Genomic DNA, 57,215 nt, shown 5'->3' on the forward strand with positions numbered 1-57,215 from the left:
CAGCAAATAGCGTTCGATTCTTCTCACATTAAAGTCCAGACCGAGCGCATTGACGAGAAAGATCGTATTGACGTTTGCTGCGGTGATCTGTTCCTCTGCAGGCTCCCCCGCCGCTTTGCGCGAAAATTTGCTGAATCGGGGAACGATCTCCGTGATCATTCCCTTCTTTTCGCCGCCGCGGGGACGCATATACACCCAATCGCCGACAGCGGGGTAGTCTCCGCGGCTTTCCGCTTCAAACCGCAACCTGCCTGAGATTTCCGCCAGCCATTCTCCATCTTCCGTCCATACCCGGTACAACCTTTTATGCTCAAGGGCGATCCTTCCTAAAATCAGACCTTCCTCGTCCTTTAAAGCTTCCATGATATATTTGATACCTAATGCAGATAAATTCAATGTGGTTTCCTCCTAAAGATCTGATGATTTTTCAAACAAAAAAAGAGCCGCAAATACACGGCTCTCTCAACCTATAACACTCCATGAGCCGCTCGACAGCCCATGGATATATCACCAGATCCATTAGAGGAATACCAGTCGAAATATTACATGGGCTGTGCAATGATCGTTTGTTGGGCAAAAAAGACAATATCCATTCTCATCACACATCCCTCATTTCTAAAAAGTTTGACAGCTTCATTATATGCTAAAGCCAATCTTTTGACAATCCTTTATTTAACTAGATTGGAAAGCGTTCCGATCGGTTCGATCGTAATGTCGACTTGATCACCTTTTCGGAGGAACTTCGGCGGATTGAAGCCTTTGCCGACTCCTGACGGCGTACCGGTTGCGATAATATCCCCCGCTTCAAGCGTCATTCCTTTGGACAGCGTTTCGATCATTTCCGCAATCGGAAAAATCATATCCTTTGTGCTGCCCGACTGGCGAAGTTCGCCGTTCACTCTCGTCTCCACCCTCAAGTCGCCTGCGTCTTCAATCATTGATTTATGTACAAGAAACGGCCCCATCGGGCAAGTCGCATCAAGGCTTTTGCCGATAAAAAACTGCTTGTGCCTCTTTTGCAGGTCGCGCGCCGTCACATCGTTAATGATCGTATAGCCGAACACATAGTCGAGCGCTTCAGCTTTCGGGATGTTCTTTCCCGTTTTGCCGATGACAACCGCGAGCTCGCCTTCATAATCGAGCGCCTCTGTCACGCCTTCGTGGGCATCAATCCCTTCCATGTGGCCGATAACCGAAGTCGGCGCTTTTGTAAACACCATGATATGTTCGGGAATATCTGCTTCACTTCCCATTTCAATCGCATGATCCCGATAATTTTTTCCGATGCAGATCACGTTTTTCCGCGGTTCGGGAATCGGCGCAAGCAAATCAACGTCTGACAGCGGATAAATATACGAACCGCTCTCTTCGCTGTTTTTCTTTTTTGACCATTCCACTAGCTGTTCGACATGGCGGACAAACTTCTCTCCCTCTCTTACGCATTCGATAAGCGTTTCAGGTATCGTTTCAAGCTCAAACAGCTTTTTTTCCGCCTTTTGCAAATCCATTATCTTCTCATCCATGACAAGCCCTACAAATGTACGGCTGTGTAGCTTTGCTGTCGCAAACTTCATAAATATTCCCCCGCAGTATGATTTAAAACTATTCTACATATTCTCTAAAAAAATGAAAATTCCTTTTCGCTTTCTGCAAACAGCTTCTAAAGTCCCTGGCGTTCCTTCCCGCAAAAGAAAATGGCGGCTCACCATGCAGTAAGCCGCTTCTCTTATTTTTTCCGGTAGATGACTTCGGTCAGATTTCCGTCAGACCATTTTGTAATGGTTTCATATCCGCCTCGTTTGTGATGGTGAGTCTTCTTGCAGCGATGATGATCGGGGCGTTTGCGGCCGCATTTATCCCGCTTTTTGCAATCGTGAGGCTCTTTGCTTTTATCCGGTTTTTTACAGTCGTCGGGTTTCTTGCTTTTGTCGGGTTTTTTGCAGTCATCGGGTTTCTTGCTTTTGTCAGGCTTTTTGCAGTCATCGGGTTTCTTGCTTTTGTCGGGCTTGCTTTTATCCGGTTTTTCATGGTCGTCATGCTTCTTGCTTTTATGATGTTTTTTGCTTCTGTCCGGCTCGATCCCCCACCAAAGATCCCAAATGTTATGCGGACGCCGCTCTTTTCCCGAGCCGGCGGATTCTTCGGGTTCCCGGTCTAAATAATGGTCTCTGCCTTCGCTCTTCAGCTGATCTACCGCCTCTTTAATGTCATGATCATGGACACCACTCATCTTGTAACCTCCTGTTCTTCCTTTTTTATGTCCTGATTTATCATACGCACCGTAAAGACGAGTGTACTGAGGCAAATGACTGTTTTTGTTCAAACTTAGGCGGTCCGCTTCCGGGACTGGCTGTTTTCACATATGATATGTCAGCTGAAAAAGGAGGAAATGATGATGAGTGCCACTGCCTTGCCGGCCTTCAGGCTGCACATTCATCCGAAGCATCTGCTTGAGTTGAAAAAAGACGTCTGGAGTGATGAAGCCGTTCCGGGCATGCTCTTGACCGGTTCAGCAAAGACGCCTGTCGCAGTGTCATACAGAGGGGCCCACACCCGCGAACTGACAAAAAAGTCCTATTTCATTCAATATCCGGACAGAAAAGAAAAGGCTGAAGAGGCTGCGCTTCATTTGAACGCGGAATATCACGACCCGTCTTTCATCAGAAACAGGCTGTCCTTTCATTTTTTTGAACAAATCGGCGTTCTTGCGCCGGCAGCATCGCATGTTTTCCTTTATCTCAATGAAAAAAAAGAAGGCATCTATTTAAAAATCGAATCTGTTGACGATCATTTCTTAAAGAGGAGAAATTTAGAAAGGGGGGCCATTTATTATGCCGTTGATGACGATGCTAATTTTTCTCTGCTGAGCTCCTTCGATAAAAAGGCTAAGCAAAATCTCATGCAGGGATATGAAAGAAAAACGGGGTCAAGCCGCCACGATGATTACCTCCAGGAATTTATCTACTTTATTAATACCGCCAAAGACGCCATATTTGAAAAGAAAATCAAACGATATCTCGATGTCAAACAATATTTGCTGTGGCTCATCGGCGCCGTCTGCACCCAAAATTTCGACGGCTTCGTCCATAACTACGCGCTTTATTTAAACGATCGCACAAAAACGTTTCAAATTATTCCATGGGATTATGACGCGACATGGGGACGGAATATTCACGGGGAAGAAATGGAACACAACCGGATTCCGGCGAAAGGCTATAATACACTGTCTGCGAGACTGCTCGACATCCCTGCTTTTCAGTCCCAATACTTCAATTTAATGAAAAACGTCTTGCACCGCCAATTTACAATCAGCCGGCTTTCGCGGTTTGCGGTAGACTGGCATGAGACAATCGCGCCTTTTCTTGAACATGATCCTTATACAACCTTCACATACAGCCGACTCGAAGATGAGCAAAAACAAATTTTCCATTTTATCGAACAGAGGAAGCGGTTCCTGCTTTTCGAGCTTTCCCGATTATAAGCGGGTGCAGTCTTTCAAAAAAAATGTCACATTTTTTGTCATATTGGCGAAAAAAATCCCTTTAACACAAAATAAGGTATACTAGCAATATCAAGGGACATCATTGCTGAATACCTGAAATCACCGACTCAAAATACAAATCGAAAGTTGGAGACTGCCATGATGAACAATAAAATTGAAGCAAAAAGACTGGCCTTATTTGAAGCTGCCGAAAAGTTCGGCATCAACTCCAAAGAGGCCATTCAATGCAGTCAGGAATTGGACAACTTGCTGAACCAAAGAATGCAAAAGGATGAAAACTGCGTGATACATGCGGAAGAAAGAAAAGGCCGCCACACGTCATGACCTCCGACTGCAAGCTGCGCCTGATGCCGGCCTTCCCTCTCCTTCGTTTCATCACCCGTTGATTTCAGGACGCAGCTTTGGCTATTCGGCCATGGTTTTTTGAACATAAATTATCGTGCACACACCGTAGGCAAGAATGACTGAAGGCGTAAAGGACTCTTGATACGGGATATAAACAAACCCGTTCAAGAATAACAAAAATCCGCTGTTCAAAAAGAAATACCCTGCGATTTTGGCCAGCTTATCCTGATCCCTTATCCTTTCCCGGCGAAATCCCCGCAATATCCAGGTTTGTTTTTTTATTCCGACTGCATAGGCGGCTGAAAAGAACAGCAGGGCTGCAGCGATTGACACCGCGTTCAATTGAAAATACATACGTCTCCTCCCCTAATCACACCGTTTTTCTTATTCATACGTTTACCCATCTGATGCGTTTCACCCGCATGTGATCAGCACTCACGGAAAAACTTTTTTTTATCACAAAAGCGCCTAATCAACATAGGATATGGTGTATAGCCCATAAAAAACGTTTGATTACTTAAAGGGTGTGCCATCATGCCAGCTATTGTCGGAGCTTTTAAAGTAAATGCCGTCGGTACGAGCGGCGTTGTTCATGTCGGAGACTGCATCACGATTTCTCCTTATGCAGAAGTTAAAACATTCGCAGGCGCCGGCAGTTTCAATACCGGAGACGGACTCAGCGTATACAACCAGAACAGCATCACCAACACATATGACAACGATATGATCGATCAGCCGGTCGCAGGCAACCTGTAAGGAGGTGGGGGCATGAATTTTTATATCAACCAATCGATTCAAATCAACTATTTAAGAGTCGAAGGCATCAGCAACTCTTCCGTCTTGCAGATCGGGAGCGCGGGCTCCATTAAAACACTTGCCAACCTTTATAATACAGGGAGCTACACGGAAGCAGCCCCGCCTGTTACCGGCGAAGTTTTCCAAGAGGCAGAGGGGCCGTCACCGGTACTCGTTCCTCTCACGGCTCCATCTGTTACAACAGGCTAAACGGGGGTGTGATCACTTATGAAGCAAAACAATCCTTCATATTCTCAAAACTGGTACAGCTATGTGCAGCAGCAGGCTGCTCTGATTGAAAATCTCGAAAGGCGAATGGCCGTATTACAGGCAGAATTGAACAACCTGAAAGAAAATCCCGGCACAAGGATTGACCGGATTGAATACAAATTTGACCAGCTGAAGATCGAGCGTCTTGATGGAACGCTCAACATTGGGCTCAATCCGACAGATCCTGACCAGGTGGAAAACTTTGAAATCAGCCAGCAGCCGCCGGGTATCGGAATGCTGCAGCAGGAGCTCGACGGCCAGCTGATGCAGCAAACAAGACAGCTCGTCGATGCCTACTTAAACGAAGAAACCCCTCGTTTGCTGGAACAGCTGGAAGACCGGTATGACAGTAAACTGGACGATACAAACCGCCACCATATCATCGAAGACATCAGAAAGCAAATCGACAGCCGCATCCGCTATTACGTCAAACATGTGCAGCCTGACGAAAACATCCAGCCCCGCGAGCATGCAGAGCGGCTGGCCGATTATGTGAAACGTGATATCGCCCGGGCAATCGAACACTTTCTCAAATCGATTCCTGATGAAATGAAAGGAAATGAAAACGAATGAATTTTACCGTTGTGAACCGCTGTTTCGATGTAGGCAATATTAATATTACGGCAGTTTCAACATCGTCTGTTTTTTTAATCGGAGATACAGAATGCATTTCCCAGTCGTCAATTTTTGATACACCGCCTGAATCTCTCATTGTCGGGCCGTTTGTCCCGCTGGCGCCGGAATCAAGATGATCAGAACGTCAAAAGTAAAGTTTTTGAAAGTACAATCAGTACTGATCACCAGCACGCTGCAAATCGGGGATGTCGAAGAGATTGTTCCTAAAGTGAAAATTCTCGCTGTCCAGCGCTACCTTTCACTTTTTTTCGGAAATGAAGGCTCATTTAATCAGGAAGATTTCCCTCTTTTTCAGCAGCCGATACCACAATTATTACCGGAAACCGGCGTCTCATCAGCGTTTTTCCATGAGGTTCCCGTCATTCGAGTCAGAGCTGTAAAAATTGCCGGGGTTTCCTCTTCTTCAGTTTTTCAGGTTGGTTCGACGCGCCGAATCATTGCTGAGGCGAGAATCAAACATATCAGAAAGCTTCCTCCTCCAAGGAACTCACAATAGCAGCCCGCCCGACATATACTGGTTCAGAGACTTCTATAAAGGATGTCGATCAATCATGCCAGCCATTGTCGGACCCATTAAAATCAATGAAATCTCAGGAGGAGTAGTGAATTTCGGCGATTCTTTTTATCTATCTCCAAAAAGCTCTTCAAAGTCTGCACTCGGTTCTGGTGCTGGTAATACTGGAGATTTCCTTATCGTCAACAATGGTATAAACGCGACAAATTATATAGACCCGGATGTAAGCGACCAGAATGTTGTCGGAAATGCATAAAGCAGCCTCTTCCTTTAGGAGAAGGCTGCTTTTTGGTTATCAGGTTAAATCATTTCAAGCGATACGGCTGTACCTTTGCCGCTTGGCTCAGCCGGATGGACGATCAGCTTCTTCGGCAGCCTGGCCCGAAGTTCCTGAACGTGGCTGATCACACCGACCGACAGATTGTCAGACTGAAGCTTCTCCAATGCGGTCACGACCGTATCCAGCAAATCCTGATCAAGCGTGCCAAACCCTTCGTCCAAAAAGAAGAATTGGAGCGGATACTCTCCCCGAAGCTGGATCTGTGCCGAAAGTGCAAGCGCAAGCGCCAGTGAAGTCAGAAAGGTCTCCCCGCCTGACAGACTCGTCACAGGGCGCTTGACCCCGCCGTTGGCATCGTCCCTCATCACAAAGCCGCCTTCGGAGTCGACTTCAATCGCATACCGCTGTCTTGTCAGTTCGCCGAGTCTTGCAGATGCGTCTCTTGTGACGCTTTCAAGCTGCTCTTCTGCCAAGTATTCAACAAAGCTGTTTCCTTTAAAGACGGCTTGGAGTTTATCAAGGCGGTCGATGTATGTCTGCCATTCAGCCAATGATGCTTCAAGCTCCTTAAACCTTTTATGGTTCTCGCGGATGACGGCGAGAGCTTTGCCGGCCGCTCCTCTTTCCTCCAAGGCTTTGCTGAATGCCTCCTCCGCCTTGTCCTTCGTGACGGCGGCTTTTTCCCAATTCTCCTCAGAAACCGATCTCCCATCAAGCTTTTCCGTAATCCGCTTGATATTGGACTCGCACTGCTTTGTCTGATCCCAATACATTTGAATGTCTTCTTTCAGCCGGGCAAGCTCATCGCGGTCTAAAATGCTCGCTTTCACTTCAGAACCCTTTTCAAAAGGTGTACCTCCGGCTTTTTCCTGCCAAATGTCCTCCGCTTTCGCAAGCCTTGCTTCAGCTTCACGCAAAGCGAGCTCACACCCTTTTGTCTGTCCTCTTAAACGGCTGACCTCGGATTCGGTCTCTTTGAGCTGTCCGTAAAGCGTCTGTTCCTGCTCATGCAGCTTGGCCAATTGCGTTTTCACGTCTTGAAGCTTTTTGTCGATCGCGGCTGTATCGGGATAGCCCATCAGCTCTTTTTGATAATCGTTTATTTCTTTATTAAGGCTTTCGACCGCATAGCGGAGGTCGAGCTTTTCTTTATCAAGTGCAAACAAGCGCTCGGTGAGTTTCTCTTTTTGCTGTTCATGTTTTGTAAGAAAGTCGATGCTCGTTTCGATTCGCTTTTCAAATGCCTCTGCGGCCAGATCTTTTTCTTCAATCGTTTTTTGCCATTTTTCAGCCTGCTCATAAGAAAGGCCGTCGAATTGTTCGCCGAAGCTTTTTCGGCGTTCATTTAACTGCTCATTTAATTCGCGGACGCGGTTTTGAAGCCTGTTGCGCTCCTTTTCTTCATGGCCGAGGCGCTCGCTGATTTGGTCGCGTTTCTTGCAGAGCTCTTTATATGTGTGAAGGAGCTTGGACATCCGGCTTTTTGTCTCGGCGAGATCCTGTCTGATTCCTTTCCATTCAAAGCTGATGCGGCTGTACCGTTCGGGAATGGTGCCTTCTTCTAACGATGCAGCGGTTTCAGGCAGTTCATGTTTGCTTTTGACTAAAAACGGGCATTCGCTCACCAGGTGGTCAGACTGCTGTTCGAGCGCCACTTTAGCCGAGAGAAACTCCTGAGCCAGCGCGCCGGCTTCCGCGATAATGGCTTCCGTTTTCTCCAGTTCAGATTCCGCCTCTTTAGAGGAATGGCTTTCTGTGCCGACGCGGGCGGGCATTTCATGATGTACAGATCCGCAGACCGGACAAGGCTCCCCGTCTTTGAGCTGCTTTGCCAGTTCGATTGCCAGCTGATCACGGTATGCCTGTTCCCGTTTTGCCGCAATCTCTTCTTTTTTTTGAGAGGCGAGACGGATGGTCTCAGAGAGCGATCTGTCCGTTTCGCAAACGAGCGCGTACGCTCGTTCGACAGCGGCAAACAATGCCTGGATGCGTTCGGTTTCAGCGCTTACCTTTTGATCCACCGCTTGCTGTTCTTGCTGAAGCTCTTTGATCAGCGTCTCCTGCTGATCAAGCCGTTCCTTTTCTAAAGCAGCATCGTTGTTAAGCTGCTGAATGTGAAAAGCAAGCTGATTGGCATTTCGGCAGTTTTTACGCTCTTCGCTAGATACCTGGACAGATTTCAGCTCCGCTTTCAGCTGATTCTGCTTGGCTGTTCCGCGTTCAAGCAGGCTTTTCACCTTGGCCAGTTCGTCTGCCGCATGCTTGATTTCCTCTTCTTTCAAACGCTGTTCGCGCTGTTTTTTTTCGCCTTCGGCCTGTGCGGCAAGCCGCTTGTTTTCTATTTCCTTTAAAGCGGTGAGCTGTTCTTCTTGCTTGAGAAGCTCCGGTTCCTTTTCATTTTTAAGACGCCTGAACTCCTCGTACTCGCGCTCTGTTTTTTTATGAAGCTCTTCATATTGTTCTAATTGTTCCCGCGCTTGTTTTTCTTCCCGGCGTGCGCGTTCGGCATCTTCCCGCGCTTCCAGAAAGGCGTCTGCATAAGGCTTGAGCGTATTTGCCGTTTCGGCGAGGTTCAGGCGGCTTTCTTTTTCCCGAATCTGTTCCTGTTTCTTTAAAAGCTCCGCCTCTTTTTTTAGATAGCTTTCTTTTTCCTGCTGCAGGTTCCAAATCTCCTGATACTCCGCAAAGCGCTGCGCTTCTGCGTCTCGTTCGCGCTTCTTGCTTTGCAAAAGGCTTTCGGCTTCTTCGAGATGCTGTTCCGCCTGTTTCAGCGCCTCTTCCCCCGCATCGCCCAATCCAGCCTGCTCGGCAAGCATCTCATTTTTTCTGGCCTGTGCTGTTTGCGCCTGTTTCTTCAGTTTTTTGACGAGCCTGTCCCCGTATTGTTCGAGGTTGAACAGGCGCTGAAGCATCTGCCGCCGCTCCGCTCCTTTTAAGGAAAGAAATTCGGCGAATTTCCCTTGCGGCAGGACGACTGCCCTTGTAAAATCGTCGATCGTCAAGCCCAGCAGCTCTTCGATTTTCCGGTTTACTTCATTCGCTTTATCGGCTAGAACGATTTGTTCCTCTTTCATTTCAATGAAGCGGCAGATCGACGTCTTAACCTTAACGGCGTCTGTCCGCTTAAAGACGCGTTCCACTTTATAAGCCGTCTCATGGCCTGTCTGCAGCTTAAACGTAAACGATACGGCAAGCTCATCTTCGGCATGATTCAAAATACCGTGCGTATTATTGGCAGCCCGCTCCACTTTCCCGTACAAAGCGAGAGTCATCGCGTCAAGAATTGACGACTTGCCGCTTCCGGTCGGCCCGAAGATGCCGAATACACCGGCATCGCACAGGCGCTCAAAATCGATCACCTGCTCCTGCCTGAAACTGTGCAGTCCCTTAATAGACAGAGAAATCGGCTTCATGTTTCATCACCCTCTTCCTGTTCCGATCCTGCGGCGAGCTCCAGAAACATTTTGACGGTTTCCTCATCGGGAACCGCTCCGCCGGTTTGTCTTTCATAAAACGCTATAAACCGTTCTTCAATCGGCACGTTTCTGGACCGGATCTTCTCTTCATCCGAGGCGGCTTCCTCAAAAACCGGACGAATATGGATGATGCCTTGATGCGCTTTCCTCAAACGGTGAATTTCTTCAATCGACAGCTGGTCTGTCAGTTGGATTTCAAGGTCGATCCACGCGTTTTTGTCCCGCTCTTCCTCCAGCCAGCTGTACACTTGGGACATCCCTTTTTCCGCCTTCCATTTGACGAGCGGTTTTCCACTCGTCAAATAGACCTCTTCCCATGATGCCGTTTGACCGGGTGCGGCTTCGACAATAGTGACCGATTTTGCGTATCCCGCTTCGGAGAAGCTGTAGGCAAGCGGTGATCCTGAATATCTGGCAAGCGTGCGGGCCCGTTTAATCGTCTGCGGGCGATGAAGATGCCCGAGTGCCACATAGGCGGCGCTTTCCGGCAGGCTTTCCGCAGCCACCGTATATGCGCCTCCGACTTCGATCGGCCGCTCAGAATCCGTCTGGCTGCCGCCCGCCACATAGATATGGCTTGCCGCAATCTGCACCGCATCCTTTCTCGCCTTGCCGCACATACGCTGAAAGGTCTGCTTGATTTTCTCATCATACTGGTCGCGCAGCAGTTTTTCGTCAAATGTTTCCGACAGCACTTCATTCAGTCTGGACTCGGAAGGATAGGCGAGCGCTGCGACTGACAGGATCTCCCCACAAGAAGCGACTTCTATATCAACTGGCTCAGTCTTCGGGTACCCGATCAAGTGGATGCCATGTTCTGTCGTTAATGGAGAGGCCGCGGAAAGGCGGTCCGGATTATCGTGGTTGCCGGCAATCACGACAACCGGACGGTTTCCTTTGTCAGACAAGGCAGAGAGGCTTTCATAAAAAAGCTGTTCAGCCAGTGCAGGCGGATTCACTGTGTCAAATGCGTCTCCGGCCATGATAACGGCGTCGATCTTTTCATCTTTTACGATCCTTGTGAGCTCTTCAAGAAAGTCCGCCTGTTCCTTCAGGCGGCTTCTCCCTTCAAGCGTTTTTCCCAAATGCCAGTCCGCTGTATGTAAAATTCGCATGTGTGCCTCACCTCTCTTTTCATTAAAGCTCCCCCCAAATCGTCAGGGGGAAGCCGGTTTCATATTAAAATAAGAGCACGTGTCCTCCGTCAAAAAAGTACAGTGCACGCCCTTTGAGCGGCATTTTAATCATCGTTTCAACGGCTCGTGCATAAAGCTGAATTTGTGTTTCGTAACGCTTCCTTAAAATCGGTTCGGCCCCTTCGAAGCCGTTTCGGTACTTTCCGTGTATCCGGTCAGTTTTGTAATCAAGAAGGTAAAAACCGTCCTCCGTCTCGAATAAACAATCGATAATTCCCTGTATCAACACAGGTTCGTCGGCTGACTCAAGATCCGGATAAACCTCTTTGGCGGACAGCGTCATGTTAAAGGGAACTTCCCGTTCGACGCGGCGGGCGCCGAGAAGCTTTTGTCCGATTTCCGTATCAAAGAATGCGAGAATATCGTCTTCTTCAATCGCTGCCCGCTGGTCTTCTGTTAACAGCTCTTTCTCAACAAGTCTGTCAAGGAGACGGCTGAGCTCATTTATTTCAGGCGTACGGGTCAGCGGAATATGCTGCATGACGGTGTGCATCGCCGTTCCCCGTTCGGCCGCAGTCAGGCCTTTTGCCATCATAAAGGACGGCCGCTTAAACAGGAATGCCTCCTTTGATGGGCGGATCAGCGAGCGGTCGCCGTATTCATCCTCATATTCCTTCTGTCTTTTCATTTCTGAGACAGACTGTTTTGTTCGGACTTTGGCGGCGTCATTGTATGGATATGACCATGTCAGCCGTTCTCTGACTTGTTGCTCATACTCAAACGAACCGTCGATCGGAAGCCCCATTTGAATTTGGGCGAGCCGGCCGTGTCTTTCTTCACCAGCCTGATCAACATCCTCTGCTTGAAGATCCGCGGCGGACAGCCAGCTGACCTGAAAGCGGGCCGGATGTTCACGGATCTCATCAATCACTAGCGGCGCGCCGGATTCATCCATATCTCTGTGTCTCATCAAAGCAGGCCCGATGAAATCCAGGTAAGATTTCGCCTGAAACCGTTCATAATCCGGGAGCAGCCACTCAGACCCTGCCGCTTGTGACCGCCAGTCGGCAAGCAGCTTTTCTTTATCCTTCGCCGTTCCGACCAGGTACAGCTTTTCCTTGGCCCGGGTAAGGGCGACATACAAGACGCGGAGCTCCTCTGATAAAAGCTCGCGGCGGAGCTTTTTCTTCATCGCGATCAGCGGCAGCATCGGATAGCTGATCCGCCACTTCGGATGAATAAACTTCGTTCCGAAACCGAGCTCTTTATCCAGCAGATAAGACTTGTTCATGTCCATCATATTAAAATTCCGTCCGAGACCGGCGGTAAATACGACAGGAAATTCAAGTCCTTTGCTTGAGTGGATCGTCATCAGCCGAACAACGTCTTCCTGTTCACTCAGAGCTCTTGCCGTTCCGAGATCATCACCCCGCTCCTGCATTCGCTCAATAAATCTTAAAAAGCGGAACAAACCGCGGAACGATGTCGCTTCATAGGATCTCGCCCTGTCGTAAAGCGCGCGCAAATTGGCCTGCCGCTGTTTTCCGCCCGGCATTCCGCCGACATAATCCAAATACTTCGTATCCCGGTAGATTTCCCAGATCAGCTCTGCCACAGAGTGGTTTTTCGCATACGCTCTCCACTTTTTGAGCAGGGCGTCAAAGCGGCGAAGCTTTTCGCTGAGCCTTTCATCGCCGTCTGCTGCAGAAAGGTATGTTTTCATCGCTTCGTAAAACGGCGCTTTTTTATCCTTGATTCTGATCAAGGAAAGCTCATTTTCGTCAAGACCTACAACAGGCGATCTGAGAACGGACGCAAGCGGGATGTCCTGATAAGCATTATCGATGATTTTTAATAAAGACAGTGTGACCGATACTTCTGTCGCTTCAAAATAACCCGTTGAGAGGTTCGCGTATACCGGGATCCCCTGCTGTTTAAACTCGTCCATAATTTGCGGCGCCCAAGGCATCGACCGCAAAAGCACCACGATATCACGGTACTGGATGTTCCGCGACGCTTTCGCTTTGGCATCATATACTTGAAATTTTTCTGTTATCAGCCTGCGGATTTGCCCGGCCATCGCTCTTGCTTCAAGCTGGACCGCCTCAAGCTCTTCAGCCTCTTCATCCTGCGCGCCGCTCTGGTTTTCGATGAGCAGAAGCTCCGTTTTTGTCGCTTCGTTCGGCGGGTAAGTAGCGCCAAGCTTCAATTCTGCTTGTTCGTCATATTCGACTTCCCCGACCTTTTCTCCCATGAGCTGCTTAAATAAAAAGTTCGTGCTGTCCAAAATATCTGAACGGCTTCTGAAGTTTTTATTTAAATCGATTTTCTGGCCGGAACCCGAGCCATCGTCTGTAAAGCGTTTATATTTCGAGAGGAACAAAAGCGGTTCTGCCAGGCGGAACCGGTAAATCGACTGCTTGACATCGCCCACCATAAACAGGTTCCCCTCATGCTCCTCTTTGGCGACGAGCTTTAAAATCGCTTCCTGGACCAGGTTCGTATCCTGATATTCATCAACAAGCACTTCATCGAACTGATGGCGGTAAAACATCGCCGCTTCGCTCGGCACGGCTTCGCCGGCTTGGTTTTTCCCGGATAAAATCGCAAGGCAGTCGTGTTCAAGGTCTGAGAAATCGACGATCGCTTTTTCCTTTTTCGCGTCCGCAAACCGCTTGCCATACTCCAACACGAGCTGGACGAGCGTCTGAATGACCGGCTTCATTTCCCTCAGGCTCTCAAGGTGCTGCTCGGGAGTTCGCGTAAAATAATCGCTTTTCAGCTTTTCAAATTGCTTTTTCGCGCTGTTGCGGAGGTCTGCCGCCTCATCAACCAATCGAGGATCGTACGCATCTCCTTTGCACGGCTTCAATCTTTGAAACGAAACGGCCGGTACAAGCTCGTACAGGGCCGAAAAATCATTCTGCTGCTGAATCAGCCTGTCAATCTGTGCTAAATCATCGAGGAAGTTTTCGGCGCGCGGAGCAGGCCCCCCGGGCTGCTTTGTCAAATCAAGCGCACGGGTCAGCTTTTGCCGCATCCCCTCCAGAACGAGTGCGATGTCTTCTTTAATGTAAGAATAAAACGGCAGAGCCTCAACTTTCGTATCTGAAGCCGCGTCATACAGATCAACAAATGTGTGAAGCCAGCCTTCCGGATCGGGATGCGAACGGGAAAACTTGTAGACCCGCTTGACAAGATGCTGCAAATCGAGGTCATGACGGTCTGTCGTATATCTGTCCACAAGTTCAAAAAAGGCCGGATCTTGCTTTTTGTATTCTTCTTCAAACAGCTCGTCCAGCACCTCATCGCCTAGCAGCTCGCCTTCCGTCTGATCAGCGATCCGGAAAGCCGGATCAACATCGATCAAATAATAGTATTTGCGGATGACTTGAAGACAGAATGAGTGCAATGTTGATATGCTCGCTTTATTTAATAAAGCAAGCTGTCTGCGCAAATGAAGCGATCCCGGATTTTCGGCAAGCTCTTTTTCGAGCGCTTCGCCGATCCTGTGCTTCATTTCAGCCGCAGATGCATTCGTAAAGGTGACGACAAGCAGCCTGTCGACATCTACGGGACGTTCCTGATCCGTTATTTTCCGAATGATCCGCTCAACCAGCACGGCCGTTTTTCCGGAGCCGGCCGCTGCCGCAACTAAAATGTCCCGGCCGGATGAGACGATCGCCTTCCATTGGTCATCAGTCCATGTGCTGCCCTTCGGTTTAGAAATCTCCATCTGTCTCATCCTCCTTTTTCAGCCGCTCCAAAATCACGTTGTCTTTTTCCGGTTTTAATATCCGGTATTCGTTTTCCTCAAGCGATTCGTCAAACTGGCAGAATGACCGGTATGAACAATATGTGCACGGTGTCCGGTCTTTTAGCTTGTAAGGCTCGATCGACACTTTGCCGTCTGTGATCTCCTCGCCGGCCTTCTGAAATGTCCGGCGGATATGGCGCCTCAACACATGAAAATCCTCTTCTGCAATAACGTCAGAATCCGAACGGAGCGAACCGTCTTTTTTCAAACCGGCGCTAATCATGTCCGACCTGCCTTGTTCCAGTGTGGTGTCCATCAGCTTGATCGCTTCCTGGTCTCCCAAGAGCAGCCCTTTCATCTTGAACTTTTTGAAAATCTCTTTTTCTATTTCATCAAGGCCGAGCGGCACCGAAGCCTGGATCATCGGATCGTGCACATGAAAATAAAGCACGCCTGCCGGGGATGCCTTTATGCCGAGCCAATCGGTTGAATGTGTGATCGACAAATCGAGATATGTCAGCATTTGCAGAGCGAGGCCGTAATACACCTCGGCCAAATCGAGGCCTTTATCGCTTGATTTATAGTCGACAATCCTAAGCAGCAGCCCTTTTGAGCTCTCCGCTTTATCCACTCTGTCGATCCGGCCGACAAGCTCCATCGTGCAGCCGTTCTTCAAGGTAAAACGCATTGGAGGAAGCGGGCCTTTCCCCCCGAATCCGAGCTCTATACCGACGGGGGCAAACCCGCTTGCTTTTGCATGCTCACTTAAAATGCCCGATACCCTGGCAATGATTTTTTGCAGCTTCTGCTTCACGTAATGATGACGGTTCGAACTGAGCAAAATCTCTTTTTGCAGCTTTGGCGCGAGCCGTTCAACTGCATCACCTGACAAAGTCTCGCATTGGGCTTTCGTTAAGTCGCGCCAATCCAGTTTAAGCTCGTGAAGCCGGTCTGAAATCAGCTTCAGCGCCGAGTGAAACAGCTGGCCGATATCCGGAGCTTCAAGCTTGAAAAATTGGCGTTCTTTCAGCTTTAAACCGTGCGAAGCAAAATGGGAAAACGGACAGGCTTTGAACGTCTCCATCCGCGACACGCTTCCCTGAATGTGCTCCCCATATAAATCGCGGCTCACATGCCGGTTCAAGTTTTCGACCTTGTTTCTGAAAAACAGGCTGGACAGGATATTTTGAGAAAAAATGCGGTCAGGCTCATTCATTAAAAAATTGTATGTACTCCACCATACATCGCTGATCGCATACTGCCTCGTCCAGATGCCGAGCTGCCCTGCCAAATGACTCAAGGCGGCGCCTTTATTCACGAGAAATTCAAGCTGGGCATCATCGTTCAGCTGCTCGGGTTCATGAATCAGCATCTTCTCTTCGCCATCCGGGAACAGTTCATTCAGACGTTTCACCACTGTTGAAGGAAGCAGCGTCTTCCCTTCCGAATCCGCGATCGGATAGGAGACATAGAGCTTTTCAGACGGGCTTGAAAGCGACATATAGATCAGAAAATTCTCGTCCAAAAGCTGCTCTCGCCCTGTTGCCGCAAGCTGTGCGCCGTTTCGTTTCAGCCACTCTCTGTCATCGTCTGAAAGCACGCCGTCATCCGCAGGCCTCGCCGGAAGTATGCCGTCGTTTACACCGATGAGAAATGTGCATTTCGTGCCGTACATCCTTGAAAGGTCCATATTGCCGATAAACACTTGATCAAGAGCGGGCGGAATCAGCGCGAATTTCAAAGACTCCAAGCCGGTTTCAATCATTTGCTGAAATAAAGCAAACGATATCCGCTCTGTGCCCATCATTTCAACAAACTCGTCCAACAGTTGAATAACGGCATCCCATACTTGCTCATGCTGGCGCGACTCGGCAATCATACCGCTTTCTTCGGCCAGCCGCCTTTCCTGTTCAAGCTTCATCGGAACATCGGCTTCTTCAAGATAAAGGTAGACGGCTTCGGCCATTTCCCTGACTGTGTCAGCTTTTTTCAAGCGCTTCTGCAGCCTGTGGACCGGCGGAACGATCCAGCCCTTTAATTCGTTGAGCATATTTTCCGTTTCAATCTCTTTATCTGTCTTGGCGAAATCCTCATCAAGTGAAGCGTATCTTCTGTAAACAAACGGATCTTTGCTTGTCCATCTGTCTCCTTTAATCCCATACGCAATACAGTAGTTTTCAAGCTGGTCAATCTGTTCGCGCAGCCTTTCCTTCGGCTGTCCCTCCGGGAATAAAAGCTCCGTTTTGACACAGCGGAACACCGCTTCATACCGCCAGTTTCCTTTAATGATATCAAGCGTCGAACGGATCAGCTCAACAAGCGGATGATTTTGCATCGATTCTTTGCCGTCTATGAAAAAAGGAAGTTCGCAGTCTTTAAAAACTTCTTTTATCGTATCTTTATAATCTTCGACATTGCGGGCGATGACGGCGATATCCCTAAGCCGGAAGCGGCCCTGGCGGATTAAAGAATGAATCTCGCGCGCAATTCCTTCAATCTCGGTTCTTCTGTTCGACGCCTGCATGATGCGGAGCGATTCCGTCCGTCCGCGATACGGTTTCGCAGGACGCTCGTCAAAATAGCGTTCAAGGTGCCGGAGCTCCGGATGTTGCTGGTGCCGTTTCGTTTCTTCCAGCCGCACTTCTGACGGATCAAGGCCGAGTTCCTTCGCCTTCTGGTAAAGGTCATAGTACGCTTTCCCGGTCATTCTGAACAGATGGAGCTCATTCGGGCTGTTGGCCGTAAACGGCTTATCCGCCGTCAGCGAAAAAGTGATCTCCTCCGCATGGACCATCAGCTGTTCCAGCACGTTCATCTCCTGTGGCGTAAATTGGTGAAATCCGTCCACGTAAACGGCAGCGTTTCTAATCTCATCCGCATACGGAATCTGCTCGGCCAAAAGTGTCAAATAATCCTCAGATTGAACATATTGATTCTCCAGATTTTCCTCAAGCTTGCTGTACAAAATATATAAGTCGTGCAATTTATCGGAAAGGATCCGTTCATCTTCGTATTCCGATTTGCCCGTCCCCTCTATCATGTCCCGGATGCTTTCAGGCGGCAGACAATGCCGTTTAAATTCGGTCAGCATCCGTTCCACCTGCTCCGTAAATCCGCTTTTATCGCTTGCGTTTTGATAGACTTTAAACTCGCCCTTATGCTCTTCAATCAGTCTCCGAAGCAGCATCTGAATGCCCGTCCCCGTCAAAAACGGCCGGTTCATGCCTCCTGTGTGCTGGAGCACTCGCCAGGCAAGCCTTGAAAAACTGTACACTTGGGCGCGGATGGTGCCGCCCAAATCGGGTGTTTTGCTAAGCTCGTATTCCATTAAAAACGTCATTTGATCCGGGACTAGAAAAATGATCGGTTTTCCGAGCGGTTCATCGCGAAGTTTTTCTCTGATTTCATTCAGGATAAAGGTCGTTTTCCCACTCCCGGATCTGCCTGATAAAAATACTGCTCCCACTAAGCTCGTCTCCTTTCTGTTTCTTACTCTTTATTCTATCGAAACATCTGCAAAATAACCATTCTCCAAAACTGGGAAAAAACCGTATGAGCACTTGCACCCCATACGGCTATTTTTGCTTGAACTGCACAAAAAACAGCATCAAAAACGAGATGATCGCGATAGAGACGACCCACATCCATGCCAGCGTCATATTTCCCGAATCGATCGCCAAGTATATCGCCGTCGGCACCGTCTGCGTCACCCCCGGGATGATACCCGCAAACATCAGCGTTGCGCCAAACTCGCCAAGCGCCCTCGCAAAGCTGAGCACAACCCCCGTCATGATTCCATTTGATGCAAGGGGAACGGTGACAAAAAGGAACACCCTCCACTCGCTTGCTCCATCAACCCTCGCGGCATCCTCGATGTCGCGGTCGACAGCCAAAAATCCTGATTTTGCTGACTGATACATTAACGGGAACGCGACAACCGCAGCGGCGATCACGGCTGCCCACCAGGTGAAAATAACCGGTGCTTGAAATACGTTTTCTATCAAGCGTCCGATCACGCTCTGCCTTCCGAAGATCACGATTAAAAAGAATCCGACAACGGTCGGCGGCAGTACGAGCGGCAGCATCATCACCGTCTCGATAACGGACTTGCCTTTAAAGTTTCGATTCGCCAGGAGCCTCGCTGCAGCAGTTCCAAGCAAAACAGCGATGATGCCCGCTGCAGCTGATACTTGAATCGAAATTTCAATTGGGGAAAAGAATTCCTCAAGCATAACGGCGATCAGCCCTTCTTAAATCCGTACTTTTCCATCGCCTTGACGGCTTGGTCGCTTTGCAGGAATTGATAAAATTCCTCAGACTGTTCCCTGTACTTTGTATTTTTTACAATTCCGAGCGGATAGACAATCGGTGTATGCAGATCGCTTTTTGCCGTCTCTATGGTCTCGACCTGATCTGATGAAAGGGCATCCGTCCGGTAAACAATTCCGGCATCCGCGTTGCCTGTTTCGATATAAGAAAGGACCTGCCTTACATCTTTGCAGTAGACGAGTTTAGATTGCACTTTAGACCATACGTCAAGGTTCGTCAACGTTTCTTTTGCATATTTTCCGGCAGGCACTGATTCGGGTTTGCCGACCGCAAGCTTTTCGACTTTGTCATCCGCCAAATCTTTGAAGCTGTTGACATGCTGATTTTTCCCTTTCGGAACAATCAGCACCAGACTGTTTTCGACCAGCTTGACAGAGTCTTTTTTGTCAATTAAGCCTTGATCAACTACTCTATTAAATTTGTCTTCAGCGGCAGAAAAAAACAAATCAGCCGGAGCGCCCTGTTCGATCTGCTGCTGCAATGCACCCGATGAACCAAAATTAAACTTTATGGAGACATTCGGATGATCTTTCTCAAATACAGAGGAAAGTTCCGCTAATACATCTTTGAGACTCGCAGCCGCGGAAACCGTAATTTGAACTTTTTCAGACTTCCCCTTGGCTGATCCCCCTTTTTCCGCCTGGCAGCCGGCGAACAACACAACCGACATCAAGACGGCCACGGCCCTCAATATTACCTTTTTCAATAGTCTCACTCCATTTTGATATGTATATCACCAATTCGGCACTAACAACCATTTTACGTCAAACTTCATTTTTTTAAAATAGATTGTACTCACCGCACATCATTTTGACACATGTTCGAGGCTCAAACTTTACCATAGGCACATGCAAGCGATCACATACATATAATGGCAGGACGTCAAATATAAAGTGTTGAGGTGAAAAACATGTGGTATGTTCAGCCGTATCATCACGCCTATCCCCTTAGGCAAAACAACAGACTGATCAAAGATCTTGAAAAAGCGATAAACGGAGAGCACAGCGCGGTCGTCTGCTATGAAAAAATCGCCCAAAAGGCGCCGGATTCCGAAACAAAAAAGCAGATTTTAGAAATCAGGCAAGACGAAATCCGCCACTTTAATGCGTTCCTAACATTTTATACGTCTCTTACCGGCCGAAAGCCTGACATTTCCATAACTGAGCCTTGTCCGGAACAGTATCGAAACGCGCTGGAGTCCGCATTTAAAGACGAACAAGAAACGGTTGATTTTTATTTGGACATCGCAGACTATGTGAAAGACCGGGCGATACGGGAGGCGTTCAAGCGCGCGGCAGCTGACGAACAAAACCATGCAGTCTGGTTTTTATACTTCTTGTCAAAGAGGTGATCCCGTTCCTCCCGCCTTGATCAATATACCCTTATAGGGTATATTTTTTTAAGTAGCGGACTTTTATTTTGACTAAAGAGGTGCTAAAACATTGAACGTGCTGCTTGTCGATGATGAAATCCGGATGCTCGATCTGCTGGAGCTTTATTTAGAACATTATTCATGCACAAAAGCCGCCACCGGAAAAGAAGCCCTGGATTTAATAAAAATGAGCCATTTTGATCTTGTTATTCTCGATATTATGATGCCTGAGATGGACGGATGGATGGTTTGCCAAGAGATCCGAAGATTGACAAGCGTTCCGATTATCATGCTCACCGCTAAAAACGGGCAGGATGACATTGTGCGCGGACTGAACTGCGGCGCAGACGATTATTTAACAAAACCGTTCAGCGAAAAAGTGCTGCTTGCCAGAATAGAAGCCGTCCTGCGCAGAACCCGCCGGTTTCATGAAATCCGGTTCCGCGGTTTAATCTGGAATAAACAGCATCATACCTTGCATGTCAATCAACGGGAAATCGGCATTACGCCAAGTGAATTCGATCTGCTCGGAACGCTCTTAAACCACACGGATCAAGCGCTTTCGAGAGACCAATTGATTGAGAACATCTGGGGGTTCAACTCTGATATCGAGCCCCGAACCATCGATTCGCACATGAGAAATTTGCGAAACCGATTGAAAAAAGCGGGCTTTCCGGTTGAAGATCATCTCCGGACCGTCTACGGCGTCGGCTACAAATGGACAAGCAAAGGAACCGGTGCATGAAAAAGATTTCATTTAAGCTCGCAGGTTCATTTTTCATTTTAATCCTTTTCATCGAAGCCATCCTTTTTGCGGCGCTGTCTACAACGATTATCAACACAAGAATAAACGAAGAAATCCGCGCGCTCCAACTAAGGGGCAACAGCCACAGAGACGTCCTCGAAAAACATTTTGACAAAAGGACGATAGACCACGTCACCCTGATGGAAACCGAAGCCCGGACAAACGTGATCATAACGGACCATAATAGACGCGTATTGGCGCAGTCTGCCCCGGGAGACATGACGGAACACCTTCATTTCGAAGAAAAAAACATCCCGAGGAAAGGGGCCGCTTTATCGTCCCATTGGAATACATCAAAGTACATTTGTACGATCAGTCCGATCATGAACGGGCGGGAAACGGCCGGCTACGTCTTCATGTATTTGGAGACCTCCTCGATAAAATCCTTGGTGGCAAGCATTACGAAGCGGTTTTTCCTCAGCTTCGGCGTAACCGGCGTCTTAACGGCCGCAGCTATTCTTTGGTTCAGCCGTGTATTAGCGAAGCCGATTATTAAACTGAAGGAGGCAACCGAAGGCATCAAAAACGGTCAAGCTTCGATTCCGCTTGATATCAAAAGGAACGATGAACTCGGCGAGCTCGCCGCATCGATCGAAAGCCTTTCTTCAAATCTCAGCAGGCTTCAAAAAGAACGAAACGATTTTCTGTCAAGCGTCGCTCATGAGCTCCGGACTCCAATTACATATATAAAAGGTTACACAGATGTCGCGATGAGAGATAAACTCGATCAACAAGCCAGAAATCAGTACTTGTCGATCATCAAAGAGGAAGCGGACAATTTAAACACCCTTGTTGACGATTTATTTTTGCTGACAAAACTGAAACAGCCCGGATTTCAAATTAGTAAGAAACAGGTTCACCTGCACACATTCATAAAAAAAGAAGTTCAGAAAGCGGCGGTAGCTTTTTCGGAAAAACGAATCAGACTTTCATTCGACATCCCGGCGGCTCTTTACGTCTCAGTCGATGAAGTCCGTTTTTCACAAGTGATCTCAAATTTGCTGAACAACGCCCGCCAATACTCCGATCCTGATTCAACAGCGGTCGTCACCGCAGCAAAAGCAGAGGACCAGGTCAAGATTACGGTAGCGGACGAAGGCTGCGGCATTCCGGAAGAAGAACGGGATTATATTTTTGAGCGCTTTTACCGGGTCGATAAGTCGAGATCCAGACAAACCGGCGGTACCGGGCTGGGCCTGGCCATCGTGAAAGAAATCATCGAGCTTCACGGCGGGCAGATTGCAGTGAAAAACAGAACCCCGAAAGGAAGCGAATTTATCATCACGCTGCCTTCTAATGTGTAACAAATGTCGAGATGTCTGCACCAGTTTTGCACATTTCCCGGGTATACTACTCAGTAATCTGAACCAAAAAGGAGGAAAACACCATGAAATTGAAATCCGGTTTACTTTTTGTCATGCTTGTTTTCGCGCTTCCGCTCGCAGCATGCCAAAATTCCGGCTCGGGAAACACGGGCGGACATGAGGAGCAGCATACGAAGAATCATTCGGAGATGAAAGAAAAAGACGCCGCTTCTCTTCCGAATGATTTCAATAAGCGGGCGGAAGAAGGGCTTCTGGTAAAAAACACAAAGAACACGACAAGACTTGACGCGAATACCCCGGAAGAAATGAGCATCAAAACCTCTCAAACGATATGGCCGGCCACGCATAAACAAAACAGGCCGGGCGCAGTGATTTTAGTTTCGGGCGGATCATGGCAGGCAGCTCTTGCATCAGCTGATCTGATCCATCACCCGAATAACGGACCTGTTTTAATCGCGGAAAAAGGGAAAATCTCCGGGCAGATTCAGAACGAAATCAAGCGCTTGAACCCGACGGGCACTTCAGACGGAACGCAAATCATGGCTGTCGGAGAATTCGATTCAAAAGCGCTTCAAGCTTTGAACTCTTTTAAAATAAAAGAGCTGAAAGGGAAGAACGCGGCTGATCTGGCAAAAGAGATTGACAAAGAATACGCGGATGCAGCCGATGAGTATCCGAAAAGCGTTATCATCGGATCATCTGAGGAAGATGCGGAACTTTATTCGCTCCCGGCTGTAAACTGGATCGCCCACATGCCTGAGCCGATCCTGTACGTGAACAAAAAAGGCATTCCCAAAGAGACGGCCGAAGCATTAAAGAAAAGGGACGGCAAAGCAAACATCTATATTCTCGGCCCTAAAAAAGCCATATCGGAAAAAACGGAGGATGCATTAAAGGAATACGGAACAGTCAAAAGAATTTCCGGAGATACTCCTGTCGCAAATTCGATTGCGTTTGCGAAATTCAGCGATAAAAACACCGGTTTTGGGTGGGGAATCACAGATCCGGGACACGGACTGTCGTTCGCATCAACGTCTGCGCCCGAGCTGGCGCTTGCCGGAGCGCCATTTTCCCATTTGGGAAAACACGCGCCCCTGCTTTTACTCAAAAATGGACAGGCGGACAGTACGATGTACAGCTATTTATCCGAGATCGAGCCTTCTTTTCGGGACAGACCGCAGGACGGCCCTTACAACCATGCATTCATTCTCGGATCAGAAAATGAGATTTCATTTCGAACGCAAGGCATTCTTGATGACATACTGGAAATTAAATCAGCGGATGGAGGACATTCCGGTCATTAAGAAACCCAATGGAGAGGCTCTTACAGAAGAGCCTCTTTTTTGTACCAGATGCCGTAAAAATCAATCCATCCTTCTTCGTTAAGCGCAATGCCTTGAATGGCTTCCCCCGCTTTGACGCGAATATTGTTTTGATAAAGCGGAATCGTGTAAACATCTTCTGTCAAAGCGCGGTCCGCCTCACAAAGAAAGCTGATCCGCTTGGAATGCTCATCGATGAAACGAAGCTCATCCCTCATCAAGGCGGATTTCCTCTGCCATTCCCCCGGCAAATGGACATGTAAAAAGCTGTTTTCCGTTAAAAGGAGGTGAAGCCAGCTCATTTCTTCCGAACGCCCGAATGTCGCACTGTCGTGAATCAAATCGGCTTTTGCGATCACTTCTTCCTTCATGAGCTCATCCGCTTTCATATAACAAACCTCTAGTGCGATGCCGTACCGCCTACACCTCTTTTGGATCCATGACGCATCCTCCCGGTGATCCGGTTCGGAAAACGTATAAAGCAGAAGCGGATCGTCTTTGTAATCGCCTTCCGTGAGCAGCTTGCCGATGTCGTCGTCCCCGGATTCAGGCGGAAGACCCTTGTTTAGAAAGCCACCCGCCGGAGCCGTCCGTTGTCCGGCTAATTCACTGACCATATCTGAAGGAGAAATGATTTGCCGCAAAGCCTTTCTGAACGCCTTATGTTTGAGAGGCCCCGATTTGTTTGCATTCAACGAGAGGTACTGAACATTCCTTTCCTCGTGCCATTCATCGAAAACCCGGCTTTGTTCTTCTTTTTCCATATAAAAACCGTAGTCGACAAAAGAAAAATTGCCATCCATATACCATAGTTCGATCCGGTCTAAAAAAGCCCGCCCTTGAAAATATCGCTCATGCGCTTCAAGCGCGAGAATCCGGTCATCCCGGCGGACAAGTCTGAAAGGACCCGTCCCGATCAACAGCCCGTCATTCTGATGGCGGTTTAAAATAGACAGCCTTTCATCGCAAAGATGATGCAAAAACAGCGAGTTTTTCGCCTTTAAACAAATATCAAAGCTATATTCATCCCTGACGGCAACGTTTTCGATATCCTCTGCGAGCCATTTGCATTTATTTTCATCATCCAGCTTAAAACGCTCAAACGAGTATTTAACATCTTCGGCTGTCAATGTTGAGCCATCATGGAAATAGATCCCTTTCCTCAAATAGAACGTCCACGTTTTTTGGTCAGCGTCACATTCCCAGTGATGGGCAAGATGCGGCATAAAACCTCCTTCCTTTTCATTAAAACGGATCAATGTATCACATACCTGCTTCACGATATGGCTCTCTGAACGCAGATAAATACGGCGCGGATCAAGACGCTTAAAATGATCCGGCTCCATCGCGGTCATGAGCCTCAGCACATCTTTTTGCCTGCTGCCCTCCGATTCGGTCTGAAAGCCGAAAACGCGCTCGAGCCACTCTTTATATGAAGGCAATGCGCCCGGACACGAATGCTGATATGCTTCGAGAAGGTGTCTCGCCCGGTCGATTTTCCCTTCTTTCGTATCATTTTTCGCCGTTTCAAGCAGCAGTTCACAAGGTTCTTTTAAAAAGCGGATTTCTGATTTGTTTCCTCTCCCCCTTCCCCTTTTCCAAGCAATCCACTGCAAACCTTCAAGTTTCGCTAAAATCAGTTTTGCGTTCCTCGGTGTGCAATACAGAATATCCGCGATTTCATTAACTGAAATCTCTTCTGCCTCCCCTTCGCTTTCGCATTTAATTGCCGCGGTGAGTTCCATGTAATGTTCGATCGATTTCATTTCCGTTATCCCCCGCTTTTTAAAAGGGGAAATTTCTCCCCTGGTTTTCTGTCCTTTTTACTGATGATTTTACATTTTACACTAATTGCACTGCTATGTTGAAGGAGGAAATGATATGAACCGTTTAAAACAAAGGTACGGTTCCCCCGTGCTGATTTGCTTCTTCGGAGAGTTCCTGACCGGAATAACGGGAGCCATGCTGGCCCCTTTCCTCCTTTTTTATCTGTATGATGTGCTTGGAACCGGCATATTGCCGGTTATGCTCGTCATCGGGGCAAGACCGCTGACGGAGGTCGCGGTGACGCTGGCCGCAGGAGGACTGACGGACCGGATCGGAAGACGGAAGGTCATCCTGGCAGCGCTCGCCTTTCAGACCGTCTCTGCCGCCGGTTTTATGATGGCGGATCACATTTGGCTGTTCGCTTTTTTTTATGTACTGAACGGTATCGGGGGAGCTTTGTACATCCCTGCACAGCGGGCCCAGATAACGGACAGCACCGAAAGCGGGCGTCGCTCTGAAGCGTTCGCTGTCCTTCATGCCATTGAAGGGTTGGGCGCCGCGGTCGGTCCGGCCGCCGGCCTTGCAGTCTATTCCTATCAGCCAAGCCTGATGTTCGGCTTTCAGGCATGTGCATTTTTTCTCTATTGGCTTGCTGTTTATTTTAAAATGCCCGAGGTATGGCGGTCAAAAAGGCAAAAGGAGATTTTAGAGAGGGAAAAACTTCTTTCCGCAAAAAAGGTATTTCTTCAGCACCGTCCGGTTCTGTCCTTGATGTTCTTGTCGGTCCCCGTCAGCCTGTTCTATGCTCAGCTGGAGTCAAACTACCGCCTTTATCTCGAAACTCTTTTTGAAGATTTCCTATTCACCTTGACTGTTTATACAGTGTGCCGCGCCCTTCTTAGCATTACGATGCAAATTCCGCTCGTCAAATGGACGGAAGGACTGAACATCAAAACGGTCGTTTCCATATCATACGTATGCTACGCTGTGGCAGCGATTGGTTTCGCTTTTTCATCATCGATCTTTTGGCTGCTCTCGACTGCCGTTTTATTTACGGCGGCAGAAAGCATGCTGCTGAATCACATGCAAACCTTTGTCTCGCGCCTTGCTCCCGATCATATGCGGGGCAGATATTTTGCATTTTTCGGCCTGCATTGGGATATTTCCCGGACAATCGGTCCTTTTATAGGCGGGATGATGTTCATCAAGTTCGGCGGGGCAGCGCTTTTTCTTGCCATTGCAGGAATCGTGGCTGCCAGCGGGATTGCACAATATCGAACAGTGTTAACATTATCTTCCCGGCTAAGAAAAAACTAACCCTTTTTAGTACCTGGTATTAGAACAAAGTGCTATAATAGAAACAGTTTTTATTCGGGAGGCAAGGAGGCATTATGATTACATTAAAAAAACAAACGATCGGCGGGCTTTTAAAATCAACCGCCGGCCGGTTTCCGAATCATGAAGCGGTTGTATATTCTGAGCTCGATTTAAGATATTCGTATCAGGAGCTTGTTGAAGAAACTTCTAAAATTGCAAAAGGGCTGCTCGCGCTCGGCATTCAAAAAGGAGAGCATGTCGCCATCTGGGCATCCAATATTCCGGAATGGATTCTGCTCCAGTTTGCGACGGCGAGAATCGGCGCTGTGCTCGTCACCGTCAATACAAGCTATCAGGCGAGAGAACTTGAGTACTTATTGGTACATTCCGATTCCACCACCCTCTTTCTAATGGACGGCTACAAAGGGACATCCTATATCGATATGGTCGACGAGATCAAGAAAAATCCGGAAAAGCTGCCGAAGCTGAAAAATCTCGTCTACCTTGGCAAGAATAAAATCCCTGAACATATGACGGCTTTTGCCGACATCGCCAAACTGGGCGAAACGGTCTCTGATGCCGACCTTTTCGAAAGAGAGCAGTCACTCACACACGATGATGTGATCAATATGCAGTATACATCGGGAACAACCGGCTTTCCAAAAGGTGTTATGCTGACTCACTACAATATCGTCAATAATGCGGCGATCGTTGCCGACAGAATGGGGCTGACGAGCGAAGACAGGCTGTGTATTCCGGTTCCTCTGTTTCACTGCTTCGGCTGTGTGCTAAGCACGCTTGCCTGTGTCGCGTCAGGCGCGGCCATGCTGCCGATCATCGAATTCAAACCGGACATCGTCCTGCAAACGGTCGAAAAAGAGCGCTGTACAGGACTGCAGGGTGTGCCGACAATGTTTATCGCCGAGCTCACCCACCCCGATTTCGCAAACTATGACCTATCTTCTTTGCGGACCGGAATCATGGCAGGCTCCCCGTGTCCTAAAGAAGTCATGAAAAAAGTGATGAAGCAAATGAATATGACGAATATCACAATCGCATACGGACAAACGGAGTCTTCACCCGTGATTACGCAAACAACGGTCACCGACACGATCGAACGCCGCGTTGAAACCGTCGGTAAAGTGCATCCGCATGTAGAAATGAAAATCGTCGATCCTGATACGGGGGAAACGCTCGGCCCGGATGAGCAAGGCGAACTGTGCACAAGAGGATACCTCGTCATGAAGGGATACTATAAAATGGACGAAGCCACCAAAAAGGCCATTGATGAAGACGGCTGGCTCCATACCGGCGATTTGGCCGAAATGGACCGGGACGGATACGTAAGGATTACCGGGCGTTTAAAAGATATGATCGTCCGCGGCGGTGAAAACATATACCCGCGTGAAATAGAGGAATTCCTTTATGAACATGAGGATATTGTCGATGTACAGGTTGTCGGCGTTCCTGATGAAAAGTACGGGGAAAAAACGGCGGCCTTTATTAAATGCCAGCCGGGCAAAAAGCTGACGTTTAAAGAGGTCAGAGATTTTTGCAAAGGACAGCTTTCGTATTACAAAATTCCGGAGTACGTATTTCTGGTCGACGAATACCCGCTGACCGCATCCGGAAAAGTCCAAAAGTATGTGCTGCGCGACCGCGCAGAAGAGCTGCTTGCGAGCCCTGTGCAATAAATAAAAAGCCGAAAATATCAATCGTATTTTCGGCTTTTTGCTGTTTAAAATACTTTTTTACGGTCGCGCTCTTCCTTCAAAATTTCGACAGCTTCGCGGAAGCGTTGTGAATGAATGATTTCCCTTTCCCGTAAAAACGCCAGCCCGTCATTTAAATCAGGATCATCCGACATGTCAATCAGCCATTGATACGTAGCCCTCGCTTTTTCTTCAGCCGCTATATCTTCATATAAATCGGCAATCGGATCGCCTTTTGCCTGGATGTATGTAGCGGTGAATGGAACGCCGGCAGCGTTATGGTAAAACAGGGCTTTGTCATGGTCTGCGTAATGATCGCCGAGACCGGCTTCCTTCATCTGTTCGGGTGTCGCGTCTTTTGTTAATTTATATACCATCGTCGCAATCATTTCAAGGTGAGCAAACTCTTCCGTACCGATGTCCGTCAGCAGTCCGACGACTTTATCAGGTATGCTGTAGCGCTGGTTCAAATAGCGGAGTGCCGCAGCCAATTCGCCGTCCGCTCCGCCGTATTGCTCGATCAAAAATTTGGCAAGTCTCGGATTGCATTCTCTCACCCTAACAGGATACTGCAGTTTTTTCTCATAAAGCCACATGAACCTGACTCCCTTCCTCTATTAAACTTGCCACGGCCAAGGACTTCTTTTCCAACTCCAATAGGATTCCGTCTGATCCGGGCTCCCTTGCGTCAAAGGGCCGTATTTTGATTCAAACTTCGCTTTCAGTTTTCTTGAATATCCAGCATACTGGTTGTATTGTCTGATGGCGTCGGTATCATCGGGATGTGTGTCAAGATAAAGCATCAGCTCAACGATGACAAAATCGACGGCCTGAATTTCATGGAGCCTTTGATAATAGTCTTGCGGTAAAGAGTTCGTCACCCCCCTTACCTCCCATCTTCATACGGATTTTCATAATGATCGTAAAATACGGGCCAAAGCGTCCCTTTTTGCAGCGCCTCCATCGGGGAAAACTGCGGAAGGCCGCGGGGCTGAAAACCTAGATATAGATTTGGAGGGGTTCTGTAGTATTTTTTACCGATCGGAGGACACGGATCAAAAGCGCTGTGAAACGGACGATACGATTTGACTTTGGTGAATGATTCCTTGGAATGTTTCATATCGGTTCACCTCTATTTATGATCGAATCTAATTTAATGTATTCATATGTTCGATCTGTTATGTTCAAAAATGAACGATCAGTTTTTCTTATTAATCTTTTAAATAAATTCGTATTTTACCAATCACTAAAATTATTATATAGTGATATAGAGAAATATTTTACTTAGTGAACAAAATGATTGCAGTAATCAGGAAGAAGGTTTTTCATTTGAGGGAAAAAAGAGATTTCCTTCGGGATATATTATTGATATTAATCAGCAGCTTTGGGGGATTTCTTCTCTCATTGACCGGCATGACGATCGGCTGGATGGTCGGCACAATGACTGCAGCTGCTTGTCTGTCGCTGTTTCGCCTGTCACCGTTAAAGGCTGCTGTCAGACAAAACGGCATCCATCATGGCTGGCTTCAGTTCGGCCAAATGCTATTGGGAATTGAGCTCGGCCAGAAAATCAACATGTCCGTGATTTCGATCTTTAAGGAAAATTGGCTGATTGTCGGCATTATGCTCCTCCTTTCCGTCGTGTTCGCCATGCTGTCGGGCTTTGTCTTGTGGAGGTTCAGCAAGACCGATATGCTGACGAGTTTTGTGGGAACGGCCCCCGGCGGGCTTTCCGCGATGCCGGGCATCGCTCAGGAAGTGGGAGCGAACACGGCAATCGTCAGTCTCGTACAGATGATACGTGTGCTTCTGGTCGTCATGACCATTCCCTTTTTCGTTTTTTTCATAAATGCGAAGCAGCCTGACGCCCATGCTGCCGGCAGTCAAGTGATCGCCGCGGGAACATCGGCATTTGAAGCGCCTCATCTCGCATGGACTGCGCTGATCGTGCTGGGCGGATTCGGGGTATGCAAAGCGATGAAAGCACTGCGGTTTCCGGCGCCATGGCTGCTCGGAAGCATGACCGGTGCGGCCGTTCTGCAAATCGCAGGCGCTTCAATGACCGGGCTCAGCGCAACAGCCTGGTGGCCCCACGGCTTTTCAGTGCTGTCGCAAATTTGTCTCGGCGCGACGATCGGTTCAAAAATCAGCAAAGAAATGTTTATCGGTGTCAGAAAAACGCTGATCGTCGCACTTGCCAGCTCCGTCGGACTGATCATTGCGATGATTTTAAGCGCCGCCGTCACCGCTAAAGCGGCAGGCATTTCGCTGACAACGGCCATATTGGCGTTTGCTCCGGGGGGAATCGCGGAAATGGCGACAACATCTGTCACGCTTCACGCCGACTCTACGTTCGTCGTCGCCGTCCAAGTGTTGCGGGTCGTGCTCGTAATCGCGATGCTTCCTCCATTCTTCCGATTGCTTCATCAAAAGTCGGAAAAATATTCACACCCCCGCCTGAAAAAAGCCCGAGCTGAAGGCTGATTCCTTCGCTCGGGCTTTATTTTTTTATTCAAATTCCGGCAGCCAGTCGCCGTGTGCTTCGATCAATTCATCGCACATGCTTACGATATCATCCATCGATAATTCCGCAGCCGTATGCGGATCAAGTAATGCAGCATGGTAAATGTGCTCTTTTCTTTTTGTTATTGCCGCTTCAATCGTTAACAGCTGTGTATTGATATTGGTGCGGTTTAAAGCCGCCAGCTGTTCAGGCAGCTCGCCCGCGGCGCACGGAGTGATCCGGTTCCGCTCAGCGACGCACGTCACTTCAACGACGGCTTTTTCGGGAAGGTTTGTAATCAATCCTTTATTCAAGACATTTCCGCCGAATGTAAACGGCTGTCCGGTTTCCATCGCTTCGATGATTCTTGAGCCGTATTCGTTTGACCGCTCGTGGGTTAAGTTCCGGTTACCGACGATTTCGCCGCGCATCTTTTCCCAGTTTTGAATCTGCTTCTCGCACCTTCTCAAGTATTCATCAATCGGAATATTCAGCTCTTCAATCAGTTCGGGATAATGGCTTTTGATGAAATAAGGGTGGTACTCCGCATTATGTTCGGACGATTCGGTCACATAGTAGCCGAATTTATCCATCAGTTCAAATCTGACCATGTCATCATGTTTCATTTTCTGTTTTTCTTTTGCCCGTTTTTTGATTTCTGGATACAAGTCTTTTCCGTCTTGCTTGACTTCAAGAAGCCAAGCCATATGATTAATGCCGGCGATTCTTTCTTCGATTCGTTCATGCTTCATGCCGAGGGATTTGAAAAGGTCTTTTGTGCATACTTGTACGCTGTGGCAAAGACCGACCGTTTTCACGTCCGTGTAGCGAAGAAGCGCACCGGTTAAAGAAGCCATCGGGTTTGTGTAATTTAAGAGCCAGGCGTCGGGCGCCGCGCTTTCGATGTCTTTTGCCATATCCAATAAAACGGGTATCGTCCGCAGCGCCCTGAATATCCCGCCGATTCCGACCGTATCGGCAATCGTCTGCTTGAGGCCGTACATTTTCGGGATCTCAAAATCGATGACTGTGCCCGGTTTATAGCCGCCGACCTGAATGGCATTGATCACATATTTCGCCCCCGCCAAAGCTTCTTTTCTATCGTCATAAGCACGGATCGATACCTTGTTATTATAGCGGTTTTTTAAATGCTCAAGCATGTCTTTAGATTCTTTGAGGCGCTTCGGATCGATATCATACAAAGCAAATTCAAATCCGTTGACCGCCGGAACCATCAGACAGTCCCCCAGCACATTTTTCGCAAAAATCGTGCTTCCGGCTCCGATAAAAGCAATTTTAGTCATTCATATCTTCCTTTCCCCGTGAAATTTCCGCTAACCTTTTAGCGCTCCTGCTGATAATCCTTTTATAAAGTACTTTTGCAGGAATAAAAATAGAATCGTCATCGGCAGCATCGCCATCAGCGAAGCTGCAGCCACCAAGTGCAGGTTGTTCGCATTTTGCCCAAAAAATCCGGCAATCGCCACAGTCAAAGTCTGCACACTTTTGTCTTGAAGGAAAAAGATCGAAAACTGATAGTCGTTCCAAATGAATACACAGGCAATAATGCAAATCGTCGCAGTCACCGGCTTTAATAAAGGAAAGACGATTCTGAAGAAAATGCCCGCCGTGCTCGCCCCGTCGATTCTCGCCGCCTCTTCAAGCTCTTTCGGAATCGTCGAGCGGATAAATCCGGCATACAAAAAAATCGTCAAGGGCATATAAGCCGCCGTATTATTCAATATCGCGATCTCGAGCGTATTCAGCATGCCGAATTCCACCACCATTTTGTATAAAGGAACCATGGATGTCAGCGGCGGAATGATCATAATGCCAATAAACAGGAAGTATACGGCTTGATTGAGCTTTGTTCTGCGCCTGGCGAGGGGATAGGCCGCCAGAGAGCCGATCACAATCAACAGAGCCGCCGAAGCAAGAGTGATCGCAGCGGTATTGAAAAACGAGCCGGCCAGACCTGCTTTATCCCATGCTTCTGCGAAATTACCGAGGCTGATTTCGTCAGGGAACTTCCATTTCGAGCTGAAATCCCCCTTTGCTTTCAGCGCGGTCGTCAGCAAAATATAAAACGGAATCAGGTGGAAAATGGTAATGCATGCCGCCAGGGCCGTCCACAGCGCCCGCTTCTTTTTCTCTTGGTGATTCATCTAGGCTTCGACCTCCTTGCGCTTAAAATAAATAAGAGCCGTAAAGCTGATCAGCAGTATCAACGCCGCCATGAAAACCCCCTGAGCGGCTGCATAGCCGGCATCCTGCCTTTTAAAATACAAATCATACATAAAAGTCGACATCGATTGCGAAGCATTTCCCGGACCGCCTCCTGTCAGCGCTAAAATGACATCAAACAGCTTCAGTCCGCCGATGATATTGATGACCATATTGATTGTGACAGAAGGCATCAACAGCGGCAGCGTAATCTTCCAAAACTGCTGAAAACCGCTTGCTCCATCGATTTGCGCTGCTTCATAAAAATCTTTCGGAATGCTTCCGAGACCTGCTAAATAAATGACCATCGCAACACCGACAAACTGGTACGAATTGACAAATACAATAATCCACGGATTGATTTCCGGGCTGCTCAAGGCGTTTACAGGACCTGCCCCGAATAATTTCAGCACATCGTTCAAGGCGCCTCCTTCATAGGAGAAGAAAAAATACCAGATATACCCCATGATCAGCGGGCTGATGATGACGGGCAAATAGACAACCGTACGTGTCAACGCTTTCATTCTGATGCTTTTAAACAGCAGGAGGGCATAGAGAAGACCGATGACATTTTGCAAAATCGTACTGCCCAGTCCATACAGGAGGGTGTTTCTGACGACAAGCCATGTGGCCGGGTCGGCCAGCATCCGTTTATATTGGGCAAAGCCGATCCAGTCATACGACTGTGAAAAACCGTTCCAGTTCGTAAACGTGATTTTAATGCCGCTCGCAAACGGATAAATTATAAAGATGGATACAAGCGCTAAGGCGGGAAGATACATCCACCAGAGCGATCCATTTTTTCTCACAAATCCCCTTCTATTTTCCGCAATAGTCAGACTTTTTTCTTTAGCTAATTCGCTCATCATTTCACCCTTCTTTTTTCATCATGATGATAACGATCCTTTCTATTGTTCTTGTAATCTGCTGTATTCCTGTTTCATTTTTTCCGATACCTGCTTCGGCGTTAACGTACCGGCCAAAAGTTCCTGTCCCGTCGTCCCCATGACGTCCCACATTCCGCTCGGGAGATAGACGCGGTCAAAGTACGGTTCGATTTCGATTTCTTTATATTGATCATAAAACTTAGAATAGTAGTTTTCTGCTTCTGTGTTGGTTAACGCTTGAGGAAATGAGGTGGCTTCGGTGATCTTTTTCGCATATTTGGGCTGTGCGGCAAATTCGATAAACCGCTTTGCTTCTTCGAGGTGTTCTGAGTCTTTCCAGACAGCAACGGTATGACGCTCTCCTCCAATCCAGCTCGGTTTGTCGCCTTCAAAAACGGCTGGCGTCGGCATCACGCCTAACTGGATATCGGGGTTGACTTCTCTCGTATCAGGGCCGATCGATGTGACTGAGAGGGTAAAGCCGATTTTTTCTTGTGCCATTAGTTCGACCAATTGCGACGGTTTTGCCGTCAGGATATCTTTATTGATCAATTGCTTTTCCTGCATTTCTTTAAAGGTTTCTGCGAGAAGTGTGTAGTCGGACCAGTCGAATGTGCCGTTTTCCAAAGCTTTTTTTTCATTGCGGCGATCATCTGTGATGAGAAGCGGGGTGGCAAACTGATCATAAAACTGAGCTAAAGCGCCTTTATCTGAACCGGCGAACCAAAAAGGAATGACATTCCCATTGCTTTTTTCTTTGATCGTTTCCAGCGCGTGCATCAGTTCGTCCAACGTGTGCGGGGGCTTGAGGCCGTATTTCTTCAACAAACCGGCATTGTAGACGATTCCGTCTTTTGCCTGATTGAAAGGGTAGGCATATACTTTTCCTTTTTCATCCTTCAAAATCGGATCGAGGTTTGGGTCGAGATGCTTCACCCAATCCATGTCTTTTAAATCTGCGGTGTATTCCCCGTAGCGGATCTTCGCCCAGCCGTGCGTATCGAACAAGTCAGGCATGTCATTTGCCGCCATTTTGACGCGCAGCATATTTTCATAGTCCGGGCCGGGGAAGCTGATATCGATTTTGATGCCTTCATTTTCTTTTTCAAAATCATCTGCGATGCTTCTGAGCGTGTTTTTTTCACTGTCGTTTGTCATTGTCGAAAACATTGTGAGCGTGACGTCTCCGTTCTTTCCGGCATTCTTTCCCGAGCAGCCCGCTGCTAGTGCAGGCAAAATGATCAGAAGAATAAAAGAGAAAATGATTTTTTTCATCAATTTCACTCCAATTATGAAATTTTGGCGAGGGGTAAAAAGCGCTTTCATTTTTTACTGTAATTTAGTAAACCTGATCGCCTCACCTCCTTGAAAAGCGCCTGATCCTTGCCATTAGCTCCGCTTACTGAATCCGCAGCTTTCCCGAATAATCAGCTCTGAAGGTATGGTCACTTTCAGCGGCAGTTCCCTTCCTTTCATCCTGTCGAGCAGCAGTTTTACACCCGTCCGGCCCATCTCTTCTGTATGAACCTTTACGGTAGTCAATGGCGGATTAGCAAATTCGGACGCTTCAATGCCGTTGAAGCTGACGATGGCAACATCTTCGGGAACCTTGAGTCCCGATTCGCGAAGAGCCCGGAGCGCGCCGATGGCCATCGAATCGCTGGCGATAAAAAAAGCTTCGGGAACGTTTTTCTCAAGAAGCGCTTTTTTCATCAGCTCATAGCCTTGCTGCATCGAATACTCGCCGACATAAATATGCTTCGCGTTTTCCGATCCGGCCATCTCCAGAAACGCAGTCAGCCGTTTATCTTCGATTTCAATGGCGTTTGTTTCCTGATCGCTGATTCGAAAGTGCTTTTTTTCTCTTCCGCCGATATAACCGATCCTTGTATAGCCGAGCGATTTCAAATGGTTCAGCGCCCTCCCCGTCGCCTTCTCAAAATCGACGACAACCGAGTCGCGCAGTTCTTCATTATCAGTATGGTTGATGTACACGACGTTGTTGAGCGCCCCCATGCACTGCTGCAAGCCGGCAAAATTGATCCTTCCGATGACGATTAAGCCGTCGATATCGCCTGCAGGCTGATTAGAGCGGATGCTGCTCAGCTGAATAAACTTCGTAATAAACGCTCCTCTATCAAAACACTCGCTTTCAATTCCTTGCCTGATGGAATAAAAGTATGGATCGTTCAGTTCTTCTTCCTGTGATTGGCAGACAACAATGCCGATGCGCGGGCTTTCCCCGCTTTCTGAGACATATACGTCGCGGCGCCTGCGCGGGCTCTTATAGCCGAGCCGGTCTGCAATATCCAAAATCCGCTGCCTTGTTTCAGGAGCCACTGCTAATGACTGGTCATGGTTCAAAACCCTTGAAACCGTTGTGCTTGATACTTTAGCCTGAAGCGCAATGTCTTTAATCGTCGCCATTTTCATCCCGCCCTGTCTTTAAAATCCATATTCACTAAACTTTACTAAAGACATCATAGCAAACGGAGAAAACGTTTTCAATATTTTAAAAAATCAGAAATCAGATTTCTCTACAAAAAAACCCGCCCCATAGCTCAGGAGCGGATGTTAAATATTATTCCGGGTATCCGATTTAACCGACCATCTTTTCAGCAATCTGCATGTCGCCGGATGGCGAATGAGTCTCTGCCGCAAACCATCCCGAACATACGACGGCAGCAATCGCAGCAGCAATGAACAGTTTTTTCATCACATTCCCTCCACTTTTTTCATTTTTTCTTCCGCTTTAATCGCTTCCAAAAAGAAATGTGCGGCCTCTTTATAAAGAGACTTTGATCTGTAAACATTGGCCGTTAAGAGTGAAAGTTCTCTGGCGCTGTCGTATTGCTTTGCTTGAAACAGGATGTCTATGTTGTCTTTGCAGACTTTAACCGCCTGTTCACCATCTCCTGTATAAGCCGCATATAAAATATCGATTTTAGCGTCAAATATTTCATTCGCCGCAGATTGCGATCTTTCCTTCCCTTGCTTGTAAAAGGCTGCGGCGCGTTCATAGTCTCCGGTTTTAAACAGCTCTTTGATCATTAAAAACACGGCATTGAAATAATAATCCGATGCAGCATATGCATGATCATTCAAAACGATTTCCAAAAATTGAATGCTCTTGTCCGATTTGTCCATCGCCGCATAAAGCAAGGCAAAATTATGAAGGAGCTGCATTTCTTTAAAATGGTCGCCGGCTTTTCTGACAGTATGGATTGCTTCTGTTAAATATTCTTCCGCCTCTGTATATTTCCCCATCTCGGTATAATTTCCGGCCATTGTAATATAAGTTGAGACAAGGTTCATGTCATGGTCGCCATGTCCTTTGAAAATTTCCATCGCCTGCCGGGTATGGTTTAAAGAGACGATATTCTGGCCCAGGTAATAGTAGAGCTTTCCGACTTTATCGTGAAATTGGGCAACTTCAATTTCATCATGTACATGAGCAAGCTTCTTCTCGGCAATTTTATAGAAGCTGATCGCCTGCTCATAATTTTTTTTATACACTTCATAAGCTCCTGAAAACAGGTAGTAGTAATAGGATGTCATATGTGATGCAGCACTGTCGCCGGCCGTTACGTCGTGCTGCTCTATCTTTTTGCCTCTCGCATCGTAGAGCATAATTTTATGCCGCAGTTCCAGCAGGGAATAGTAGATCAAAACTTCCTGATCTTCCTCCATGTCTGCCAGCAGCGGTTTGATTTGTTCAAACAGCCTGATCGACTGTTCAGCATCGCTTCTTCTAATGGCGCGGTACCATGTATTGAGCATGTTGGCGACTTCTTCCGCGGCGATTTTGTTCATATAAGACTCCTTTCTCCCGATATTCGATTTTATATTCTTTATCCAACATCATACTATAATTTTTCCAATCTATAAATTAATAGTAATGGTTCTTTATTCATATCCCTCTCTAAAACCGGCCTGTCCAATCATTATTACAGGTCAAAGGACTCCTTTTAAAACAGGCCAGCCGCAGCAAAAAAGCACCCTCTTTAATGAAGGTGCCGGCTTTTCAATTAATATGAACTTGTATACGCGTAGGTTAAGGCGCCGGTTGACGGGTTGTAGTATTTGCCCATCGCATACGCTGATCTTGGATCAAGATCGTAAACCATCGGCGTATAACAGGAAGTTTGCCCCGGCAGCACTTTCCCGTTTCCTCCAGAGGAACCGCAGTTCAGTTCTTTCCCATCGGTGTTTCTCTTCACGTACGCATTTGCCTCCCATCCTGAAAGCACAGGTTTATCAAGCGTAATTTTAGCCCAAGCGGTTTTACAAACACTGCTGAATTTTAATTCTACGATTCCGAATTGTTTATTGCTTGAGTCGATCAGCCTGGCCGTTGCTTTTGTCGAGCCGCTTGAAGCGCAATCATTATAGTAAGGACTTTTCCCGTCGTACGAATGGTCCTCGGCGTGCACAGCCACTCCATTCGTCATGAAACACAAGAGAACAACCAGACACACACTCCAAAACGCAGCCAGACTTTTTTTCATCGAAACCCATCTCCCCTTCTTTTCATCTCAAACCTCCGGCGCCCGTATGTAAAGCGCACATTTGAGCATATTACGTTTTTAAAATTTTATGCCGGCTATTTCCCGCAGGAGCTCGTTTTTCTCTTTGAAAATTCAAAAATTCTCCGATATATATAGCGAATGCCGCTAAATAAGGAGGAGAGCCGGATGAAAAAGTTATGGAAAATCGCGGTGTCCGCTGCAATGTTCGTCGGTTTTTTCGCAAATTCACCCCGCATTCAAGCGGAAAGCAATAAGCAGGAAAACGAAGTCATTGTCGTATATAAAAATGCCAGCGGAAAAGAAAACGTCATCGAACAAGCAGACACGGTAAAACACGTTTACCGGCACATTCCCGCAGCCGCTGTCACTGCGGACGACAAAACAATGCGGGAACTTGAACAAGATCCCGACGTCCTGTATGTCGAAGACAACCTCCCGGTAGCTGCTGCCGACAGCACCGTTCTAAAAGCTGTCTCCAGCAGTACAGCGCAAACCGCCTCGGCGTTTTCACAGTGGAACATCAAGCCGATTCAAGCCGCACTGGCTTGGAGTAAAGGTTTGACCGGGAAACAGGTGAAAATTGCGATTATTGACAGCGGGATTTCCCCCCATGAAGAGCTGTCAATCGCAGGCGGTGCATCGATGGTCGGCTATACCGCTTCATACCGTGATGATAACGGCCACGGAACCCATGTTGCCGGAATCATCGGAGCGAAGCATAACGGACGAGGGATCGACGGCATCGCGCCCGGCGCGCAGCTCTATGCCGTCAAAGCGCTGGACCGGAATGGTTCGGGGGATCTGAAAGGCATCTTACAAGGCATCGATTGGTCGATCCAGCACGGAATCGATATCATCAATATGAGCCTCGTCGTTTCAGGCGACAGTCAAGTTCTCCACGATGCAGTAGATAGAGCGTACAAAAGGGGAATGATTTTAGTCGGCGCGAGCGGAAATGCCGGAAACGAAAAATCCGTTTATTACCCGGCCGCCTACAGCAGCGTCATTGCCGTCTCGGCCACCAATGAAAAAAATCAGATCGCCTCATTTTCCAACACCGGCAGCGCCGTCGAGTTTGCCGCTCCCGGCACATCGATTATCAGTACATCTTCCGACCGCGGCTATGCAATCGGAAGCGGCACTTCACAGGCAACGCCGCACGTCGCCGGAATGTTTGCTCTTTTGAAACAGCTGTACCCAACCGCTTCAAATGCTGAGCTGCGCAAGAAAATGCAGATTTATACAAGCGACTTGGGCGCTCCCGGCCGTGATCATTTGTTCGGCTACGGATTAATCCGCTTCAAAGAGATCACACAGCCGTTGGAGAAAGCGCAAAAAGCAGTCGGACAAGCGGAAAAGACAAAGAAAAAAGCGGACATTCAAACCGCGCAAAAAGCGATCGAACCGCTGCCTGCAAACGCCGATAAAACCGCTTTAAAAAAGAGGCTCGATGCTGTTAAAGAGCAGCTTAAAAAGACAGTCGAAAGCAAAGTGAAACTCGCAGAGAAGCAAAAAAAGAAAACGAATGCCGACGCAGCCCAAAAAGCGGTCAATGAACTCGACAGCGGCACTTTCAAAACAAATTTGCAAAAACGGGTCAACGCGGTCCGCTCAAGCCTCTTGAACACCGCAAAGCAGGCCGTTGCCAAAGCTGAAAAAGCGGCCACAAACTCAAACCTTGGCAAAGCGCAAAAAGCGATCAATGAGCTGCCAGCCGGAAAAGACAAATCAAATCTGCAAAAAAAGCTGAACACCGCAAAAAAGCAAGCCGCAGCAGCCTATAACAAAAAAGTGGCAGCGGCGAAAGCCAAAGTTAAAACGGCTGAACAAAAGAGAACGAAAAAAACAAAATCGGCAGCACAATCAGCGGTCAGCAAGCTGAAAGCATCCGCCGAAAAAACGAAGCTGCAAAAACGAATCAATGCGATCAAACTGAAATAGCAAGAAAAAAAGCCCGGAATCCAGGGCTTTTCTTGCGAATACGTCTTTTTTGATGCTGTTCTGCAAATTGACATTTTCGGACACGACATCTGCGAAATCGTATTCCTTTCGGCCGGCCGCTTGCTTTCCGCCGCATTCTCCAATCACTTTTTATCAATTCTTTCCGTCACAATCCCGACGATGTCCCGGTCTGAAACAAAGCCGAAATGGCGGCTGTCAAAGCTGTGGATCCGGTTGTCCCCGAGGACGAAGTACTCGTTTTCAGGCACCTTTTCTTCTCCGGTCACTTCCTTCAGCGTAAAATCCCCTGTCAAGTCCCCTCCGGCAGTGACGGCTTTTAAATCGTCCAGATAAGGCTCTTTGATCTTTTCTTCGTTGATATACAGCTGATCATCTTCATACCGGAGGGTTTCGCCCGGAAGCCCGATCACCCTTTTAATGAATATATCTTTGTCAGGTCCTTTAAACAGCACGATGTCAAATCGGCTGATCGTTTTAAAGTGGTGGGCGAACCTGTTGATCAAAAGTTCATTGCCCTCCTGAAAGGTCGGATTCATGCTGACGCCTTCTACTTTATATTCAATGAAAACGGCATTTTTGACCTGAATCCCGATGACGATGACAAGCAGCACCCCGGCTATGACCAAAAAACGCTTTTTCAATTCTGTGTCCCCCTAGTCTTTCTCTCTCTGGCTGAATCTCACGTTCAGACGATGTTCAACCCGTTTTCCGGCGTACCATAAGATCAGCATGACGATGATCACGGCAGCTGTCCGCAAAGGCTGGGTAAAAAGCGCCTTCAGATCATGGCCGACAAAGCTCACCATAAAAATCATCACGAACTTGCCGCAAAGCACCGCCAGTGAAAAAGGCAGCAGGCTGACTCTCGAAAGTCCGGCCACAACATTTACCGCCGCCGAAGGCGTGAATGGAAAGCAAAGCAGGAGAAACAGCGGACCGAAGCCCCGTTTTTCCACCCAGATCATCAGTTTTTTTACGGATGGATGCCTGCGGATAAAACCGAGTGCTTTTTGCTGGCCGAAATGGCGGATAAAAAGAAAAACCGCTATAGAGCCTAAAGATGCCCCGATCCACGTCAACAGGAACCCCTGCCATAAACCGAACGAATTTACATTGGCGACAACAAACACGAGCAGGGGTAAAAACGGGAGCAGCGCTTCAATAAACGGCAGCAGTACGGCTACAAAAGGACCAAAAGCCCTGTAGCTCTGAAAAAACTCTGTTAAATTCTCTTCTGTAAAATAGCTGAATAATTGCTCCAACATTGATTCTCCTCAGGGCGGTTGTCTACTTCTATTCTACACTTTAAATCAAAAACTTTAAATCATCCGTCTCGGTGTTTTCTGTATTAGTCTGAAACAACTTGATCATTTTAGTCATTTTTTCCCGTTCTTGATTAAAAGGCCGTCTTTCGTGTAAAATAAAAACAGAACAAACGTTCCTTATCAACAAAAGAAATGAGGAGAAAAGCCATGACAAGAATTCCCGCCGAAGCCAGGGATATGATTGAAAAGGCAATTTACCTCCCGATGACCGTCAGCATATTAAACCGGGACATGAAAATCATCCAGCAGGGGCCGTTCAAGCTGAAAGACCCTTATCAGCGTCTGATCGAACAGGCGTTAAAGCTTGCCCAGCGCGATCTGTACGACGTAAAAAATGAACTGCGCCGGCGGAAAATCAAGGTGCATGAAGTGTCACGGGATGAAGCCTTTACGATGTATTCCTTTATATATGAGGGATACGAAGAAGAGCATAACTATTTTAATCCCCGCATCCGCAACCAGGTATCCAAGCTTCTTGAGCACTATTTATTCAAAGCCGCTCCCGATCAATAGCGCTTTTTCAGCTCCCTGAGGATGAATTCGTATATCAGCTGATTCCTGTCTTCCTTCGGATAGAGCATAAATTCCTGTTTCTTCTGCATGGCGTTCCCTTCAATCCGGTCGATAAATTTTGTTCTCAGCCATGCCGTTCGGTAAACCTGGTTTTCAAAAGATGTGATGGATACGGGCAGCTCCAGCGTTTCCCCGTTGACAAACGTGACAAACGTGTTGTCATACTTTGCCGCGCAAAACTCGTGAACATGCGCATGGGAAAGCCACCCGCACTGAGGACGAGTTGAGGAAAATGTGGGAAAAAGAAAAATATTGTTTGAGTGATCCACCATGATCGGCGGTTTATGGGAAACTTTAATGACTTCATATGTGCCCGCTTTTCTCCCCGCATAGCTCGATCCGAAATAGCGGCAGCTTCTTTCGATGATCTGAAACGGCTTCATATTGACGCGGAAAGTCCTGTCGGTCTCGAGTATTTTTGAGGCGGGTTTCTCCCCCTCTCCCAGAGGCAGGACAGCCATTGTCGAACTGTTTACTTCATACGTATCTTTTGTCATATCCTCTGTGCTCATCATGATCCTCCTAATCGTTAGTAAATTTATACTATTAATCTAACATTATCCTTTACAAAACGACAGGATTTTTTCCAATTAATTTGAAAATATGTTTTTTAAATTCCATTTTTATGTTTTGTTCGATTAAATCCGTGTTTCTTTGTCCAAATATACAAACTTTTATTCTCATAAACATGCATCTTCGAATAATTATCTAAAAATTATAAATACTTATTGATTTTTTGCTGCGTAATCCATATACTATAAAAAAGGCATCAGGGGGAATCTTTATGAAAGAGAAAAAGTCGTACGCTGAGCTCATGAAGTCCCGCAATACCCAAAAGGTGAAAGAACTTGATGTAACCATCACGGATATCTACATTCAAATGGTCCTTGATGAATCGCTTTTTAAACGGCGTTTGCACACGCTGAACAAGAAGATTAATGAAGCGTTAGACAAAGGAGATAAGCAATCTTTCCTTGAACTTTCAAGAGAATATACAGCGCTGAAAAAGCACGCATAACGGCCAATCCCTCCCGGATTGGCTTTTTTACGCAAAAAAGAGCCGGCTTATGAATAGTCCCGGCCCTTTTATCCGTTAATAATCGTTCCGCCGTTGACATGGAGCACTTGGCCCGTCATGTAAGAAGAATCATCGCTGGCTAGAAACAAATAGCTCGGCGCCACTTCAGCAGGCTGTCCGGGCCGTTCCATCGGCGTTGTTGAACCGAATATTTCGACCTCTCTCTCCGTAAACGTCGACGGAATCAGCGGCGTCCAAATCGGACCCGGCGCCACCCCATTCACACGGATGCCCTGATCGACCAGCGACAAAGCGAGCGAACGCGTAAATGATGTAATCGCTCCTTTCGTCGAAGAATAATCGATCAGCCTTTCATTGCCGGCATAAGCCGTAATCGAAGTGGTATTGATGATTGAGCTGCCTTTTTTCAAATGCGGCAGCACAGCTTTTGTCAAATAAAACATGGAAAAAATATTCGTCTGAAACGTACGGATCAGCTGATGGCTCTTAATTTTTTCGATTCCCTTTTGCGGATGCTGTTCAGCCGCATTATTGACGAGTATATCGATCGTTGGGAATGCTTCCTTTGCCTGGCGCACCACATCGTTGCAAAAAGCCTCGTCTCCGATGTCTCCTGCGATCAGCTTGCATCCGACCCCTTCTTTTTCCACATACCCCTTCGTTTCTTCTGCATCGCGGTGTTCATTTAAGTAAACGATGACAATGTTCGCGCCTTCCTTCGCAAACAAAACGGACACGGCACGGCCGATTCCGCTGTCTCCACCCGTAATAATCGCGGTTTTCCCGGCCAGTTTCCGCTCTCGTTTCGGCCGGTCAAAAACGGGCCGGGGATCCATCAAATACTCCAATCCCGGACGCTGCGTTTGGTGCTGGGGAGGCAGAACTTTCTTCGGCTGCTTGCTCAAAACGATTCCCTCCTTCACATCGATTCAACCTTACTATTTTATGAAAACGCCCCTTTTTTATGACAAGCCGTTTCACATGCATGATTATTTCTCAATTGGGAAAATTTAAGAACAAAACAGATGCATGATGGAGGGAATTTTGTGAGCAATCAAGAACGAAAATTGCCGGACTCGCCTGAATCGTATTGGAGAAACAGTACAGACCTTCCTTCGTTCGAGGAACTGTCTGAAGATGTCAAAACAGATGTTGCCGTCATCGGGGGCGGCATGACCGGACTGACGACTGCTTATTTACTGACGAAAAAAGGCTACAGTGTCGTCTTGATCGAATCCGGCCGGATACTCGACGGAACAACCGGCTATACGACAGCGAAAATCACCGCGCAGCATGATCTGATCTATGATGAGCTGATAGGTCATATCGGAATGCCGAATGCGAGACTGTATTATGAAGCAAACCTCAAGGCGCTGTCCTTTATCAAAAACCTCGTGCTTGAGCAAAAGATCCCGTGCGATTTTGAAGAACAGGACGCGTGCATTTACACAACTGAAGAACAATCAGTCCAAAAAATCAGAAAGGAATATGAGGCATACCAAAAGCTCGGGATTGACAGGGAATTCATCAAAGATCTCCCCGTACCCATCGATATGAAAGCAGGACTTGTCATGAAAAACCAGGCCCAGTTCCATCCGCTTCACTATTTGAAACACCTTGCAGAGGCCGTCCGGGAAGCCGGCGGAAAAATTTACGAAAACACGGCGGCTAAGGAAATCAAAGAAGGCGACCGGCCGAAAGTGCTGACAAGAAACGGGCATCAAATCTTCAGCGATTATGTCGCGTGCTGCACGCACTTTCCGTTTCATGATAAAAAAGGCTTCTATTTTGCAAGGCTTGAGCCGAGCCGGTCATACGTGCTCGCCGTCAAGCCAAAAACGCCGTATCCAGGCGGCATGTATTTAAGTATAGATCAGCCTTCACGCTCGCTCCGTTCGGTGACGATCGACGGAGAAAAAATGGTTCTTGTCGGAGGTGAAAGCCACAAAACCGGCCAGGGAGAAGATACAATCAAGCATTATCAGGCGCTTGAATCATTTGCGGAAGGCGTGTTCGGCATTGAATCGATCCCTTACCGCTGGTCAGCGCAAGATTTAATCACGCTTGACAAAATTCCGTATATCGGGCCGATCTATCCGAAAGAAAAGCGCATTCTCGTCGCCACCGGCTTTCGAAAATGGGGCATGACAACGAGCACCCTCGCCGCGCAGTTGATGACAGACCATATCGCAGGCGAAGACAATCCTTATCAAGCCGTCTTTCAACCGGCCCGTTTCCACCCTGATCCAAGCATCAAAAAAGTCATTTCCTATAACGCGGATGTTGCAAAACACTTTGCCGAAGGAAAACTCGAACAGCCGATCAGGAAGCCGGAAGACCTTGTCAACGGAGAAGGTGCGGTCGTATCACATGCCGGGAAACGTGCGGGTGCTTATCGCGATGAAAAAGGCGAGCTTCATCTGGTTGACACAACATGCACCCATATGGGCTGCGAAGTCGAGTGGAACGACGGAGAAAAGACGTGGGACTGTCCGTGCCACGGCTCAAGGTATTCGGTCGACGGCGATGTCATCGAGGGTCCTGCCGTAGAACCTTTGAAAGATCCGGAAAGCTGAGGTGTACAAGTTAAAAAGTAATGAAAAATTGCCGATAAAAAGATAAATGCTGGAAATTTCATAAAAACGGCAGTTTTATCATTAACGATTACAGGGGGATACGATCGTGTTATTCAAAAAGGATAGAAAGACAGAACGATCATTTTTTGCTGAAGAAGGTCCTGACCAAACAAAAAGAATCAGGCTCAATCAGCACGCAGAATTTAAAAAACAGCTAGCAATGGTCGATTTGACGGATGAGGATCTTTGGGTGCTGAGCAGGCTGAAGCCTTTAGTCACTGAACATATCGAAACCATCGTCACCCGGTTTTACCAAAACCTTGAGCATGAAAACTCTTTGATGGAGATCATCCATGACCACAGCTCAGTCGACCGTCTCAAAAAGACATTGACGATCCACATCCAGGAAATGTTTTCAGGTGTCATCGACGAAGCCTTTTTAGAAAAAAGGATCCGGATCGCCCACGTTCATCTTCGGATTGGGCTCTTGCCAAAGTGGTATCTGGGGGCATTTCAAGATCTCCTTCTTTCCATGCTGTCAATTTTTGAAAACGCATTATCCGATGAGGAATACAGGCGGTCAGTCAAAGCCGTCACCAAAATTCTCAACATCGAACAGCAGATCGTCCTCGAGGCCTTTGAAGACGAGCATGCAAGGCTCCGCAGACTTGATGAAGAGAGCAAAAATGACCTTCACCGGCAAATCAAAGATACTTCCGGTTCTTTGGCCGCTTTATTTGCCGAAACAACGGGCGCTGTACAGGAATTGGTCGACAAATCGTCCGAAATCGCCGAAACGTCAAGAGCCGGAACGAAGACAGCTGTTTCTGTCGAACAAAAATCGATCGGCGGAAAAAAGGAGCTTGAGGAGCAAGAACAGCAGCTCAATCAAATGGGAAGCAGCATGACGCAAATCGAGCAGGAAATTAAAAAGCTGGAAGAAATCGCGCTGCAGATCGAAAAGATTTTCGGAATCGTAACAGGCATTGCCGAGCAGACGAATTTGCTTTCGCTCAACGCCTCGATCGAATCGGCAAGGGCGGGAGAGCACGGCAAAGGGTTCGCAGTCGTCGCAAACGAAGTCAGAAAGCTGTCCGATGATACGAAAAAAACCGTCTCCACCGTATCTGAGCTCGTCAATAACACAAACGCGCAAATCTCGATCGTCACGAAGCATATTACAGATGTAAACGAACTCGTGAACGAAAGCAAAGACAAGATGTCGGAGATCAATCATCTATTCGATGATATCGTCTCCAATATGAAAACGAGCAAAGAGCAAAGCGGCCGAATCGAGGGCGATCTGCAGGCATTTTTAAGCGGCCTTCAAGATGTGAATGCCGCCGTGTCACAAGTCGCGGTTTCAGTCGATTCTCTCGTAGAGCTGACAAAAAAATAAGCCGCTACCGTACACAGGTCAATTCATGACCTGTGTATTTTGCTTTTGCAACCTGATTCTATTACGTTATTTGAAAGTCTGCTATGCAAGTCAAAGATATATTCACAGCCATAATGGCAACGCTCAGTGATGTTTTCAATTCCGCAGAATCGGCGCTACGCTCCTGTTTGAAAAAATCGTGTAAATGTTGTTCTGTGCCAGTCATATTTCGTGGTTCTGTTTTTTAAATTTAGTATAATAGCCATATCACCGAAAAACGCGAAAGCCGACATCGAAAGGAGATTTTTCAGAATGACTGCGATTTGTTTGATCCGGCACGGCGAGACGGACTGGAATGCTTTAGGAAAACTGCAGGGAAGAACCGATATTCCTTTAAATGAAACAGGTCAAAAACAAGCAAAAGAAACCGGGGCGTTTTTGAAAGGGTCTGACTGGGACGTCATCATTACAAGCCCTTTAAGAAGAGCGAAAGAAACCGCTGAAATCATCAATCAATACCTGGGACTTGAAATCATCGAAATGGAAGATTTCATCGAAAGGAATTACGGAGACGCAGAAGGGATGCCATTCGAAGAAAGAACGAGGCTCTATCCAGATAAAGAATATCCGAATCAGGAATCAAAAGAAGCGCTTGCCGAACGGCTGATGGCCGGCGTTCAAAAGGTGAGCGAGCGGTATCCGGACAAAAAAGTGCTGATCGTCGCACACGGAGCCGCGATACACACTCTTCTGTCAAAAATCTCAAACAGTGACATCAACCTGGAAAATACGAAGCTCGTCAATGCCTGCCTAAGCAACATCAAATTCCATGAAAATAAATGGCATGTGAAGGATTACAATCTTTCACACCATTTGTCAGATTAAAAAAAGACGGCATGGTTGATGCCGTCTTTTTTTATGCTCTCCCCCGCCTCGCTTCGCGGCGCAGCAAATAGATAAAATACGGACCGCCGATAATGGCTGCGATCAATCCGGCCGGGATTTCAAGCGGCGGAACAAGGCCTCTTCCGGCGGCATCGGCTATCAAAAGAACGATGCCGCCGACGAGAGCTGAAACGGGAATCAAGATCCTCGTTTCAGCCCCTGCCAGCTTTCTTGCGATATGGGGCGCCATCAGCCCGATAAAACCGATTGTTCCCACGGCGGTCACAGCCGCAGCTGTCAGCAGAACCGCGCCGGCAAGCAGCAGAAACCGCGTTCTTTCAAGCCGGAGGCCGAGGCCGACGGCAATCCCGTCCCCTGATTTGATGATATCGAGCGGTTTTGCCGCAAACCATATCGGAGGAATCACCAGACAGCACCATATGAAAAGAGACAGTACATCATCCCAGCCTCTCCCCCACAGACTTCCGTTCAGCCAAATTAATGCGTTGTTTACATTCGGGCTCCCCCTTGAGATGAATAGCTGAATACCCGAATGGCAAAAAGCATTGACCGCGATCCCGACAAGCGCCAGCCGCACAGGAGAAATCCCGTTTCGATAAGCCAATAAATAGACGAGAGCAGCAGCCAAAACGCTTCCTGAAAAGGCGGCGCCCGTCAGGAGAAGCGGACTTTGCTGTGAAAACAAGACCGTAACGATCACAGCGCCCAATCCCGCTCCTCCTGTAATTCCAAGCGTGTCGGGTGCGGCCAGCGGATTTTTCATTAGCGATTGTGCGACTACACCCGCGATTGAAAGCGCCCCTCCCGCAAGCACAGCGAGAAGGATGCGCGGCATTCGAAATTCCATCACCAAGAAGCGGACTCCCGCATCCCCTTGCCCTGCCAGTGATTTCATTACGTCCCACAGTCCGATGTTTTCATCGCCGATCGCCAAATTGAGCACAATGAGCATCAACAAACAGGCGCATAACGCAGAGAGGACAAGCGCCGATTGCCCGCGCCGTCTTTTCGTTTTTCTTGCCGTATTGTTCATCATGCCGCCCCCTTTTTCCGTCTTCTCGCCAAACAGATAAAAAACGGCGTCCCGATCATTGCCGTGACAACTCCGACCGGCGTTTGGTACGGAAAATAGACAAAGCGGGACAGAATATCGGCAAACAGCAAAAGAACGGCTCCAAGCAATGCCGAATACGGAATCACTAACCGATAGTCAGCCCCCATCAGATACCGGATCATATGAGGAACCATCAAACCGATGAAACCAATCGGTCCGGCAGCGGAAACGGATGCTCCCGCCAGCGCGACAACAGTGAAGGCGATGAACAATCTGCTGAGCCATACGTTTTGTCCCAGCCCATGTGAAACATCATCTCCGAGACTCATGACGGAAGCCGCCCTCCCTAAGGCCAAAGCCGTCAACAAACCCGCAATGCTTACCGGAATCAACAAATGAAGCTTATCCCACGAACTCCCCGCTAAAGAACCGGAAAGCCAAAACAACAGCGTTTCCGTCGACTCTTCATGAAAAATAAGCAGCATTTGCGTCATCGAAGCAATGATCGCCTGAATGACGACACCGATCAAGGCAAAGCTGATATCCCTGTCGTGTTCGCTGAATACTGAGGCAACCGCGTACACTACGAGCGCGGCCGCGGCACCGCCGGCAAAAGCGGCTCCCATCGCTGTCTGGGGAGCGGCAAGCGCAGGAAACATCACCGTCAAGCATACGACAGCAAGAGAAGCCCCTGCATTGATTCCGAAGATGCTCGGAGATGCGAGTGCATTTCTTGTCACCGCCTGCATCAGTGCGCCCGCGGCCCCTAGATTCGCGCCGATGAATGCGGCAGCCAAGGCGCGCGGAATTCGGATGGACTGAATAATCGCGTGCAATTTTGAACCGTCGTACATAAACACAGCTGCCCAAATGTCGGACAGCGCAATCGTTGACGAACCGATTGAAACAGAAAGCAAAAAACCCGCGAGCAAAAGAAAAACAAAAATGAGCGGTGCAAAACGTTTCATATATATCAAAACAGGTCACTCCTTTAGAAAAAAACAAGCGCATGCTTTTGTAAAAAGCATGCGTCAGATTGTTGACAAAATCCCAAAATGGCTCTTAGTTTTGGGATTTTGTCATCCTTTCAGCGTGATTGAAAACCCTTGCAGTCTAGGAAGGCCGAGCATCGGAGCGGAGCGAATGTTGGAATTCGTGAGCACCGACGCGCAGGCCTGACAACGAATGCGAGGGTTTGTCGACACGCTGGCGCATGCTTTTGTAAAAAGCATGCGTCATCCCGTCCAGCAAGCCCGCAGGGTCTTAAGATTTCTTTTGATCCTTAGACAGAAGATGCTGACCGATTTCATCTATCAGCGCATCTGCTCCGTCAATACTGCGGCGGAGCGACCAGGCGAATCTGTCGGCTTCATAAACCTTGCCGTTTTTGACGGCGCTGAGCTTTTTCCAAAGAGGGTCTTTTTCGATCGGTCTTTTCCCGTCTTCATCGACTTTATCTTTTTCTCCCGTCATCAGGACAATGGTGTCGGGGTCTTTCTCAAGCAGCTGCTCAAGCGTCATTTTAATATTGACGGATTCACCGTTTTCGGCATCGTCTTTGCCGCTGTCTCCGACACCGTATGTATAGCCGATTTTCGTCAGAAGCTGAGACGTGAAAAAGTTTTCGTCGCGCACGGTGATTGCTTCATTTGTGTTTCCGAGCAGAAGAATGCTCTGTTTCCGGCTGCCGAATTTCTGTTTCAATTCATTCAGCTTTTGTTTATGTTCAGCCAACTTTTTCTCCATTGCGCTTTCTTTGCCGACGGCTTTCGCAATCGTAAGAGACGCGTCAAGCGTGTCCTGATAATCGGCATTCAAGTTTTTCAGCGCGATTGTCGGCGCAATGCTCGTCAGTTTATCATAGACACCGCTGTGTCTGCTCGAATCGGCAATAATTAAATCGGGCTTTAAAGAAGCAATTTTTTCAAAACTTGGCTGGGCACGCGAACCGACTGAAGTATACCCTTTGATTTTTTCTCTGACCTTCTCGTTAATAAACTTAGGTTTGCCGTCGTCCGCAATCCCGACAGGCTTAATGCCCGCGTCAAGGAGCGCATCAATAAAACCCAATTCAAGAACCACAACTTTTTTCGGGTTGTTCCGCACTTTCGTTTCTCCTAGGTCGTGCTTAATTGTCACGGAATTCTGACTGGAGGTTTTCGTACTTTCGCTTCCTCCCGAGCAGGCTGTCATCACTGATATCATCAATAGGAATAAAATAGCAAAATATTTGGGCATATGTATCTCCTTTTCTGGTTGTAGACGAAATTATTATAGCAACACTTCATACTAATAACAACGATAATCATTATCATTATAAAAAAGAAAGGAGCCTCCTTCTCCTTTCTACACCCGTTCGTTCACGGAATCCCCCGCTTTGCTTTCTCTGCTGAGGGAAAGGATGATGACCGTGATGATCACCATAACCGTACCGGCACCTTGAAATGCATTGAACGGCACACCCAGCCAGACCGCCGACGACAGAACGGCCGCTAGCGGTTCGGCGCAGCTCAGGCAGCTCGTTTCTTTTGCGGAAAGATAAGAGAGGCTGCCGATGTATAGGGCAAACGCCAAAGCTGTGCCGCACAATACAACAAACAGAATAGCTGCCGCCTCCCCTGCCTCAATGTGCGAAAGGTCAAACCGGAACGGCGGAAACAAAAAAGAAATTCCGGCCCCTCCGATGAGCATACCCCATCCCGTAACCGTCAAAGCACCGAACGATTGAATTAATCCTCCTGCAAAAACCGTATAGAAAGCAAGCGCACCGCCGGACAAAATGCCCCAAACGGCGGCCTCGGCCGGAATATACAAACTGTCCGGCCTTCCGCCTGTCAACAGAAGAAACACGCCGGAAAGCGCCAATAAAGTAAGTACGGCATCTTTCCACTTAGGCGGAAGTTCTTTTTTAACATATAGGTAAAACAATACGAAAAAAGGCGCCAAGTATTGAAGAATTGCAGCTGCCGCGGCATTACCCTTTTCAATTGAAGCAAAAAACGTATATTGAACGGCAAGCATTCCAAAAATGGAAAATACTAAAATCGAACAAATATCTGTTTTTTTCTTCCATATCTGACACACATGTTGAAAACCGTTTTTCATTGAAACATATAACAAGAGAATGACTCCCGATGCCAGAAGCCTGACAGAGACAAGGGAGCCGGCTTCAACCGCTCCCCTTTCAAATATGTACTGTGCAGCGCTTCCCGATAATCCCCATAATGAAGCACCTGCAAGCACCATCAATACGCCTTTCACATGAGCTGATTTCATATCTTTCACCCGTTTCCGTATGCGATATATTGCATATTCTAATAGATGGTCGACAAGTCCGCAACCTCCTTCGGCAAAAAATTATCTCATAAAATAAATAAATAGTATTTTCATAAAATGAATCAGATGAAGCAATCTCCTGTCATTCGCGGTCTCCGGGACCTCTTCCCTTGTCAGACTGGGCGATCTATTCATACTTTCGAACTGAGTTTTTTTCTAAAACAGTTATTAATAACCAAAAATTTTAAATTGGTCCTTCAAAAAAATAGGTCTTCCATATAATTCATTTTTTTTCTATAATAAATTAACAGAATAATTAGAATAGAGTATATTATTACTCTATTTCAATTATTCTGAATAAATGGAGGAGAGTGAGTAATGATGAGGAAAAAGAGTTTTTGGCTTGGGATGCTGACGGCTTTCATGCTCGTGTTCACGATGGCCTTCAGCGATTCCGCTTCTGCTGCTCAGCCGGCGAAAAATGTTGAAAAGGATTATATTGTCGGATTTAAGTCAGGGGTAAAAACCACATCCGTCAAAAAGGACATCATCAAAGAGAGCGGCGGAAAAGTGGACAAGCAGTTTAGAATCATCAACGCGGCAAAAGCGAAGCTAGACAAAGAAGCGCTTGAGGAAGTCAAAAATGATCCGGATGTCGCTTATGTGGAAGAGGATCATGTTGCCCATGCCTTGGCGCAAACCGTTCCTTACGGCATTCCTCTCATTAAAGCGGACAAAGTGCAGGCTCAAGGTTTTAAGGGAGCGAATGTAAAAGTAGCCGTCCTGGATACAGGAATCCAAGCTTCTCATCCGGAATTGAACGTAGCCGGCGGAGCAAGCTTTGTGGCTGGCGAAGCTTATAACACCGACGGCAACGGACACGGCACGCATGTTGCCGGTACAGTAGCTGCGCTTGACAATACAACGGGTGTATTAGGCGTTGCGCCGAGCGTATCCTTGTACGCGGTTAAAGTGCTGAATTCAAGCGGAAGCGGATCATACAGCGGCATTGTAAGCGGAATCGAGTGGGCGACAACAAACGGCATGGATGTTATTAATATGAGTCTTGGGGGAGCATCAGGCTCGACAGCGATGAAACAGGCGGTCGACAATGCATATGCAAGAGGGGTTGTCGTTGTGGCTGCAGCGGGGAACAGCGGATCTTCAGGAAACACGAATACAATCGGCTATCCTGCGAAATATGATTCTGTCATCGCAGTTGGTGCGGTAGACTCTAACAGCAACAGAGCTTCATTTTCCAGCGTGGGAGCAGAGCTTGAAGTCATGGCTCCTGGCGCAGGCGTATACAGCACTTACCCAACGAACACTTATGCAACATTGAACGGAACGTCAATGGCTTCTCCTCATGTAGCGGGAGCAGCAGCTTTGATCTTGTCAAAACATCCGAACCTTTCAGCTTCACAAGTCCGCAACCGTCTCTCCAGTACGGCGACTTATTTGGGAAGCTCCTTCTACTATGGGAAAGGTCTGATCAATGTCGAAGCTGCCGCTCAATAACATATTCTAACAAATGGCATATAGAAAAAGCTAGTGTTTTTAGCACTAGCTTTTTCTTCATTCTGATGAAGGTTGTTCAATATTTTGAATCCTTTCCATGATCGTCGGATGTCCGTATTTAAAAATCTTGACGAGAAACGGCGGGTTTGCCTCGCTCAGCCCGGCTTTTGAGAGCTCTTGAAACGTCGAAACCGCTGCATCGCTGTTTTTCGTCAGTTCAATCGCATACTGGTCAGCGGCTTTTTCCTGATGCCTCGAAACCGCGTTCGTAAATGGAGACGACGCGAAAGAGATGACCCCCATCAGCATCAGAAGAAGCGGAAGCGCTGCTAGATCGGATTTTCCCGCAATACGAAGACTTCCCCCATAGCGGGAAATGATCCGCTTGTACAGCTTGTCGATCACATAAAAGACGGCAAGGGATAAAAGCAAATACCCGCCGAGTCCTATGTAAACATGCTTCATCACATAATGTCCCATTTCGTGCGCCATGATGAATAAAATTTCCGGCTCATTCAGCTTGTTCAGCGTGGTATCCCAGAGCACAATCCTTTTATTGGCGCCGATTCCTGTTACATAGGCATTTAACGCATTCGTTTTTTCAGACATGTTCACTTCATAGACGTGATTCGCAGGAATATCCGCCTGATCGGCCAGCTTCAGAATGCTTTGTTCAAGATCTTTATTTTTCAGCGGATAAAAGTCATTGTATAAAGGATCGATGACAACCGGCTGGAGAAAAAATAAAAACAGCGTAACCGGAACCGTCAGGCACCAGGCATAAAACCACCAGCGTTTTTCATGCCTTTTGATCAAATAGTAAAAGACGATCACCGCCGCAGCCGTGATCGGAAAACTGATCCAGAAGTCGATCACCTGGTCTTTGATCCAGCTTGCGGTTGTCTGGGTTGATATGCCGTAGTCAAGCGAATATTGATAGCTGATCCAATCAAGCGGCAAAGAAACGATCGTGATGATCAGAAACAAAGCAAAAACATATGCTGTGATTTGAATCGTTCTCCGCTTCGACGTCTGCTCCGCCCAATTCTTCATTTTCCTCGATAAACCGGCAATCAACAATATAAAAAATAAAAACCACTCAAACGGAATCCGGATAAAAAACAGAAAGTCCTTTATTTTCGAGTACTCTTCCGTCAGCATAAGTTCCCTTTCGTTCATAAATGCCGCCGGGTCTGCGCTTGTCCCTTTCAGCGCCTCGGGAACGGAAGGTTCACCGGCCATAAAGAGATACCAATAGAAAAAAAGGCCGTACAGCACATACAGGAGACCGGCTCCCGCGATCCATTTCCGCATGGCGAATCACTTCCTCTCACATAGCAGTTACTTCTATTGTAAGCTTTTCCTGCGAAAGTTAGAACCAAGCCTTACAATGAGAGCAAGAGGCCGGCGCCTGCGAGCGTCAAAATCGTCCCCATCACGACGACTATGACGCTCGCTCCAAAATAGGAAAATAAAAATGCGATAAGAGCGCCGGCAAGTCCGTAGAGCATCCCGCTTTGCACGAAAAAAATCCCCGGAAAAATGAGAGCCCCTAAGACGGCGTACGGCACATTTTTCAGCACGCGCTCCAAAAATCCGGGAAGCTTCAGGCTTTCAAAAGCAATGAGCGGCACCATCCGCGGCACATATGTAACAGCAGCCATGCCGATAATCATCCAGATGATCGGGCTAAACATAGTTTCTCTTCCCCTCTGTTCTAAATTGGTACAGCCATTCGATCAGGACGGCGGATAAAAGCGTAGCGCAGACGATCGACCATCCTGCCGACAACATGCCGTTCATTTGGAAAACCGTATTGAACAGCGCAGCCGCCCCCGCCAGCAGCAGGACTTTTCGCTGTTTTTTCAAAGGCGGCACCAACAATCCGATGAACATGGCATAAAGGGCGATGCTCATGCTTTCCTGGAGAACAGCCGGCATAGCGGCACCTGCATAATGCCCGGCCGCACTCCAAAAAACCCAGCTTACATAGCCGATCGAACCGAGTCCGATCATATAACCGGTCGTCAGCTTTTCCTTTCTTAGAGCAGCGACGGCAAACGATTCATCTGTCACCGCGAAAAATGAGTAAAACGCTTTTTTCCAAGGCGAATCTTTTTCCACCAATTGATTCAAAGTCGCTGAAAATAAAAAATGTCTGATATTTACAATGAACGTCGTCATCACGATTTCGATGATTCCCGTCTGAACGGCGAGCATGCTTAAAGACATATACTGGGACGCTCCTCCGAAGACAAGGGCGCTCATCAAAAACGTTTCAAAAAGCGACAGCCCCGTTGTTTTCGCCAAAAGCCCGAATGTCAAAGCGACCGGAATGTAGCCGACGGCAAGGGAAACCCCTGAACGAAGCCCGTCTAGAAAGTTGAGTGAATCCTGCTTTTCCATCTTGACACCTCTTTACGGATAATAAATGAGTGTATAACATGATGCCGTTTGTTCCGTGTTGTTTTCGTACGTATGCACGGTGTTTGCGGTGAAATGCATCGCATCGCCTTCGTTTAGACCGCAGGTGTAATCACCCGCCGTCACCGCGATCGCTCCTTTAGAGACGAGCACATACTCTTCAATCCCTCCGTGGTGAGGCTCTGATTCGTGTACACAGCCGGGCGCAAGTTCAATATAAAAGATTTCAAACTTCTTTTTCTGATCGAACGGAAAATGCGGAAATGCCGCATATTTTTCCTCTCCGGCCATAACGGGCGTTTTCTCATGCTTTCTGACGACCGTCGGCTCCCCCGCGGGCTTTTCTGCCAAGGAAGTAAATGATACTTGCAGCCCGTTTGCG

Annotated in this window: 56 protein-coding genes and 1 pseudogene (2 of these 57 running past the window's edge); 23 read left to right on the forward strand and 34 right to left on the reverse strand. The window is 47.7% G+C overall.

Annotated elements, in window-relative coordinates; translation table 11 throughout:
* The 3 genes from rsgA to QMZ64_RS12540 all read right to left on the reverse strand — a co-directional run.
* Positions 1–396, reverse strand: the beginning of a protein-coding gene (gene rsgA, locus QMZ64_RS12530; protein ID WP_075754914.1) for a ribosome small subunit-dependent GTPase A. 657 nt of this gene lie to the left of the window's left edge; only the first 396 of its 1,053 coding nucleotides appear in the window; it begins with the start codon at positions 394–396; its stop codon lies beyond the left edge, outside the window.
* 272 nt (positions 397–668) lie between these two features.
* Positions 669–1,574: a fumarylacetoacetate hydrolase family protein gene (locus tag QMZ64_RS12535; RefSeq protein ID WP_265627383.1), complete on the reverse strand. Its 906-nt coding sequence runs from the start codon at positions 1,572–1,574 to the stop codon at positions 669–671.
* 152 nt (positions 1,575–1,726) lie between these two features.
* Positions 1,727–2,230 (reverse strand): CotG/ExsB N-terminal domain-containing protein, encoded by a 504-nt coding sequence (locus QMZ64_RS12540; protein ID WP_243939539.1) that lies wholly within the window; start codon positions 2,228–2,230, stop codon positions 1,727–1,729.
* A 165-nt stretch (positions 2,231–2,395) separates the two neighbouring features.
* On the opposite strand from QMZ64_RS12540, the gene QMZ64_RS12545 reads away from it, so the two are divergent.
* Entirely contained in the window at positions 2,396–3,481 is a 1,086-nt protein-coding gene (locus tag QMZ64_RS12545; RefSeq protein ID WP_265627385.1) for a CotH kinase family protein, read from the forward strand.
* 162 nt (positions 3,482–3,643) lie between these two features.
* Complete coding sequence (locus QMZ64_RS12550; protein WP_020450876.1) at positions 3,644–3,826, forward strand: aspartyl-phosphate phosphatase Spo0E family protein; 183 nt, start codon at positions 3,644–3,646, stop codon at positions 3,824–3,826.
* An 81-nt stretch (positions 3,827–3,907) separates the two neighbouring features.
* Here QMZ64_RS12550 and QMZ64_RS12555 read toward each other — a convergent pair whose 3' ends face one another.
* Positions 3,908–4,201, reverse strand: a complete 294-nt coding sequence (locus QMZ64_RS12555) for a DUF3784 domain-containing protein (protein WP_265627387.1) — start codon at positions 4,199–4,201, stop codon at positions 3,908–3,910.
* Positions 4,202–4,381: 180 nt separating this feature from the next.
* Here QMZ64_RS12555 and QMZ64_RS12560 point away from each other — a divergent pair, with 180 nt between their 5' ends.
* The 6 genes from QMZ64_RS12560 to QMZ64_RS12585 are packed head-to-tail and all read left to right on the forward strand — an operon-like array spanning position 4,382 to position 6,318.
* Positions 4,382–4,603: a spore germination protein gene (locus QMZ64_RS12560; protein WP_075754903.1), complete on the forward strand. Its 222-nt coding sequence runs from the start codon at positions 4,382–4,384 to the stop codon at positions 4,601–4,603.
* 12 nt (positions 4,604–4,615) lie between these two features.
* Positions 4,616–4,852: a spore germination protein GerPB gene (locus QMZ64_RS12565; protein ID WP_265627388.1), complete on the forward strand. Its 237-nt coding sequence runs from the start codon at positions 4,616–4,618 to the stop codon at positions 4,850–4,852.
* Between the two features lie 18 nt (positions 4,853–4,870).
* Positions 4,871–5,485 (forward strand): spore germination protein GerPC, encoded by a 615-nt coding sequence (gerPC, locus tag QMZ64_RS12570; protein ID WP_265627390.1) that lies wholly within the window; start codon positions 4,871–4,873, stop codon positions 5,483–5,485.
* On the forward strand, positions 5,482–5,664 hold the full coding sequence (locus QMZ64_RS12575; protein ID WP_265627391.1) for a spore gernimation protein GerPD: 183 nt from the start codon (positions 5,482–5,484) through the stop codon (positions 5,662–5,664). The genes gerPC and QMZ64_RS12575 overlap by 4 nt, the downstream gene beginning before the upstream one ends.
* The gene (locus QMZ64_RS12580) at positions 5,661–6,044 is read left to right on the forward strand and encodes a spore germination protein GerPE (protein ID WP_265627392.1); all 384 of its coding nucleotides are present in this window, start codon (positions 5,661–5,663) and stop codon (positions 6,042–6,044) included. Before QMZ64_RS12575 ends, QMZ64_RS12580 begins: the two co-directional genes overlap by 4 nt.
* Positions 6,045–6,099: 55 nt before the next feature.
* The gene (locus tag QMZ64_RS12585; RefSeq protein WP_016885923.1) at positions 6,100–6,318 is read left to right on the forward strand and encodes a spore germination protein; all 219 of its coding nucleotides are present in this window, start codon (positions 6,100–6,102) and stop codon (positions 6,316–6,318) included.
* A 44-nt stretch (positions 6,319–6,362) separates the two neighbouring features.
* On the opposite strand, the gene sbcC is transcribed toward QMZ64_RS12585, so the two are convergent.
* The 6 genes from sbcC to modA form a co-directional block, all read right to left on the reverse strand.
* Positions 6,363–9,755 carry an exonuclease subunit SbcC gene (gene sbcC / locus QMZ64_RS12590; protein ID WP_265627393.1) on the reverse strand — a complete coding sequence of 1,131 codons (3,393 nt, stop codon included), beginning with the start codon at positions 9,753–9,755 and terminating at the stop codon, positions 6,363–6,365.
* The gene (sbcD, locus tag QMZ64_RS12595) at positions 9,752–10,933 is read right to left on the reverse strand and encodes an exonuclease subunit SbcD (protein ID WP_265627394.1); all 1,182 of its coding nucleotides are present in this window, start codon (positions 10,931–10,933) and stop codon (positions 9,752–9,754) included. The genes sbcC and sbcD overlap by 4 nt, the downstream gene beginning before the upstream one ends.
* Before the next feature lie 64 nt (positions 10,934–10,997).
* Complete coding sequence (gene addA / locus QMZ64_RS12600) at positions 10,998–14,690, reverse strand: helicase-exonuclease AddAB subunit AddA (protein ID WP_265627395.1); 3,693 nt, start codon at positions 14,688–14,690, stop codon at positions 10,998–11,000.
* Positions 14,677–18,177 (reverse strand): helicase-exonuclease AddAB subunit AddB, encoded by a 3,501-nt coding sequence (gene addB / locus QMZ64_RS12605; protein WP_301441338.1) that lies wholly within the window; start codon positions 18,175–18,177, stop codon positions 14,677–14,679. The genes addA and addB overlap by 14 nt, the downstream gene beginning before the upstream one ends.
* A 109-nt stretch (positions 18,178–18,286) precedes the next feature.
* Entirely contained in the window at positions 18,287–18,943 is a 657-nt protein-coding gene (modB, locus tag QMZ64_RS12610) for a molybdate ABC transporter permease subunit (protein WP_243939524.1), read from the reverse strand.
* Positions 18,944–18,951: 8 nt separating this feature from the next.
* Complete coding sequence (modA, locus tag QMZ64_RS12615; RefSeq protein ID WP_301441348.1) at positions 18,952–19,710, reverse strand: molybdate ABC transporter substrate-binding protein; 759 nt, start codon at positions 19,708–19,710, stop codon at positions 18,952–18,954.
* A gap of 240 nt (positions 19,711–19,950) precedes the next feature.
* Here modA and QMZ64_RS12620 point away from each other — a divergent pair, with 240 nt between their 5' ends.
* From QMZ64_RS12620 to QMZ64_RS12635, 4 genes are all read left to right on the forward strand, one after another.
* Positions 19,951–20,391 (forward strand): ferritin-like domain-containing protein, encoded by a 441-nt coding sequence (locus QMZ64_RS12620; RefSeq protein WP_301441339.1) that lies wholly within the window; start codon positions 19,951–19,953, stop codon positions 20,389–20,391.
* A gap of 124 nt (positions 20,392–20,515) precedes the next feature.
* Positions 20,516–21,157 carry a response regulator transcription factor gene (locus tag QMZ64_RS12625; protein WP_265627837.1) on the forward strand — a complete coding sequence of 214 codons (642 nt, stop codon included), beginning with the start codon at positions 20,516–20,518 and terminating at the stop codon, positions 21,155–21,157.
* Positions 21,154–22,521 carry a HAMP domain-containing sensor histidine kinase gene (locus QMZ64_RS12630; protein ID WP_265627398.1) on the forward strand — a complete coding sequence of 456 codons (1,368 nt, stop codon included), beginning with the start codon at positions 21,154–21,156 and terminating at the stop codon, positions 22,519–22,521. Before QMZ64_RS12625 ends, QMZ64_RS12630 begins: the two co-directional genes overlap by 4 nt.
* An 83-nt stretch (positions 22,522–22,604) precedes the next feature.
* The gene (locus QMZ64_RS12635; protein ID WP_265627400.1) at positions 22,605–23,846 is read left to right on the forward strand and encodes a cell wall-binding repeat-containing protein; all 1,242 of its coding nucleotides are present in this window, start codon (positions 22,605–22,607) and stop codon (positions 23,844–23,846) included.
* 20 nt (positions 23,847–23,866) lie between these two features.
* Here QMZ64_RS12635 and QMZ64_RS12640 read toward each other — a convergent pair whose 3' ends face one another.
* Positions 23,867–25,630: an ABC transporter substrate-binding protein gene (locus tag QMZ64_RS12640; protein ID WP_301441341.1), complete on the reverse strand. Its 1,764-nt coding sequence runs from the start codon at positions 25,628–25,630 to the stop codon at positions 23,867–23,869.
* 115 nt (positions 25,631–25,745) lie between these two features.
* Here QMZ64_RS12640 and QMZ64_RS12645 point away from each other — a divergent pair, with 115 nt between their 5' ends.
* Both QMZ64_RS12645 and QMZ64_RS12650 read left to right on the forward strand, forming a co-directional pair.
* A complete protein-coding gene (locus QMZ64_RS12645) occupies positions 25,746–26,948 on the forward strand; it encodes an MDR family MFS transporter (protein ID WP_301441342.1) in 1,203 nt (400 codons plus the stop codon).
* A 74-nt stretch (positions 26,949–27,022) separates the two neighbouring features.
* On the forward strand, positions 27,023–28,642 hold the full coding sequence (locus QMZ64_RS12650; RefSeq protein WP_265627403.1) for an AMP-binding protein: 1,620 nt from the start codon (positions 27,023–27,025) through the stop codon (positions 28,640–28,642).
* A gap of 44 nt (positions 28,643–28,686) precedes the next feature.
* Here QMZ64_RS12650 and QMZ64_RS12655 read toward each other — a convergent pair whose 3' ends face one another.
* Genes QMZ64_RS12655 through QMZ64_RS12665 form a run of 3 tightly spaced genes read right to left on the reverse strand, consistent with a single transcriptional unit; the run spans position 28,687 to position 29,780 of the window.
* A complete protein-coding gene (locus tag QMZ64_RS12655; protein ID WP_243939509.1) occupies positions 28,687–29,256 on the reverse strand; it encodes a manganese catalase family protein in 570 nt (189 codons plus the stop codon).
* A gap of 21 nt (positions 29,257–29,277) precedes the next feature.
* The gene (locus QMZ64_RS12660; RefSeq protein ID WP_145653642.1) at positions 29,278–29,541 is read right to left on the reverse strand and encodes a spore coat protein CotJB; all 264 of its coding nucleotides are present in this window, start codon (positions 29,539–29,541) and stop codon (positions 29,278–29,280) included.
* 5 nt (positions 29,542–29,546) lie between these two features.
* Positions 29,547–29,780, reverse strand: a complete 234-nt coding sequence (locus QMZ64_RS12665; RefSeq protein ID WP_152847512.1) for a spore coat associated protein CotJA — start codon at positions 29,778–29,780, stop codon at positions 29,547–29,549.
* A gap of 209 nt (positions 29,781–29,989) precedes the next feature.
* Here QMZ64_RS12665 and QMZ64_RS12670 point away from each other — a divergent pair, with 209 nt between their 5' ends.
* Positions 29,990–31,144 (forward strand): AbrB family transcriptional regulator, encoded by a 1,155-nt coding sequence (locus tag QMZ64_RS12670; protein ID WP_265627405.1) that lies wholly within the window; start codon positions 29,990–29,992, stop codon positions 31,142–31,144.
* A gap of 24 nt (positions 31,145–31,168) precedes the next feature.
* Here the strand turns inward: QMZ64_RS12670 and melA are convergent, their stop codons facing one another.
* From melA to QMZ64_RS12710, 8 genes are all read right to left on the reverse strand, one after another.
* On the reverse strand, positions 31,169–32,467 hold the full coding sequence (melA, locus tag QMZ64_RS12675) for an alpha-galactosidase MelA (protein WP_265627406.1): 1,299 nt from the start codon (positions 32,465–32,467) through the stop codon (positions 31,169–31,171).
* Positions 32,468–32,497: 30 nt separating this feature from the next.
* Complete coding sequence (locus QMZ64_RS12680) at positions 32,498–33,328, reverse strand: carbohydrate ABC transporter permease (protein ID WP_243939506.1); 831 nt, start codon at positions 33,326–33,328, stop codon at positions 32,498–32,500.
* On the reverse strand, positions 33,329–34,252 hold the full coding sequence (locus QMZ64_RS12685; protein WP_301441349.1) for a carbohydrate ABC transporter permease: 924 nt from the start codon (positions 34,250–34,252) through the stop codon (positions 33,329–33,331).
* A 42-nt stretch (positions 34,253–34,294) separates the two neighbouring features.
* Entirely contained in the window at positions 34,295–35,548 is a 1,254-nt protein-coding gene (locus QMZ64_RS12690) for an ABC transporter substrate-binding protein (protein ID WP_265627410.1), read from the reverse strand.
* A 114-nt stretch (positions 35,549–35,662) separates the two neighbouring features.
* Positions 35,663–36,700, reverse strand: a complete 1,038-nt coding sequence (locus QMZ64_RS12695) for a LacI family DNA-binding transcriptional regulator (RefSeq protein WP_265627412.1) — start codon at positions 36,698–36,700, stop codon at positions 35,663–35,665.
* Positions 36,701–36,872: 172 nt separating this feature from the next.
* Complete coding sequence (locus tag QMZ64_RS12700; protein WP_265627413.1) at positions 36,873–36,989, reverse strand: phosphatase; 117 nt, start codon at positions 36,987–36,989, stop codon at positions 36,873–36,875.
* Positions 36,989–38,086 carry a Rap family tetratricopeptide repeat protein gene (locus QMZ64_RS12705; RefSeq protein ID WP_265627415.1) on the reverse strand — a complete coding sequence of 366 codons (1,098 nt, stop codon included), beginning with the start codon at positions 38,084–38,086 and terminating at the stop codon, positions 36,989–36,991. The genes QMZ64_RS12700 and QMZ64_RS12705 overlap by 1 nt, the downstream gene beginning before the upstream one ends.
* Before the next feature lie 215 nt (positions 38,087–38,301).
* Entirely contained in the window at positions 38,302–38,781 is a 480-nt protein-coding gene (locus tag QMZ64_RS12710) for a DUF2690 domain-containing protein (protein ID WP_409365397.1), read from the reverse strand.
* A 186-nt stretch (positions 38,782–38,967) separates the two neighbouring features.
* On the opposite strand from QMZ64_RS12710, the gene QMZ64_RS12715 reads away from it, so the two are divergent.
* A complete protein-coding gene (locus QMZ64_RS12715) occupies positions 38,968–40,743 on the forward strand; it encodes a S8 family peptidase (RefSeq protein ID WP_265627417.1) in 1,776 nt (591 codons plus the stop codon).
* A 143-nt stretch (positions 40,744–40,886) separates the two neighbouring features.
* Here QMZ64_RS12715 and lepB read toward each other — a convergent pair whose 3' ends face one another.
* Together lepB and QMZ64_RS12725 are read right to left on the reverse strand one after the other, a co-directional pair.
* Positions 40,887–41,405, reverse strand: a complete 519-nt coding sequence (gene lepB, locus QMZ64_RS12720) for a signal peptidase I (RefSeq protein WP_128822839.1) — start codon at positions 41,403–41,405, stop codon at positions 40,887–40,889.
* Between the two features lie 12 nt (positions 41,406–41,417).
* Positions 41,418–42,029, reverse strand: coding sequence for a TVP38/TMEM64 family protein (locus tag QMZ64_RS12725; protein WP_043927307.1), 612 nt, complete (start codon positions 42,027–42,029; stop codon positions 41,418–41,420).
* A 207-nt stretch (positions 42,030–42,236) separates the two neighbouring features.
* Between QMZ64_RS12725 and QMZ64_RS12730 the strand changes: the two genes are divergently transcribed.
* Positions 42,237–42,602 (forward strand): YhjD family protein, encoded by a 366-nt coding sequence (locus tag QMZ64_RS12730; RefSeq protein ID WP_265627420.1) that lies wholly within the window; start codon positions 42,237–42,239, stop codon positions 42,600–42,602.
* On the opposite strand, the gene QMZ64_RS12735 is transcribed toward QMZ64_RS12730, so the two are convergent.
* The gene (locus QMZ64_RS12735) at positions 42,596–43,174 is read right to left on the reverse strand and encodes a competence protein ComK (RefSeq protein WP_026579946.1); all 579 of its coding nucleotides are present in this window, start codon (positions 43,172–43,174) and stop codon (positions 42,596–42,598) included. The genes QMZ64_RS12730 and QMZ64_RS12735 overlap by 7 nt on opposite strands.
* 272 nt (positions 43,175–43,446) lie before the next feature.
* Here QMZ64_RS12735 and QMZ64_RS12740 point away from each other — a divergent pair, with 272 nt between their 5' ends.
* Positions 43,447–43,680: an IDEAL domain-containing protein gene (locus tag QMZ64_RS12740; protein ID WP_020450828.1), complete on the forward strand. Its 234-nt coding sequence runs from the start codon at positions 43,447–43,449 to the stop codon at positions 43,678–43,680.
* A gap of 68 nt (positions 43,681–43,748) precedes the next feature.
* Here QMZ64_RS12740 and QMZ64_RS12745 read toward each other — a convergent pair whose 3' ends face one another.
* Positions 43,749–44,606, reverse strand: coding sequence for an SDR family oxidoreductase (locus QMZ64_RS12745; RefSeq protein ID WP_301441343.1), 858 nt, complete (start codon positions 44,604–44,606; stop codon positions 43,749–43,751).
* Positions 44,607–44,726: 120 nt separating this feature from the next.
* Between QMZ64_RS12745 and QMZ64_RS12750 the strand changes: the two genes are divergently transcribed.
* From QMZ64_RS12750 to QMZ64_RS12760, 4 genes and pseudogenes are all read left to right on the forward strand, one after another.
* Complete coding sequence (locus QMZ64_RS12750; protein ID WP_265627423.1) at positions 44,727–46,277, forward strand: FAD-dependent oxidoreductase; 1,551 nt, start codon at positions 44,727–44,729, stop codon at positions 46,275–46,277.
* A gap of 106 nt (positions 46,278–46,383) precedes the next feature.
* Positions 46,384–46,917: pseudogene (locus QMZ64_RS23315) on the forward strand (protoglobin family protein); the annotation flags it as partial.
* Between the two features lie 264 nt (positions 46,918–47,181).
* Positions 47,182–47,676, forward strand: coding sequence for a methyl-accepting chemotaxis protein (locus tag QMZ64_RS23320; RefSeq protein WP_377924883.1), 495 nt, complete (start codon positions 47,182–47,184; stop codon positions 47,674–47,676).
* Positions 47,677–47,967: 291 nt separating this feature from the next.
* Positions 47,968–48,540, forward strand: coding sequence for a histidine phosphatase family protein (locus tag QMZ64_RS12760; protein ID WP_265627427.1), 573 nt, complete (start codon positions 47,968–47,970; stop codon positions 48,538–48,540).
* A gap of 31 nt (positions 48,541–48,571) precedes the next feature.
* On the opposite strand, the gene QMZ64_RS12765 is transcribed toward QMZ64_RS12760, so the two are convergent.
* The 4 genes from QMZ64_RS12765 to QMZ64_RS12780 form a co-directional block, all read right to left on the reverse strand.
* A complete protein-coding gene (locus tag QMZ64_RS12765) occupies positions 48,572–49,597 on the reverse strand; it encodes a FecCD family ABC transporter permease (protein ID WP_301441344.1) in 1,026 nt (341 codons plus the stop codon).
* Entirely contained in the window at positions 49,594–50,592 is a 999-nt protein-coding gene (locus QMZ64_RS12770) for a FecCD family ABC transporter permease (RefSeq protein WP_322784722.1), read from the reverse strand. Before QMZ64_RS12770 ends, QMZ64_RS12765 begins: the two co-directional genes overlap by 4 nt.
* Positions 50,593–50,878: 286 nt before the next feature.
* The gene (locus QMZ64_RS12775) at positions 50,879–51,853 is read right to left on the reverse strand and encodes an ABC transporter substrate-binding protein (protein WP_265627430.1); all 975 of its coding nucleotides are present in this window, start codon (positions 51,851–51,853) and stop codon (positions 50,879–50,881) included.
* 108 nt (positions 51,854–51,961) lie between these two features.
* A complete protein-coding gene (locus QMZ64_RS12780) occupies positions 51,962–52,891 on the reverse strand; it encodes a DMT family transporter (protein ID WP_265627431.1) in 930 nt (309 codons plus the stop codon).
* A 381-nt stretch (positions 52,892–53,272) separates the two neighbouring features.
* Between QMZ64_RS12780 and QMZ64_RS12785 the strand changes: the two genes are divergently transcribed.
* Complete coding sequence (locus QMZ64_RS12785) at positions 53,273–54,409, forward strand: S8 family peptidase (protein ID WP_265627840.1); 1,137 nt, start codon at positions 53,273–53,275, stop codon at positions 54,407–54,409.
* 57 nt (positions 54,410–54,466) lie between these two features.
* Here the strand turns inward: QMZ64_RS12785 and QMZ64_RS12790 are convergent, their stop codons facing one another.
* The 4 genes from QMZ64_RS12790 to QMZ64_RS12805 all read right to left on the reverse strand — a co-directional run.
* Entirely contained in the window at positions 54,467–55,723 is a 1,257-nt protein-coding gene (locus QMZ64_RS12790) for a M48 family metallopeptidase (RefSeq protein ID WP_265627432.1), read from the reverse strand.
* 71 nt (positions 55,724–55,794) lie between these two features.
* Positions 55,795–56,106: an AzlD domain-containing protein gene (locus QMZ64_RS12795; protein ID WP_243939447.1), complete on the reverse strand. Its 312-nt coding sequence runs from the start codon at positions 56,104–56,106 to the stop codon at positions 55,795–55,797.
* Positions 56,099–56,815: an AzlC family ABC transporter permease gene (locus tag QMZ64_RS12800; RefSeq protein ID WP_243939445.1), complete on the reverse strand. Its 717-nt coding sequence runs from the start codon at positions 56,813–56,815 to the stop codon at positions 56,099–56,101. The genes QMZ64_RS12795 and QMZ64_RS12800 overlap by 8 nt, the downstream gene beginning before the upstream one ends.
* A 12-nt stretch (positions 56,816–56,827) precedes the next feature.
* Positions 56,828–57,215, reverse strand: the 3' portion of a protein-coding gene (locus QMZ64_RS12805; protein WP_243939443.1) for a helix-turn-helix domain-containing protein. 164 nt of this gene lie beyond the right edge of the window; the window shows 388 of its 552 coding nt (coding positions 165–552); the start codon falls outside the window, past its right edge; the stop codon is at positions 56,828–56,830.

The sequence above is a fragment of the Bacillus sp. LB7 genome, from assembly GCF_030449715.1.
Taxonomy (GTDB): domain Bacteria; phylum Bacillota; class Bacilli; order Bacillales; family Bacillaceae; genus Bacillus; species Bacillus paralicheniformis.

Coding starts and splice junctions, on each gene's coding strand:
- QMZ64_RS12580 (WP_265627392.1), top strand. CDS start 5,661: ATGATCAGAACGTCAAAAGTAAAGTTTTTGAAAGTACAATCAGTACTG.
- QMZ64_RS12715 (WP_265627417.1), top strand. CDS start 38,968: ATGAAAAAGTTATGGAAAATCGCGGTGTCCGCTGCAATGTTCGTCGGT.
- QMZ64_RS12785 (WP_265627840.1), top strand. CDS start 53,273: ATGAGGAAAAAGAGTTTTTGGCTTGGGATGCTGACGGCTTTCATGCTC.
- QMZ64_RS23320 (WP_377924883.1), top strand. CDS start 47,182: ATGACGCAAATCGAGCAGGAAATTAAAAAGCTGGAAGAAATCGCGCTG.
- QMZ64_RS12650 (WP_265627403.1), top strand. CDS start 27,023: ATGATTACATTAAAAAAACAAACGATCGGCGGGCTTTTAAAATCAACC.
- QMZ64_RS12575 (WP_265627391.1), top strand. CDS start 5,482: ATGAATTTTACCGTTGTGAACCGCTGTTTCGATGTAGGCAATATTAAT.
- QMZ64_RS12730 (WP_265627420.1), top strand. CDS start 42,237: ATGACAAGAATTCCCGCCGAAGCCAGGGATATGATTGAAAAGGCAATT.
- QMZ64_RS12630 (WP_265627398.1), top strand. CDS start 21,154: ATGAAAAAGATTTCATTTAAGCTCGCAGGTTCATTTTTCATTTTAATC.
- modA (WP_301441348.1), bottom strand. CDS start 19,710: ATGTCGGTTGTGTTGTTCGCCGGCTGCCAGGCGGAAAAAGGGGGATCA.
- QMZ64_RS12585 (WP_016885923.1), top strand. CDS start 6,100: ATGCCAGCCATTGTCGGACCCATTAAAATCAATGAAATCTCAGGAGGA.
- QMZ64_RS12775 (WP_265627430.1), bottom strand. CDS start 51,853: ATGCCCAAATATTTTGCTATTTTATTCCTATTGATGATATCAGTGATG.
- modB (WP_243939524.1), bottom strand. CDS start 18,943: ATGCTTGAGGAATTCTTTTCCCCAATTGAAATTTCGATTCAAGTATCA.
- QMZ64_RS12550 (WP_020450876.1), top strand. CDS start 3,644: ATGAACAATAAAATTGAAGCAAAAAGACTGGCCTTATTTGAAGCTGCC.
- QMZ64_RS12705 (WP_265627415.1), bottom strand. CDS start 38,086: ATGAACAAAATCGCCGCGGAAGAAGTCGCCAACATGCTCAATACATGG.
- QMZ64_RS12725 (WP_043927307.1), bottom strand. CDS start 42,029: ATGTTGGAGCAATTATTCAGCTATTTTACAGAAGAGAATTTAACAGAG.
- QMZ64_RS12540 (WP_243939539.1), bottom strand. CDS start 2,230: ATGAGTGGTGTCCATGATCATGACATTAAAGAGGCGGTAGATCAGCTG.
- QMZ64_RS12635 (WP_265627400.1), top strand. CDS start 22,605: ATGAAATTGAAATCCGGTTTACTTTTTGTCATGCTTGTTTTCGCGCTT.
- QMZ64_RS12750 (WP_265627423.1), top strand. CDS start 44,727: ATGCATGATGGAGGGAATTTTGTGAGCAATCAAGAACGAAAATTGCCG.
- QMZ64_RS12800 (WP_243939445.1), bottom strand. CDS start 56,815: ATGGAAAAGCAGGATTCACTCAACTTTCTAGACGGGCTTCGTTCAGGG.
- sbcC (WP_265627393.1), bottom strand. CDS start 9,755: ATGAAGCCGATTTCTCTGTCTATTAAGGGACTGCACAGTTTCAGGCAG.
- QMZ64_RS12735 (WP_026579946.1), bottom strand. CDS start 43,174: ATGAGCACAGAGGATATGACAAAAGATACGTATGAAGTAAACAGTTCG.
- QMZ64_RS12640 (WP_301441341.1), bottom strand. CDS start 25,630: ATGAAATCGATCGAACATTACATGGAACTCACCGCGGCAATTAAATGC.
- QMZ64_RS12740 (WP_020450828.1), top strand. CDS start 43,447: ATGAAAGAGAAAAAGTCGTACGCTGAGCTCATGAAGTCCCGCAATACC.
- QMZ64_RS12690 (WP_265627410.1), bottom strand. CDS start 35,548: ATGAAAAAAATCATTTTCTCTTTTATTCTTCTGATCATTTTGCCTGCA.
- QMZ64_RS12685 (WP_301441349.1), bottom strand. CDS start 34,252: ATGAGCGAATTAGCTAAAGAAAAAAGTCTGACTATTGCGGAAAATAGA.
- melA (WP_265627406.1), bottom strand. CDS start 32,467: ATGACTAAAATTGCTTTTATCGGAGCCGGAAGCACGATTTTTGCGAAA.
- QMZ64_RS12645 (WP_301441342.1), top strand. CDS start 25,746: ATGAACCGTTTAAAACAAAGGTACGGTTCCCCCGTGCTGATTTGCTTC.
- QMZ64_RS12795 (WP_243939447.1), bottom strand. CDS start 56,106: ATGTTTAGCCCGATCATCTGGATGATTATCGGCATGGCTGCTGTTACA.
- QMZ64_RS12765 (WP_301441344.1), bottom strand. CDS start 49,597: ATGATGAACAATACGGCAAGAAAAACGAAAAGACGGCGCGGGCAATCG.
- QMZ64_RS12620 (WP_301441339.1), top strand. CDS start 19,951: ATGTGGTATGTTCAGCCGTATCATCACGCCTATCCCCTTAGGCAAAAC.
- gerPC (WP_265627390.1), top strand. CDS start 4,871: ATGAAGCAAAACAATCCTTCATATTCTCAAAACTGGTACAGCTATGTG.
- QMZ64_RS12565 (WP_265627388.1), top strand. CDS start 4,616: ATGAATTTTTATATCAACCAATCGATTCAAATCAACTATTTAAGAGTC.
- QMZ64_RS12665 (WP_152847512.1), bottom strand. CDS start 29,780: ATGAAACATTCCAAGGAATCATTCACCAAAGTCAAATCGTATCGTCCG.
- QMZ64_RS12680 (WP_243939506.1), bottom strand. CDS start 33,328: ATGAATCACCAAGAGAAAAAGAAGCGGGCGCTGTGGACGGCCCTGGCG.
- QMZ64_RS12560 (WP_075754903.1), top strand. CDS start 4,382: ATGCCAGCTATTGTCGGAGCTTTTAAAGTAAATGCCGTCGGTACGAGC.
- QMZ64_RS12780 (WP_265627431.1), bottom strand. CDS start 52,891: ATGAAATCAGCTCATGTGAAAGGCGTATTGATGGTGCTTGCAGGTGCT.
- QMZ64_RS12760 (WP_265627427.1), top strand. CDS start 47,968: ATGACTGCGATTTGTTTGATCCGGCACGGCGAGACGGACTGGAATGCT.
- QMZ64_RS12790 (WP_265627432.1), bottom strand. CDS start 55,723: ATGCGGAAATGGATCGCGGGAGCCGGTCTCCTGTATGTGCTGTACGGC.
- QMZ64_RS12545 (WP_265627385.1), top strand. CDS start 2,396: ATGAGTGCCACTGCCTTGCCGGCCTTCAGGCTGCACATTCATCCGAAG.
- QMZ64_RS12655 (WP_243939509.1), bottom strand. CDS start 29,256: ATGTGGCTTTATGAGAAAAAACTGCAGTATCCTGTTAGGGTGAGAGAA.
- QMZ64_RS12710 (WP_409365397.1), bottom strand. CDS start 38,781: ATGAAAAAAAGTCTGGCTGCGTTTTGGAGTGTGTGTCTGGTTGTTCTC.
- QMZ64_RS12700 (WP_265627413.1), bottom strand. CDS start 36,989: ATGAAAAAACTGTTCATTGCTGCTGCGATTGCTGCCGTCGTATGTTCG.
- QMZ64_RS12695 (WP_265627412.1), bottom strand. CDS start 36,700: ATGGCGACGATTAAAGACATTGCGCTTCAGGCTAAAGTATCAAGCACA.
- sbcD (WP_265627394.1), bottom strand. CDS start 10,933: ATGCGAATTTTACATACAGCGGACTGGCATTTGGGAAAAACGCTTGAA.
- QMZ64_RS12535 (WP_265627383.1), bottom strand. CDS start 1,574: ATGAAGTTTGCGACAGCAAAGCTACACAGCCGTACATTTGTAGGGCTT.
- QMZ64_RS12555 (WP_265627387.1), bottom strand. CDS start 4,201: ATGTATTTTCAATTGAACGCGGTGTCAATCGCTGCAGCCCTGCTGTTC.
- QMZ64_RS12625 (WP_265627837.1), top strand. CDS start 20,516: ATGCTCGATCTGCTGGAGCTTTATTTAGAACATTATTCATGCACAAAA.
- addA (WP_265627395.1), bottom strand. CDS start 14,690: ATGGAGATTTCTAAACCGAAGGGCAGCACATGGACTGATGACCAATGG.